Source organism: Candidatus Methylomirabilota bacterium (assembly GCA_035709005.1).
Lineage (GTDB): Bacteria > Methylomirabilota > Methylomirabilia > Rokubacteriales > CSP1-6 > 40CM-4-69-5.
The window spans coordinates 1-56737 of the sequence record DASTFB010000023.1 but is presented as its reverse complement, the minus strand read 5'-3'; the positions used below and the strand labels follow the sequence as shown (position 1 = coordinate 56737).

Sequence of the window (56737 nt, the reverse complement as noted above, 5' to 3'; positions counted from 1 at the left end):
TCTCGTCCTCGATCTGGGTGTGGTACCGCGAGGGTGACCGCTTCGCCGTGAAGAAGGTGATCGACATCCCGGCCGAGCCGACCGACCCGGAGCGGCTGCCGCCGGCGATCCAGGCCTTCAAGGCCTGCCCGCCGCTCGTGACCGACATCGACCTCTCCGTCGACGACCGCTATCTCTACGTGTCCTGCTGGGGCACGGGCGATCTGCAGCAGTACGACGTCTCGGATCCCTTCAAGCCGAAGCTGACGGGCACGGTACGGATCGGAGGCATCGTGGCCCGCGCCGCGCACCCCGCTGGCCAGGGGCCGCTCAACGGCGGGCCGCAGATGGTGGAGATCAGCCGCGATGGCCGGCGGATCTACTTCACGAATTCGCTCTACGGCGCGGTGGACCCTCAGTTCTACCCTGACGGCGTGCAGGGATGGATGGTCCGCGTCGACGCCAGGCCGGGCGGGGGCATCGAGCTCGCCAAGGACTTTTTCATTCCGTGGCCCGACGGCTACCGCCCGCATCAGGTGCGTTTGCAGGGCGGCGACGCGTCCTCGGACTCCTACTGCTATCCGTGAGGCACGGCCAGCGGGCTGATCGTTGACGTGGCCGTGGCTAGCCCTGGCGGGGCTGGGCGCCTTTCATGGCGTCAACCCCGCCATGGGCTGGCTGTTCGCGGTCGCCCTCGGCCTGCATCGCGGCAGCCGGCGCGTGGTCCTGACATCACTGATTCCCATCGCGCTGGGGCACGCGCTGGCCATCGCCGTGGTGGCCATCGCCGTGGTGGCGCTCGGCCTGGTCGTCGATCAGCGGGCCCTCCGGCTCGCCGCCGGGCTCGTCCTCATCGGGTGGGCGGCCTATCACTACCTGTACGGCTCGCGCCATCGCGTCCGGTTCGGCATGCGCACGGGCATGGCCGGGCTCGGCCTGTGGTCGTTCCTGATGGCCAGCGCGCACGGAGCGGGACTGATGCTGGTGCCGCTCCTGGCTCCCCTGAGCTCGGCCGGGCACGAGCACGGTCACCCGTCGCCCGGCGCCTCGCTCGCAATCTCGCTCGCCGCGGTCGGCGTGCACACGCTGGCGATGCTGGTGACGACCGGCGTGATCGCGATCGTCGTCTACGAGTGGGTCGGGCTCGCCTTCTTGCGGCGCGGGTGGGTCAATCTCGACCTCCTGTGGACAGCCTCCCTGGCCGTAACGGGAGCTATTCTCTTGCTCGTCCGGAGCTAGGGCGCCAGGTCACGTATGCTCTGGACCACGGGCGCGCTTTGCAGGCTCACGCGCAGCGCCGGATCGGCGAGCCCGGCCAGCACGCCGTCGATCACCTCCCGGGCGGCCGCGCCGGCGAGCCGGGCGGCGTCGGGCCGACCGCGCTCGAGCTCGAGCCCGGCCAGGGCGGCCAGCGTCAGCCAGCGCTGGGGCGGATTGCCGATCTGCTCGGCCAGGGCCAGCGCTCGGCGCAGCGCCTGCTCGGCGTCGTCCCAGCGGCGTCGGCGGCGGGCGATCTCGCCGCTCAGGCGCCAGCCCTTGACGAGGTTCTTGCGGGCGTTGCTGCGCGTGGCCAGCTCCAGGCAGCGCTCGGCGTGCTGACGGGCGCGGTCGAGGTCGCCACTGGCGAGCCACAGCTCGCCCTGGCTGGCCGCCAGGCGAATCAGGTATCGGAAGCGCATCCACTCGCTGGTATCCGGATCGGCGGCGTAGCGCTCGACACCTTCGTAGAACTCCCGGGCCAGCGGCAGGTCGCCCTTGGCGAGAAAGACATCGCCCAGGTTGATCTCGGCGTTCGGGATGGTGCCGGGGTCCTTGCGTCGGCGGCCCACCGCGGCGCTCTGCCGGTTGAGGTCCTCGGCCGCGTCGAGATCCCCGAGTTCCAGATGGAGCCAGCCCAGACAGTTGAGCAAACGGTGATGGATCGTCTCGTCGCCGAGCCGCTCGGCCAGCGCCAGCCCCTCGTGATACCCGCGCTGCGCCGTGCTGTAGTCCCCTCGGGCGGTGAGCGTGAGGCCGTGCAGGAACACGCCGAAGAGCAGCGGGTAGAGTAGCCCCTGGCTCCGCGCGATGTCCAGGCCCTCGCTCTGCAGTGCCGTCGCTTCCCCGTAGTTCCCCTCCCAGCTCTTGACGAGGCCGAGGGCGGCCAGCGTGAGTGACTGATGGAAGGGGTCGCCGCCGGCGCGGCTGCTGGCGAGCGCGCGAGAGAGATGGTCCCGGGCTTGGTCGAGCCCGCCGGTGACCGCGCGGACAAAGCCGGTAGCGAAGTGACTTCGGGCCAGCGCGGATTCGGCCCGCACCGACTCGCCGACCTCGATGGCCTGCTGCGCGTAGGTGGTGGCGCCGTCCAGGTCGCGCGCCCAGGTCGAGGCCCAGGCGAGCGCGGCCAGCGCCGCGGCCTGGCGGGGCCGGTCGTCGGCGGCGCGGGCCAGTTCGACCAGCCGGCTGGCCTCTACTCGCGACTGCTCGAAGTCGCTGACCACGATGTGCAGCGCCGCCTTGGCCTCGTAGATGGCCATGATGGTCGACCGATCGGCCCCGTTCAGCTGGCGCTCGGCCGCCTCCAGCGCTTGATCGTAAAGGGCGAGCGCCTCGCGGGTGGCGAAGGCCGCGGCCGCCCTGGCCGCGGCGGCCAGCAGGTACTGCAGGGCCTTCGGCCATTCCTCGGCCCGCGAGTAGTGGTGGGCCAGCAGGCCGGAGTGCTCGGGCAAGCGGTCGGCGTCGAACGCCTCGATGGCCGCGCCGATGCGGCGGTGCAGCTCCCGTTGCTCGGCCGGCTCCATCGTGGCATAGGCGACCTGGTGGGTGAGCGCGTGCTTGAACGCGTAGACGGGCTCGGGGAAGAGCGTCCTCTCGTACACGAGCTCCACGGCCGTGAGCTGCCTCAGCGCCAGGCCCACGCGCTCGGGCTCGCCGATCACGTGATCGAGCAGGCGCCGACCGAACTCGCGACCGACGATCGAGGCGAGCTGCAGCGTGCGTCGCGCCGACGGATCGAGGCGGCCGATGCGGGCCAGGATGACGTCCTGAACGGTGTCGGGAACGACGACCTCGTCCAGACCCCGGGCCAGCGCGACCCGCCCGCCTTCGCGCCGCAGGGCGCCCGTCTCCAGCAGCGACCGGACCAGCTCCTCGACGAAGAATGGGTTGCCATCGGCCTTGCTGGCGATGGCTGACTCCAGCTCGCCTGGCAGCTCGTCGGCCCCTAACGTGGCGCGGGCGACGTGCACGCTGTCGGCCGTCGACAGCGCGGCGAGCGCCAGCCGCGTGTGGACCGTGCGATCGCCGAGTGGCAGCGCGTGACCGGCACGACAGGTGAGGATCAGGAACAGGCGCTTGCCGGCGATCCGATCGGCCAGGGCGGCGATCCACATTCCCGTGGCCGGGTCCATCCAGTGGGCATCCTCGAGAACCAGAACCTGCAAGCGTCGCTCGGCCGCCCGCTCCAGGACGCGGTGGCAAGCCATGACGATCTCGGCGTGCCGGAGCTTGGCGTCCATCGCCGGGACGGTGGGATCACCCGGATCCAGCGACAACAGGTAGCGCAGGAATGGCAGCGTGGGGCGCAGATCCTCACCCAGCTTCAGGATTCGCGGCTCGAGCTTCTCGATGATCACGGCCTCGGGATCGGCGTCGTCGATGCGGTAGGTCCGCCGCAGCATCTCGATCACGGGGTGAAACGGCATCGACCCGCCGAAGGCCAGGGCGTGACCTTCGGCCCACGTGCAGTCGCCGGCCAGCCGGCGGCGGAGCTCGGCCAGCAGGCGAGACTTGCCGATGCCGGGCTCGCCGACGACCACGACGACCTGACCCTGGCCCGCCTGCGCCTGCTCGAACCGCTCGGTGAGCAGGGTGAGCTCGCGGTCCCGTCCGACGAAGGCCGTCACGGCCGGGTCCCGTTGCCCGGTCAGCCGGAACGCGTCCCCCGTCGGCAGCGGCATCAGGTTGAAGGCGCGCTCGAGGAAACCGGCGGCCGGGCGGCTCGTCACGATATCGCCGCTGCCCGCACGCTCGAGCAACGCCGCGAGGATGGTCCAGCCGGCGTGACGTCCATCGGGATCGATCTCGGCGGTGTCGCCGCGCCGGGTGATCGGAAGCTGCTGGGTGTGGAGGGCGACCTTCAGGTCGGGCCGCCCCTCGTCATCGCTCCGGGCCCGTGCGGCCAGGGCCCGGATGGCCATGGCGGCTAGGGCCGCGCGTCGGGGGGAATCCTCGACCGGCTCCAGCCCGAACGCGGCGACCATCGCCGTCGGCGTCAGCTCCTGGATGACGCCTCCGAATCCTTGGACTTTCTCCCGCACCGCCTCGACGGCGCGCTTGGTGTCGGAAGGCCCGGCGTCCGCACGAATAGGGATGAGTCGGGCCTGCAGCATCGTGACGCGGGCCTGCCATTGCCGGGGGGCCGGCGCGGGGGGCGGCGGAGACCCGCCGGTTCGGGGGGTGCGGGGCGGGCGCCCGCCGCGCCGCCGGTCCGGCGGGCTGTCGGCGGCCAGGCCGTGACGCTCCAGCCGGTAGCGCAGCGTATTGCGCGGCATGCCGAGCCGCTCGGCCGCGCGCGAGATGTTCCAGCCGGTGGCCTGGAGAACCTTCAGGAGGCGAGTGTGCTCGTCCGCGTCCTCGACGGCGTCGGGATCGGCCTCGGGCGCCCCGGCCGTCGGCTGGCTGGCGGGCCGCGCGGTCAGCCCGAAATGGCTGGCCTCCAGCGCCCGGGCGTCGGTGAGCAGGGCGGCCCGCTCCATCACGTTGGCGAGCTCCCGGACATTGCCCGGCCACGCGAAGGCCAGGAGCGCGGCCCGAGCGTCCTCGGTCAGCGTCTTCGGCGCGAGGCCATAGTCGTCGCAGGCTCGGGCCAGGAAGCGCTCGGCCAGTTTCACGACGTCGCGGCCGCGCTCGCGCAGCGGCGGTAGCTGCAGCGTCACGACGGCCAGGCGGTGGTAGAGGTCTTCCCGGAACCGGCGTGTCCGCACGGCGGCCGCCAGGTCCTCGCTCGTCGCCGCCACGATCCACACATCGAGCGGCTCGCTGCGGGTGCTGCCGAGCCGACGGACCGAGCGCTCTTCGATCACCCGCAGCAGCTTGGACTGCAGGCCGAGTGGCAGCAGCCCGATTTCGTCGAGGAAGATGATGCCGCCGGAGGCGGCCTGGAACAGTCCCGGCTTGGCCTGGCGCGCGTCGGTGAAGGCCCCGCGCTCGTAGCCGAACAGCTCGGCTTCGAGCAGCGTGTCGGGGATGGCGGCGCAGTTCACGTCGACGAAGGGCCCGCCCGCGCGCGGGCCGGCGCGATGGATGGCCGCAGCGAGGAGCCCTTTGCCGGTGCCTGTCTCGCCGAGGATCAGGATGGGCGGCGGCCGTCGCACGGGACCGCTGGGGCGGCGTAGCACCCGCGCGACCTGTTCGCGCACGGCGACCAGGGCGGGGCTATCGCCGAGGAGCTCGGCCAGCGCTGGCATCGACAGCCGGTATGGTACCTCGACGCCGTCGGGCTCGCCGGAAAACTGACGAAACCGACGAATCGGGCGAAGTGCCGTGTGGTCTATCTCGGGCTGCCTGGGGTTAACTCCGCGCCCTTACAGCGCATCTGGACGTGGCACTCCGGCTGCACCAGCGCTCGTCGACTCGCGGGCGCCGGCAAGTGGGCCGTCGCTCGCCGCAGGCGAACCGACCGATCGACGAGGAGGGAAGAGCGATGAAACCGAGCCCCGCAGTCAGGTGGATCGTCCTGGTCGCGCTGTTGACAGCGCTGGCGCCGGCAGCCGCGCGCGCCGACGAGCCGTGCCAGTCGCCCTATGTGCAGAAGATCACCGGCGAGGAGGAATTCGTCTACGTGTGGACCCTCGGCGTGGAAGGGATGGGCGACGGCTCCGACAAGCTGGTCACCATCGACGTCCGCCGCGGCTCGTCCACGTACGGCCAGGTGATCCACTCGGTCTCCGTGGGCGGGCGCCACGAGGCCCACCACGGCGGATTCACCGACGACCGGCGCTACTTCTGGGCGGGCGGCCTCGATACCAGCAAGATCTTCATCTTCGACGTGGCGACCGATCCGGCCCGGCCTCGGCTGCACAAGACCATCGACGACTTCGTCCGCGCCTCCGGCGGCGTGGTAGGACCGCATACCTTCTACGCGCTGCCCGGGCGGATGATGATCGCCGCCCTGTCCAACAACCGCGACCACGGCGGGCACACCGCGCTCGTCGAGTACTCGAACGAGGGCAAGTACGTGGCGACCCACTGGATGCCGCTGGCCACCACGGCCAACGGGGCCAGGATCGAGAAGGTGGCCGACGGCTACGGCTATGACATCCGCGTCCTGCCGCGCAAGAATGTGATGCTGACCTCGTCCTTCACCGGCTGGTCCAACTACATGATGGACTTCGGCCAGATGCTGAAGGACCCCGAGGCCATGAAGCGCTTCGGGCAGACCGTGGTGGTCTGGGATTTCCACGCTCGCAAGCCCCGTACGGTGCTGCACGTGCCCGGCTCGCCGCTGGAGATCCGGTTCGCCACGCAGCCGGGCCACAACTACGCCTTCACCACCACGGCGCTGACCTCGAAGATCTGGCTCATCCACGAGGACGCCAGAGGGGAATGGCAGGCCAAGCCCGTCGCCGACATCGGCGACCCCGCCACGATCCCGCTGCCGGTGGCCATCACCCTCAGCGCCGACGATCGCACGCTGTGGGTCGATTCCTTCATGGACGGCACCGTCCGCGCCTTCGACGTGAGCGACCCGCACCGGCCGAGGGAGATCTACAGCAAGCGGATCGGCTCGCAGATCAACATGGTGTCGCAGAGCTGGGACGGCAAGCGGCTCTACTTCACCAGCTCGGTGCTGGCCCGCTGGGACAAGAAGGCCGAGGCCGACGAGCAGTTCTTCAAGGCCTACACCTGGGACGGCAAGGCCCTGGAGGAACGCTTCGCCCTGGACTTCGCCAAGCTCGGGCTGGGCCGGGCGCACGTCATGCGCTTCGGAAGCACCAGCCTCTACCGGTAATGACGGCATGTCGGGGCGGCGCCAACGCCGGCGCCGCCCCTGGAGGACGAACGATGATTCGGACCGCGAGGCTTCTGACGGCGACGATGGTGGCCCTTGCCGCGGTAGCCGGCGCGGCGTGGGCCCACGGGTCGGGCTCGACCGCGGCGGACCTGGGCTTCCCGCGCTTCGACTACGAGCCGCCGCGCCCCGGCACTTACGCGCTGCCCGCGATCAAGCCGGCCGCCGACGCTCATGTCGTCGACGCGGCCGGGGCTCCGCGCCGCCTGCACGGGCTCATGGGCGATCGGATCGTCGTGGTGAGCTTCATCTCTACCCGCTGCGTCGACCCCCAGGGGTGCCCGCTCGCCACGGCGGTGCTCCATCAGATTCGGGCGGCGGCCGGCCGGGATCCCGTGCTGGCACGCCGGCTCCGGCTGGTCACGGTCAGCTTCGATCTGCGCAACGACAGCCCCGCCGCGCTGGGCCGGTACGCCGGCGCGGCCCGGCAGGAGTCGAGGGGGACGAGCCCGTGGGATTTCGTGGTGCCCACGTCCGAGCGCGAGCTGACCTCGCTCCTCGAGGCGTACGGGCAGCCGGTCGGGCTCGGCGACCGGACGGCGCCGCCGACCCATCTGCTGCGCGTCTACCTGATCGACGCCGGGCGCCGGATTCGCAACGTCTACGGGCTCGACTTCCTCGACGCTCGCCTGCTCCTGGCGGACGTGCGCACCCTGCTCCTGGAAGAGCAAGGCCACCGGCCATGACGACGGGGCTCACGCGGCTCGTGGCGAGGCCGCTGCTCGGCGCCCTGGCAGCGGTTCTGGCCCTCACGGCTGGCCCGCCGGCTCATGCCACCGATGGGGACGGGCGGCTGGCCGCCGCGCTGGCCCGCGTCGCGGCCCCGCCGCTCGGGTTGCCGCCGGTTCCCGTCCCCGCCGACAACCGGCCGTCGGCGGCCAAGGTCGCGCTCGGACGCAAGCTCTTCTTCGACCGCCGCCTGTCCCACAACGGGACGATGTCCTGCGCGATGTGCCACATCCCGGAGCAGGGCTTCACGAACAACGAGCTGGCTCGCGCGGTCGGCGTCGAGGGCCGCAGCCTGCGCCGCAACGCGCCCACGCTGCTGAACGTGGCCTATGTCGAGCGGCTCTTCCACGACGGGCGCGAGATCGCGCTGGAGAGTCAGGTCATCGGACCGCTGGTGGAGCGCAGCGAGATGGGCAATCCCTCCATCGGCCACGTGATCGCCCGCCTCCGGGCGCTGCCGGATTACGCTGGTCTCTTCGAGCGGGCCTTCGGCGCCGGACCCAGTCCCGACCGTATCGGCCAGGCCATCGCCAGCTACGAGCGCACGCTGCTGTCGGGACGCTCGCCGTTCGACCGCTGGTACTTCGGGGGCGAGCGCGCGGCCCTGACGCCCCGGGCCGTGGAAGGCTTCCGCCTGTTCACCGGCAAGGCCGGCTGCGTCGGCTGTCACACCATCGGGGCCCGGGACGCCCTGTTCACGAACGGCGCCTTCCACGACACCGGCATCGGCCATTACAACGCGGTCGTTCGCCCGCGCCAGCGCACGCCCGTGTCGGTGGAAGTCGCTCCCGGCGTCACCGTCGACGTGCCGCGCGAGATCGTGGACAGCGTCGGCGAGCCCGCCGCCGCCGACCTCGGGCGCCACGAGGTGACCCTCGTCCCCGCCGACGTGTGGAAATTCCGGACACCCTCGCTGCGCGACGTGGCCCTCACCGCGCCGTACATGCACGACGGCTCGCTGCGCACGCTGGCCGACGTCGTTCGCTACTACGCGCGGGGGGCCAACCCGCACCCGGGCCTCGATCCCCGGCTGGGCCCGCTCGGGCTCAGCGAGGACGAGGTCGCGGCCCTCGTGGAGTTCCTGCACGCGCTCACGGGGGACGGCACCGCCGAGCTCGTCGACGAGGCCCGAACCCCGGGCGCGCCGGACAGCTGAGCGGGCTATGATCCCGATCGGTGGAACACGCGGGGGGGCGGCGCCCGACGGACCCTGAGGCCTACGCGAGCGCGTTCCTGTTCGCGCTGGCCGCCGCCGTCGCCCTCGGCGCCCATCGGCTGGGTCTCGGCACCGTTCACGATCCCGGTCCCGGCTTCATGCCGTTCGCGACCGCGACGCTGCTGGCGGCGATGGCCCTCGGCCGACTCGTGCGCGTGGCCATCGCGCCGCCCGGGCAGGCCGGCGGCGGACCCGCCCCGACCGCCAGCCGCTGGGGCGTGGTGAGCGTCGTGCTGGCGACGCTGTTCGGTGCCGGGTTCATCCTCGAGCGGGCGGGCTTCAGCATCACGATCTTTCTCATGCTGGTGGTGCTGTTCGGCATCGTCGCCGACAAGCGCTGGTGGGTGACGCTGCTGTCCGCGGCGGTGGTGGTGACGGCGGCCCGCCTGCTCTGTCGCGCGCTCGGCGTGCCGGTGCCGGAAGGGCCGCTGGGCATCTGACGGCGCGCGCATGGACGCCCTGCTGAGCCTCGGGCTGGGGCTGCACGTCGCGCTGCAGCCGACCAATCTCCTCTTCTGCTTCGTGGGCGTGTTCGTGGGAACGCTGATCGGCGTGTTGCCGGGCATCGGGCCCGTGGGCACGATGTCCCTGCTCCTGCCCGCGACCTTCCACCTCTCCCCGGTCGGGGCCATCATCATGCTGGCCGGCATCTACTACGGCGCGCAGTACGGAGGCTCGACGACCTCGATCCTCGTCAACATCCCGGGGGAGGCCAGCGCCATCGTCACCGGTCTCGACGGCTACCAGATGGCCCGCCAGGGCCGCGCCGGGCCGGCCCTGGGCATGGCCGCGCTGGGCTCGTTCGCGGGAGGGACGGTGGGCATCGTCGGGCTGATGCTGCTGGCCTCGCCGCTGGCCGAGGCCGCCCTCAGCTTCGGGCCGCCCGAGTACTTCGCGCTCATGTGCGTGAGCCTGGTCGTGCTCACCTTTCTGTCCCAGGCCTCCATGTACAAGAGCCTCATGATGGGGCTGCTCGGCCTGCTGCTCAGCGGGGTCGGGCTCGACATGTTCACCTCGGTGCCGCGCTTCACCCTGGGGTTGAACGAGCTGACCGACGGCATCGGCCTCATCCCGCTGGTCATGGGCCTGTTCGGCATCGCCGAGATCCTGGGCAACCTCGACCAGTCGATGCGGCGGCGGATCTACGAGACGCGGCTCGGCGAGCTGCTGCCCACGGCGGCCGACTGGCTGGCCGCGAAGTGGTCGATCGTCCGCGGCACGCTGATCGGCTTCCTTCTGGGCATCCTGCCCGGCGGCGGCGCCGTCCTGTCCTCGTTCGTCTCCTACGCCGTGGAGAAGCGCGTCTCGCGGTACCCGGAGCGCTTCGGCACCGGGGTGATCGAAGGGGTGGCGGCGCCGGAGACCGCCAACAACGCCGCCGCCCAGGCCTCGTTCATCCCCCTCCTGGCGCTGGGCATCCCGCCCAACGTGGTGATGGCCGTCCTCTTCGGAGGGCTGCTCATCCACGGCATCACGCCGGGCCCCCTGCTGATCCAGCAGCACCCCGACCTCTTCTGGGGCGTGATCGCCTCGATGTTCGTGGGCAACGTCATGCTGCTCGCGCTCAATCTGCCGCTCATCGGCATGTGGGTCCGGCTCCTGCGCGTGCCCTACGACGTCCTGTTCCCGCTCATTCTGATGTTCTGCGTGGTGGGCGTGTACAGCGTGAACCATTCGCGGATGGACGTGTACCTCATGGCGTTCTTCGGGCTGGTCGGCTACCTGATGCAGAAGCTGGGCTACGCCCCGGCGCCCCTGGCGCTGGCCTACGTCCTGGGGCCGCTGTTGGAAACGGCGCTGCGCCAGTCGCTGGCGCTGTCGGGAGGCAGTTTCGCGATATTCTTCACCCGCCCCATCGCGGCCGCCTGCATGGCCGTCATGGCGGCGCTGCTCGTCGTGCAGATCCTCTCGCGGCAAAGGAGGCCAACGTGACCAGGAGGCTTTCGCACATCGTAGCGCTCGGGCTGATCGCGCTGGTGGCGGCGGCCGTCGCCGGCCTGCCCGGCGCCGGCGCCCAGGAGCCGTTTCCCACGAAGGCCATCACCATCTGGGTGGGCTTTCCGCCCGGAGGGGCCACCGACATCCTCACCCGTGCTCTCGCCGAGGGGGCCGAGAAGATCCTCGGCCAGAAGATCGTGGTCATCAACAAGCCGGGGGCGGCGGGGGCCGTAGCCACGGCCGAGCTGATCAAACTGAAGCCCGACGGGTACACGATCATCTGCAACACGGACACGCCGGTCACCCGGGCGCCGCACCTCCGGGATCTCGAATACGATCCCTTCCGCGATCTGACGTTCATCAACCGGGTCGGCACGTTCAAGATCGTCTTCGCCGTGCGAGAGGACAGCCCGCACCGGACGTGGCGCGACCTCGTGGAGTGGGCGAAGGCGCACCCCGGGCAGCTCACGTTCGGCAATCCGGGCGTCGCCACCACGCCGGCGCTGGTCATGACCCGATTCGCCGCGAAGGACGGCTTCACCTTCCGGGGCGTTCCATTCGCCGGAGACGGCCCGTCCGTCAGCGCGCTCCTCGGCGGGCACGTCGTCCTCCTGGGGGGCAGCTCGGTGGCCGTCAGCAGCTACGTCCAGGCCAAGCGGATGCGGGTCCTCCTCGTCAACGACAGGGAAGGCCTCGATTATGCGCCCGACGCGACGTCGTTCGAGAAGGCGGGGTACGACGTCGAGAGCACGACGGCGGTGATCACCTACGGGCCCAAGGGGATGCCGCGTCAGGTGGTCGAGCGGTTGGCCGACGCCTTCAACCAGGCGGCCAGGACGGAGGCGTTCGTGAGCATGGCGCGCAAGACCGAGGCCGCCGTCGGCGCGCCGCTCACCGGCCAGGCCCTGGCCGACTGGCTGCGGAAGGTCGGGGCGAACTACGGAGAGCTGATCAAGGAAGCCGGGCTGTACAAGGGGCAGAAGAAGCCCTGACCGCTACTCCTTGAGCGTCTCCATCGCCTGGCGGGCGTAGGCGGTGTCCACCAGGTCCTCGTAGCGGTGCCGGCGCTTGATGAATCCGCCGCCCAGCAGGATGTCTTGAAGGTACTCGAAGCCGGGCCGCTTGAGCACGGGATGCGCGGCCCAGGTGCCCTGAGCCAGGTAGCGCTCGACCGCGCGGCGCCGGAGATCGGCCGGGATGTCCGGGAAGTCCGGCGCGATCACCTCGGCGACCTCGGCGGCGCCGTGACGGGCGATCCAGTGCTGCGCCCGGTACAGGGCGCGGGTGAAGCGCAGCAGCAGCTCGGGCTCGCGGCGCAGCCGGTCGGCGGTCGCCATGTACGACGAGAACGGCACCGGGCCCGTCGCCTCGCCCATCGAGCTCACCACGTGAGCGGACCCGGCGGTCAGTAACGCCTCGGTGGTGGGCTGACCCGCCTCCAGGAAATCGCCCCGGCCGGCCTGGAACGCGGCGACGGCATCGTCGCCGTGCAGGTCGCGGACGAACCGGACGCGGGAGGGGTCGACCCCGTGCCGGCGCAGGACCGTGAGCATGCACTGCCAGGGCGTGGGGGCGCCCGCGAACGAGATCACCGTTCGGCCCACCAGGTCCCGCCAGGTGAAGTCCGGGCGCGCGGTCCGGCTCAGCAGGAAGAACCCGTTGCGGCTGTTGACCTCCGCGAAGTGGGGGACGAGACGGCCGCCGCGGTCGGCCAGGTCCAGGCTCCGCATGAGGCCGCTCAGCGCGAGATCGGCCGTGCCCTCGAGGAGCGCGCGAAGGGCGCTGGTACGGCCGTCGGCGACGAGTGATCGCACCTCCAGCCCCTCGGCTTCGAAGTGCCCGCCGTGGCGCGCGACGCTCTGCGGCGCATAGAAGAGTGAGTGGAAGGGTTGCGCGACCGTCACCCGCATGGGCGCCCAGTATAGATCACGCGCGTCCGCCCTGCCGGCGCGCCAGCGCGGCCCGCACCAGCGGCCAGCAGAGCGCGGCCAGGGTGAGCAGCAGAAAGCCGGCGGCGATGGGCTGGCGCACGAAGACCCCGGGGTCGCCACCGCTGAGGGTGAGGGCGAGCCGAAACTGCTCCTCGAGATCGCCGCCCAGGACGAGGCCGATGATCATCGGCACCACCGGGAAGCCGTAGCGGTTCAGGAGGTAGCCGATGGCGCCGAAGAAGAGCATGACGGCGCTGTCGAAAAAGGTGTTGCGGATGCCGTAGGCCCCGACCACGCAGAGCACGGCGATGGCCGGAATGAGCGCGCTCTGGGGCAACCGCAGCACCTGGACGATCCAGCGCACCGAGATCAGCGCGACCACCAAGGTCATGAGGTTGGCGAGGAGCAACGCCCAGAAGATGCCGTAGACGAACTCGGGATGCTCCTTGAAGAGCAGGGGCCCGGGCGCCAGCCCCTGGACGATCAGCACGCCCAGCAGGATGGCGGTGATGGGATCGCCCGGGATCCCCAGCGTCAGCATGGGGATGAGCGCCCCGCCGGTCACGCCGTTGTTGGCGGCCTCGGGCGCGGCGACGCCCTCGGCGCTGCCCCGGCCGAAAGCCTCCGGGGCACGGGAGACCCGGCGCGCCACGTCGTAGGCCAGGAACACGGCGATGGGGCCGCCCGTGCCGGGAATGGCGCCCACGCCGGTGCCGACGGCGGAGCCGACCAGCATGCTGCGGTTGAGGCCTCGGAGCTCCCGCCACGAGGGCAAGAGGCCGGTGAGCCCGGCGGTGAACCGCGGAATCACCGGACTGGCGCCCGCGCGTAGACCCTCGATCACCTGGGGGATCGCGAACAGCCCGATCAGCGCAGGGATGAAGTGGACGCCCGCCTGCAGCTCGACCTGTCCGAACGTGAAGCGCGGCGTGCCCACCATGGGGTCCTGTCCGACGCCGGTGAGGAGCAGGCCCAGCACGCCAGCGATCAGGCCCTTGACGAGCGAGTGTCCGGAGAAGGCGGCGATGAGGGTGAGGCCCAGCGTGAGCAGCGCGAACTGCTCGGCGGCCCCGAATTGCAGCGCGACACGTGCGATCAGCGGCGCCGAGAGCACGAGGCAGACCAGGCTGAAGATGCCGCCGTAGACGGACGAGATCACCGAGACGCCCAGCGCCTTGCCGGCCTGGCCGTGCAGGGCCATGCGATGGCCGTCGATCACCGTGGCCGACGCCGACGGGGTGCCCGGGATCTTGATGAGGATCGCCGAATAGGAGCCGCCCGTCATGCCGGCGGCGAAGAGGCCGAGCATGAGCGACATGGCGTGGATCGATTCCAGGCCGAAGGTGAGCGGCAGCACCAGCACCATGCCCAGCGAGATGGTGAACCCGGGCAGCGCCCCCACGACGAGTCCGAGCAGGACGCCGACGAGGCTGGCCAGCACGCTCGGCCAGGACAGGACCTGACCGAGGGCCTGCCAGATGACGCCGTCGGTCACGGTCAGCGGGTCAGAGCCACGGGCCCCGCGGCAGGGGCACCGCGAACAGGGCGGTCAGGACGAGCCAGAGCGCGAGGGTGAAACCGACGGTGGTGCCGAGCACGAACGCAGGCGATCGAGCCCCGGCCAGCCACATCGCCAGCGCCACGAAGGGCAGGGTGGCCGGGAAGTAGCCCAGGTACGCCAGGGCCGTGGCGTAGAGGGCCAGCAGGCCCAGCACCCGGAGCGCCTGGGCCCAATCGGGGCCGTGAGCGCGCTCGCTCTCGCCGGCCACGGCGTTGTTGACGAGGAGCGACAGACCCAGAAGCGCCAGCAGCCCGGCCAGCAGGAGCGGCACGAACGCGGGTCCGGGTGCCTCCGGGCCTCCCGGCGGCAGGCCGCGGGCGAGCCAGGCCCACGCGGCCGCCACGGCGAGCACGGCGAGGGGGACGCCGAAGCGCGCCGGCACGCCGGGCCTACTTCTTGAGGCCGGCCTTCTTCACGAGGTCCGCGATGAACGCGTTCTGCTCGGCCAGGTACTTGCGAAACTCGGCCGGGCCCTGGACGCCGACCAGGTAGCCGCCCTTGACGCCGGCCTCCTTGAAGCTCTCGTCCTGAGCCGCTTTCCCAAACGCCTCGGCCAGCTTCTGGATGACCGCGGCCGGGGTGCCCTTGGGCACGCTGAGGCCGCGGAACAGTTCCATCGCCACCGGCACGCCGGCCTGACGCAGCGTGGGCACGCCCGGGAAGGCGGGATCGGGCGCCTCGCTCGGGACGGCCAGGATGCGCACCTCACCGGCCCGGACCTGGGCGGCAATCTCCGGGGTGGGCACGCTGATCATCTCGACTTCGCCGCGGAGCAGACTGGCCACGCGCTTGCCGGAGCCGAGGGGCGCGTGGATCACCTTGATGTCCGTCGCTTCCGTCACCGCCAGCGCCGCGAAGTGGGTGCCGCTGCCGTGGCCGGCGTTGCCGATGCGCACCTTCCCGGGGTTGGCGCGGGCGTGGGCGACAAAGTCCTGGAACGTTTTCCAGGGCGCGTCGGCACGGACCGCCAGCGGCATCGCCTGGGTCGACACGCGCGCCACGTGATCCAGGGCATCCCAGGGGAAGGCGAGCGTCCCGATGTTCGAGGTCGTCAGCAGGGAGGTGGAGTTCCACGCCACCGTGTATCCATCCGGCGCCGCGCCCTTCACGTGGGTGTAGGCGAGCGCGCCGCCAGCTCCCGGCTTGTTGATGGGCACGACGGGCACGCCGAGGATCTTCTCGGCCGCCTTGGCGATGATCCGCCCCTCGATGTCGGCGGAGCCGCCGGCGCCGAAGGGAATGATGAGCTCGATCGGTTTCGCCGGGAAGGCCTGGCCCCAGGCTGCGGGCGTCCCGGCCAGGAGCGCGGCGAGCAGAGCGGTCAATCGTATCATCGCGGCCCTTTCATGGGTGGAAGATCACCTTGATGGGATCGCCGATGCGCTTTTCCAGCACCTCGAAGCCCCGGTGGACGTCGGTGAGGGGGAAAATCTGGCTGACCAGAGGCTTGGCGCGGATCCGGCCGGCCGCCAGCAAGGCCAGGGCCCGCCCCACGCTCGTGCCGCCCTCGCCGCGCTCCGTGTAGATCGTCAAGTTACGGCGCACGGCATCCGACACGTCGGCGGTGACGGGGCCGTGATAGTACGCGACCAGGATCACCCGGCCGCCGGGCTTGGTCATCTTGATGGCCTGGTCGAACGTGTCGTCGCCGCCTGCGCACTCGATGCTGACGTCGGCGCCGCGGCCGTTGGTGGCCTCGCGTACCGCCGCCACCGGGTCCTGCTCACGGCTGTTCACGATCACGTCGGCGCCCAGCTCCTTGCCGAGGGCCAGGCGCGACGGCCGCGTGCCCGTGAGGACGACGCGCACGGCACCCAGGGCCTTGACGAGCTGCAACGCCATCAACCCGATCGGGCCCGGTCCCAGCACCGCGACCGTCTCCCCCGCGAAGTAGCCGCCGGCCCGCTCGAGCCCGTAGAGGGGGCTGCCGGCCGTCATCACGACCACGGCCTCCTCGTAGGAGATCCCGTCGGGGATGCGGTAGAGCGTGTTGACGTGGTTCAGGGCGTACTCGGCCAGCCCGCCATTGGTGGTGAACCCGTTGGCCCGGTGCCCGCGCTTCATGTTGCCGGAATTCAGGCACGCCGTGTACAGGCCGCGGATGCAGTTCTCGCACCGCCGGCACCCCATGTGCGCCTCGACGACCACCCGGTCGCCCACCCGAAACTCGTCCACCGTGCTGCCGAGCGCCACCACCTCTCCCGCGTACTCGTGGCCGAAGATGAACTCGCCGTACGGGGGCATGTGGGGCATGCCCTGGTGGATGATTTTCAGGTCGGTGCCTCAGACGCCGCAGGCGCGCACGCGCACCAGCACATCTTCCGGGCCCGGCTGGGGCACCGGCCGCTCCAGCAGCTCGAAGCGGTGGGGCGCCGTCAACACGGTGGCCCGCATGGTCCGGGGAGCGCTCATAGTTCCCTCCCTTCTGCTGCGCGCCGCCGGCGGCAGCGGGCCCAAGGGTAACACCGGGGTTAAGCTTTAGTCGAGGGACGCGCATCATGACGACGATGCGTCGCGTGCTACGGCTGCCTTTCCGCTGGCTGGGCCGGCCGGAAGGCGTCGTGCTCTTCGTGGCGTTTGTCCTGGTCCTGGCCGTGACGGCCTTCATCGAGCTGGCCGACGAGGTCGTCGAGGGCGAGACCAGAAACTTCGACGAGTGGCTGTTGCGGCTGCTTCGCGAGCCCGACAACCCTCGAATCCCTCGCGGTCCCGTGTGGCTGATGGAAGCCGCGCACGACGTCACCGCGCTGGGCGGCCGCACGGCGCTCACTCTGGTGGTCCTCATCGCCATGGGGTATCTGGGCCTCGACGGCAAACCCGGCGGGATGTGGCTCGTCGTTCTGGCCGCGGCCGGCGGCGGGTTGCTGAGCACGGTGATGAAGAACCTCTTCGACCGCGACCGTCCGGACATCGTGCCCCACATGATCACGGTCGCCTCGCCGAGCTTTCCCAGCGGCCACTCGATGCTGGCCGCCGTGGTCTATCTCACCCTGGGCGCCCTGCTCGCCCGGTTCATTGTGCGCCGGCGTGTGCGCGTGTACGTCCTGACCATCGCGTTGCTGCTCACGCTGCTGGTCGGCGCCAGCCGCGTGTACCTGGGCGTCCACTATCCCACCGACGTCCTGAGCGGCTGGACGGCGGGCCTGGCCTGGGCCCTCGTGTGCTGGCTCGTCGCCCGCTACCTGCAGCGCCGCGGAAAGATCGAGCCGCCGAGCTGACCGCTGTCCGCCTCCCGTCGCGAAATCTGCTATGCTCCCGGCCGTGAGCTCCGGCCTCGAGGAGCGGTTCCTCACGTTGCACGAAATCGTCCGGGCCGCCCGGGTCAACCTGGCCCCGGGCCCGTGGGACTACCTGGCCGGCGGCGCCGAGACCGAAACGACGCTGCGCCGCAACCGCCAGGCGCTGGACGCCGTGGGCTTCCGGCCGCGCGTCCTGCGCGACGTCTCCAAGATCGACTGCACCTCGACCTTGCTGGGCCGGGCGGTTCGCTTGCCGGTGATGCTGGCTCCCGTCGGCTCCATCGAGACGTTCAGCCCCGGGGGCGGCGCCACGGCGGCTCAGGCCGCCGCCGAGTTCGGCATCCCGCAGATGCTCTCGTCGGTCTGCAACCCGGGTCTGGAGGCCACGGCCAAGGCGGCCCCCGATGCCTTCCGCATCTTTCAGCTCTACGTGCGCGGTGACGACGCCTGGGTCGACGACTTCGTCAAGCGGGCCCGCGATCACGGGTACGCCGCCTTCTGCCTCACCGTGGACACGGCCGTCTACAGCCGGCGCGAGCGGGACCTGGCCCGCCGCTTCGTCAAGCCCTGGCGCGTGCGCGCCGGCGGCTTCGAGTACCAGGCGAGCCTGAACTGGGACCACGTCAAGCGCTTCAAGGACGTGCACGACATCCCGCTGGCCCTCAAGGGCATCGCCACCGCCGAGGACGCCGCGCTGGCCGTCGAGCACGGCGTCGAGATCGTCTACGTGTCCAACCACGGCGGCCGCCAGCTCGACCACGGGCGGGGCACGCTGGAGGTGCTGCCCGAGGTGCTGGCCGCCGTCGACGGGCGCGCCACCGTCATCGTGGACGGCGGGATCATGCGCGGCACCGACGTGATCAAGGCGATCGCCACGGGCGCCCACGCCGTGGCCATCGGCCGTCTGGAGTGCTGCGGCCTCGCCGCCGCCGGCCAGGCCGGCCTGGTCCGCGTGCTCGAGCTGCTGGAGGACGAGGTCCGGGTCTGCATGGGGCTGATGGGCGTGAGCCGCCTCTCCCAGCTCGACCGCTCCTATCTGCACCCGGCGACCCCCGTGTGCCCGCCCCACGTGACGAGCGCCTTCCCGCTGCTGGAGGAAGAGGGCTATTAGGGTGTAGGCCCTCGGAACCCTCGTGCCTCCTTGAACATGCGTGAGAAGTAGGACTCGTCGTGGAACCCCGCTCGGCGGGCAATCTCGGCAAGTCTCAGATCGGTCTCGCGGACGAGCCGGGCAGCAATGGCGACCTGCAACCGCTTGGCGAACTCCTTTGGGCTCATTCCTAACGCCTCGCGGAACGCGCTCCTGAGCCTCTCTTCAGAGATGTGAACAGCTCGCGCCAGCGCTGATGCGCTCGGCGGATTTGAGTACTGTCGAGCCAGCACTTCGACGGCGCGCCGTATCTCAGGGGTGAACCGCGGCCATCCGCGTGGGGAGCACCCACGACCGGCCAGTAGCTCGGTGAGACGAATCAGGACATCGTCCAGGGCATAGGGCTTCACGAACACCGCGGCGGGGTGGAGGGCGGCGATATCCTCGAGGCGGGCATCGTGAGAAGCCATCGTAATTACTACGAGCGGGACATCCCAGAACCGGGCTCGGATGCCCCGCAAGGCAGCAATTTCACCCTCCTCTGCAAACTGACCGTCGATTACGATTGCCTCGGCCCGGACGCCGAAGGCTGAGGCCCGAGCCGGGGCTGAAGATATGACCTTCAACTCCGCCTGAAGCGCCACTTCTATGGAAGCCAGAGCCCCTGGCTCCTCGCTCAGCAGAAGCACCGCCGTCCTGCACGAGTGAGACTGCAGAGCACCCTGGATCAGGGTGATGAGATCGGCGTCATCATCCCAGGGCTTCGTCACGTAGTTATAGGCGCCGGCCTTCATGCCCCTCACGACACGAGCGACGTCGTTGTACGCGGTGACGATGATGACCGGGACCGTGGACCGCGACTCCCGGAGACGCTCGAGGACTTCGAAGCCATTCATCTCGGGCATCACGAGGTCGAGCAGGATCACATCGACACGGCGCTTGCCGATGAGCTCGAGCGCCTGCGGGCCGCTTTGCGCGGTGAGGAAGTCGAAATCTTCGGACAGGATGAGGTCCAGGGCCTCCAGGAAGCCCGGGTCGTCATCGACTGCCAGCACGGTCGGCCGGATCGGACGGTCGCTGGTAACCACTATAAGTGGTTGAAGTATTGGCCCACACCCTGGCTTCGACCAAGTTTTCTGAAGACCCGGTGCTTTGCCAAAACGCCATGTTTTTGATCGATTCGTCCATTGAAACCGGCCGCACGCCGGTGAATCTTGCGCGCGCCCGTGGACGCGCTCCGCCTCCGACGCCCGCTGGCCGCTCTGGCGATCGCCGTGGCGATCTCCATAGGACTCCGGTCGGGCGCCGTGGCGCAGGAGGCAGCCGTCCAGTCCGTCTATGACGAGCTCAGCCGACTGAGCACGGCGCCAGGTTCAGTAGCGGATCCGAACGCGGTAGCTGAGCTTCGCCGCGCTCTCCCCGGCGATCGGCACGTCGAACCGCAGCGTGTGCGCCTCGATCCGGTCGCCCTTGTGGGTGGCGTGGAGCACCTGCCACTCGCCGGGCACGGGCTCGATCACCTGCACGGTGACCGGCGCCTTCTTGTGGTTGCGCAGGCTCACCTCCCACTCCACCTCCCAGACGTGGGGGGCGATCTTCTTCCAGTCGGTCTGCTTGCGGTCGCCGACCACGTCGAAGGCCTCGCCCATCTTGACCTTCACCCGCTCGTCCCTGGGCGTGTGCCCGATCCAGTCCTCGCCGATGAGCTGGTGGCTGCCCGAGGCGTCGGCCTTGTAGACCCGCACCTTGCCCCGGGGCAGGGGGACGCCGAGCCGGTGCTCCTTGGCGTTCTTGATCTCGAGGTAGACCCCTACTTTCTGGTTCGAGATGGGCACGCCGTACCGGTTGCGGTAGTAGTCCTGAGCGCCCCAGTAGATGAAGTGCTTCTGGACGGGGATCTCGCTGGCTGCCATCAGGGTGAGCTGCTTGGTCTGGTTGTCCTTGATCGTGGTGCGCCCGTCGAGCGTGTAGAGGTGGTATTCGAAGAAGCCTTCGGCCCGGAAGTCGAGGCTGGCGTCGCCCACCGAGGCGGCCTTGGCGGCCATCTCCATCACCCGGCCCTCCCGCCGGGGGTCGCGGGCCCGGTTGAGATCCCCGGCCACCAGCTTGAGCGCCGCGTTCGGGTAGGTCGCGCCGCTCTTGTTGTCGATCGTCACCCAGCCGGTGAGGTCGGTCCGCGTGTCGTCGGGGTTCAGGACCAGCACGTAGTCGGCCTTCCAGGTGATGCCGCTCGTCAGATAGGAGGCCTCGATCCGCTGGGGCGCCGGCGCCCGGTTCCGGAGCAGCCAGACGAGGGTGGGCTTGGAGACGAGGTTCTCGGGCAGCGCCGGCAGCACCATCTGGCCGTGATGACCGAGGTGGATCTGCCCGTTGATCTCGAAGACGGGGCCGTTGGTCGACAGCAGCGTGGCCTCGATCCAGGAGCTGCCCTGGTAGAGGCGGACCTTGCGGCCCACGTACTTCTCCATGAGCTTCTGGCTGGTGAGCAGGTCGTACTCGTAGTTCTGCTCGAGGATGCGCAGGCCGCCCGCGTCGGTGAGCGACTTGAGGTGCAGCGTGGTGGGATCGATCAGGGCCGCCACGTCCATGAAGCGCAGGTGGTGGACGCCGGCCGGCAGCCGGATCTCGCGGGTGTCCTTCACGAGGCCCAGGTTGCCGTTGTAGATCGTCACCATCACGTCCTTCTGGTTGTCGCGGCTGACGGCGAGAGATGTCGGCGCCGCCTCGGCCGTGCCGACGGCCAGGAACAGCGCGCAGGCGATGAGCTGTCGCATGATCCGGTCCTCCCCAGGCCCGTGGTGGGCCGTCTGATGGGTTAGACCGGTGGGCTGGGGGGGAGTTCCCCCTACGTGAGCGGATCGATCGGTGCCGCGTACACCAGGACGTTCGTGTCGACGACGAGCACTATCGTCCTTCCATCGCCCCGTACAGCGCCTCCCGGTCGGCGATGTCCACCAGCGTGCCTCCGCCGTGGAACGTCGGCAGGGGGGGAGCGCGTCCTGTTTCCGCTGGGAGCGGAAGAGCAGCCGGAGCGCCGTCTCGACGAGCTCGGACATGGTGCGGCCCTGGCGTGCCGCCTCACGCTTGAGCTGGGCCATCACGGTGTCGTCGATGTTCAGCGTCGTTTTCATATGGCAAACCGTATCGAAAGTATGGGTGTACGTCGATGCGGGCGCTCGCGACCACCGTGTCGCGAGCCACACGATTGTCGAGGGCGTTTTCTCGCGGAGGATCAGGGTCGGCCTTAGCGGACGAGCTGGATGCCCATGCGTACCGGGTCGCCAGGCGACTCGGTGGCCCGCGCGGCCTGCCAGGAGCCCAGGCGCGCCAGCTCGCGCATGAACTCGTCCACGGCGGCGCGGGGGATCGACACGTCGACTTCGCGGCCGTCCGGAGTCCACCGGCGGCCGGTCTGCCAGCCCCCCGAGCGAGAGACGAGCTCGCCGAGCGCGCGCTCGGCGGCCGCGACGTCACTCACGGTGAGGCGTCCGGCCACGTCGCGCGCCGGTGTCGCAAGCCCGGTTACCTGCTGCTCGGCCTCGGTCTTCCTGCGCTGGACCGGTTCGCTCGCCTTGCCTGCGGAGACCGGCTCTCGTGGCTCGGCCCGGAAGCGCTCGGGACGCTCGCGCTGTTGATCAGACTGTGGCGCGTCCGACAAACGTGCCGAGCCCTCCTGAGGCGCCGCCGGCGCCGGGCTAGCCGGCGCTTCTCTTTCTGTCGTCTCACCCACGCCCGGCGCCTCGACACCAGCCGGCGTCTGCGGTTTCGTCGCTTCGCCCAGAACCGGCGCCTCGACCGCAGCCGGCGGTGGCCCGATGTCGCGCCGGGCTGCCTGATCGAGCTGGGGCGAAGCGCGGTACAGCAGGCTCACGAGCACACCGACGAGCACCGCCGCCGCCACGCCGAGCGGGACCTTCTGGGAGAGCGGGAAGAGGAGGCGCCGATGCCACGGCGCCCGGCTCGTCCGGTCGAGCACCCCGTCCACGAAGCCCACGGGCGCCCGCTCGGGCGGCACCGCGCGGACGAGCGACACGAGGCTCCGGAAGCGCTGCAGCTCCTCGCGGCATTCGGCGCAGCCGGCCAGGTGGAGGTCGAGCCGGGCTTGCTCGTCGGGCGTGAGCGCGTCGTCGACCAGGGCCGAGAAGAGCTCCCGGGCCTCGGAGCACGTCGTCATGGCAGGAACCGCTCCATCTTCTCCTTCAGCTCCATCCGGGCCCGGTGCAGGCGAGAGCGCACCGTGCCAAGCTCGAGCCCCAGGGCCCGGGCGATCTCCTCGTAGCCGAGCCCTTCCAGATCTCTCAGGATCACCACGATCCGCCGCTCCTCGGGGAGCGCCTCGATCGCCCGGTGCAGGGCCACTTCGACCTCCCGGCGCTCGACGCCCGCGGCCGGATCGGCGTCGGCCGGCAGGCGCAGGAGCGTCTCCTCGCCCTCACGCCGCATCCGCCTCTCGCCGGCGGCGAGCCGGTTCAGGCACAGCCGGGAGGCGATCGCGAAGAGCCAGGTCGAGAGCTTCGCGTCGCCCCGGAATTCCGGCAGCGCGCGATGGGCGCGCACGAACGTCTCTTGCGCGATCTCCTCCGCCTCGGCGCGGTTGCCGAGCATCCGGAGGGCGACCCCGAACACCCGGTGCTGGTAGGCGATGACCAGCTCCTCGAAGGCCTGGACGTCGCCCGTCCGCAGGCGCGCCACCCACTCGGGGTCGTCGGGCCCCGTCATCAAGTGAGACCATACCGCTGCCGTGGAAGTTCCCGGCGAAGATTCGTGCACCCCGGCGCCTGCGCCGGCGTGGCGCCCGTGCTATTAGTTGGTGGCTCGGCCAAGGAGGACACGCCATGCCAGCGCGCACCGGAGCGGAGTATCTGGCTCGATTGCAGAAGGCGCCGTGTGAGGTCCACCTGGCGGGCCGGCGCATCGAGGACGTGACCACGTGTCCGGGCCTGGCCAATGGTGCGCGCTCCGTCGCCAGCCTCTACGACATGCAGCACGACCCCGCGCTCCGCGACGAGATGACGTATCCGTCTCCGACGACAGGTCAGCGCGTGGGCCTGTCCTTCATCGTGCCCAGGATCCCGGACGATCTGGCCCGCCGCCGGGTGATGATGTCCCACTGGGCCCACACCAGCTTCGGCATGATGGGCCGCACGCCGGACTTCCTCAACGTCAGCATCATGGCCATGGCCAGCGCCGGCGACTACTTCGGCCGGAACCGCCCGGAGTTCCGGCAGAACATCGTCAATTACTACGAGTACGTCCGCGAGCACGATCTGGTCCTCACCCACACCCTGGTCAACCTGCAACGCAACCGCGCCCCGGTGGGCACGGTTGTGGAAGATCGCACGGACGTCGCCCTGGCCGTCGTCCGGGAGACCGACGCCGGCATCGTGGTGCGGGGCCCCCGCGTCCTGGCCACGCTGGGCCCGCTGGCCGACGAGATCGCCGTGTATCCGGCGCGCTCGCACCGGCTGCCGGGCGCGGCCCTGGACCGTTACGCCGTGGCCTTCGCCATTCCGTGCGCGACCCCGGGGCTGCGCTTCCTCTGTCGCGAGAGCTACGACCTGGGCCGCTCGCCCTTCGATCACCCCCTCGGCTCCCGCTTCGAGGAGATGGACGCCATCGTCTTCTTCGACGACGTGCTGGTGCCCTGGGAGCGCGTCTTCCTCTACGGCGACACGGAGCTCTGCAACAACATGGTGAGCGCCACGAACCAGTACACGCACTCCGGGCACCAGGTGGTGACCAAGAACGTCGCCAAGTGCGAGTTCGTGGTGGGAGTGGCCAACCTCATGGTCAAGGTCCTCGGCTCGCAGAGCCTGCCCCACGTGCAGGCCATGCTGGCCGAGCTCATCGAGGACCTCGAGGTCACGAAGGCGCTGCTGTGCGCGGCCGAGGTCAATGCCGAGATCGACCAGTGGGGCGTGCTCTGTCCGGCCCGCGCCCCGCTCACGGTCGCCCGCAACTTGTTCATCCGGATGTATCCGCGGATGGCGGAGATCATCCAGCTCCTCGGCTCCAGCAGCCTGATGGCGCTGCCCGGCGAGCAGGATTTCTCCGGGCCGCTGGGCCGGGAGATCGAAAAGTACCTGGAGACGGACACCGCCAGCGCCCGGGACCGCGTGCAGCTCTTCCACCTGGCCTGGGATCTGGCGTGCAGCGCCTTCGGCTCGCGGCAGGTGCTCTACGAGCGCTTCTTCCAGGGCGACTGGATGCGCAACGCGACCCTGCTCTACAACAGCTACGACGTGGAGCCGCTGATGCAGCAGGTGCGCCGCTTCATGGCCCGCTAGGCCGGGTCAGACGGCCAGCCGGTTGCGGCCCGCCCGCTTGGCCCGATAGAGCGCTTCGTCCGCCGCCCGCACGACGTCGGCCGCCGCCGGGCCCGCCGACGCGGAATCGGCCGCGCCGATGCTGACGGTGACCCGCTGGCTCTGCCGGCTGCCGGGCCTGGGCTGCTGCGGCTTGCGGCGGGGACGGCGGCGCCCCCGCAGGCCGAACGACGAATCGGCGATCGTCTCGCGCAACGCCTCCAGGTGCGGCGTGGCTTCCTCGGCTGACAGGCCCGTGAAGACCACGGCGAACTCCTCGCCGCCGTAGCGGAAAGCCCGGCCGCCCCCGGACACGCCCGTGAGGGTCGTGGCGACTTTCCGCAGGAGCTGGTCGCCAGCCTGGTGCCCGTACGTGTCGTTGAACTTCTTGAAGTGGTCGATGTCGACCATGGCGACCGTGTAGCGCTCGCCCAGCTCGGTCAGGGCATCGTTGAGCGCCCGTCGCGACGGCAGCCCCGTCAGCTCGTCGCTGAATGCCATCGCGTGCGAGGTCTCCATCACGGCGACGAGCAGGATGAGGCTGCCGGTCGCCAGGTACACGCTGGCGTCCAGGCTGTCGGCGCCCAGCCCGAGGGCGAGGAAGGCGGCGATCACCGCCCACACGAACCCGCCCTCGGTCGGGCGGGGGTGGCGCAGGAAGCGCATCAGGGCCAGGGCCACGGCGACGCCGAAGGCGAAGACCGCCGACCATTGCAGCGGGGCCGCCACGCGGACGCTGCGCCAGAAGGCCCGCGCGGCCTCGGCAGCTTCGGGAACGAAGAGCACGGCCACGGCGATGGCCTGCACCGCGATGAGGATCGCCCACAGTCGCACGCGCCGCCACGGCGAGCCCCGGTCGGGCATCCAGGCCAGGGCGGCGAGGTTCAAGGGCACCAGCAGGACGACGACGGTGCGGGCGATGCCGGCCGCGCTGGTGGGGCTGGCGGTCGGCGCCCAGCGCCCGATCACCTGGTCGGCGAGGACCAGCACGATCAGGGCGAGCAGGACGCGGGTGTTCCGGAACCGGAGACCGAGCACGATGCCGGCGAGCGCCACCACGTAGCCGACGCTGGGCCCCACCGTGTGGGCCCAGTCCCGCGAATCGGGCACGAGGAGGACGACCGACGCGGCGGCGACGAGCAGGAAACCCGGAAGCAGCCGGAGGAGGCGTCTCACCCCGAGATGCGTGGCTCCATCGAATCCATGATAACGCTCGGCCCACCGCGAGCCCTCATGGATGGAAGCCGTCGCCGCGCGTGAGCGGTCAGCCCGTCTCGCCGGTCAGGCGGGCGGCCTGGATGCCCTCCAGCGCGCAGGCCTCGTCCTTGTCGGATGTGTCGCCCGAGATGCCGACGGCGCCCAGCACTTCTCCCGCGCCGTCGCGGATGAGCACGCCCCCGGCAGCGGGGACCAGCCGGCCCTGGGAGGCCGCGAAGAGGGCCGCGAAGAACGCCGGGTTGTCCGTGGCCCGCTTGGCCAGCGTCCGGGAGCCGAACCCCATGCCCAGGGCCCCCCAGGCCTTGCCGGTCGCGATCTGCTGCCGGAGGATGCCGGCGCCGTCCTCCCGGGCAAAGGCCTTGAGGTTGCCGCCCTCGTCCAGCACGGCGACGGCCAGCGGCGCGCAGCCGAGTTGCCGCCCTTTCTTGAGCGCGTTCTCGATGATGGTGGTGGCCTGGGCCAGCGTCAGTCGAGCCATCGAACCTCCCCCGGCAGTCGGTAGATGAGGTAGAGTTGAGCTCCGCAGCGCGATCCCAGGGAGGAAAACATGGCTCGCAAGTCGGCGTCAACCGGACCCAAGCCCGTCACTCCGGAGAGTCTGGACCCTCGCCATCGCTGGGACCGGCCGTTGCAGGCGCCCGGCCACATGCAGGTCGACTTCGAGGAGCGCGTGGACTTCCGGCGACTGCACACCTACCGGCTGGGGCGGGTGCGCGATGCCCTGGCCCGGTCCGGGCTCGGCGCGCTGCTCGTCTTCGACCAGCACAACATCCGCTACATCTCCAGCACCGTCATCGGCGAGTGGGCGCGCGACAAGATGACGCGCTGGTCCCTGCTGACGGGGACGGGCGAGCCCTGGGTGTGGGACTTCGGCTCGGCGGCGCGCCACCATCGCCTCTACGCGCCGTGGATTCCGGCCCGGCAGTCGCTGGCGGGCATGGTGGGCATGCGGGGCGCGGTGTCGCCCAAGGCCGGCCTGTTCAAGGAGGCGGCCCAGGAGATCAAGGAGATCCTCAAGGCCGAGGGCGTGGGCGGCATGCCGCTGGGCATCGACATCGTCGAGCCCCCTTTTCTCTTCGCCCTGCAAGAGCTCGGCATCGAGGTGCGCGACGGCCAGCAGGTCATGCTGGAGGCCCGTGTCATCAAGAGCCAGGACGAGCTGACGCTGCTCAACATGGCGGCGGCCATGGTGGACGGCGTGTACCAGGACATCTCGGAGGCCCTCAAGCCCGGCGTGCGTGAGAACGAGATCGTGGCCCTGGCCACCAAGCGGCTCTACGAGATGGGGGCCGACTGCGTGGAGGCCATCAACTCGATCTCCGGGGAGCGGTGCAGCCCGCATCCCCACAACTTCACCGACCGGCTGATCCGTCCCGGCGATCAGGCCTTCTTCGACATCATCATGTCCTTCGTGGGCTACCGCACCTGCTACTACCGCACGTTCAACGTGGGACGGGCGACGCGCGCCCAGATCGCGGCCTACAAGAAGGCCCGGGAGTGGATGGACGAGGCCATCGCGCTCATCAAGCCCGGCGTGACCACCGACAAGATCGCGCGGGCCTTCCCCAAGGCCCAGGACATCGGCTTCGAGAGCGAGATGGGGGCCTTCGGCCTCAACTTCTGTCACGGCATCGGCCTGGGCCTGCACGAGCGGCCCATCATCAGCCGCCAGCACTCGTTCGAGGATCCCATGGAGATCGAGGCCGGCATGCTCTTCGCGGTGGAGACCTACTGCCCGGCCACCGACGGCGTGTCGGCCGCCCGCATCGAGGAAGAGATCATCGTGACGCCGAGCGGGGCCCAGATCATCACGCTGTTCCCCGCCGAGGAACTGCCCATCGCCAACCGCTACTGAGGAGATGGGGGGCCCCGACATGGCCCCCCATACCCCCCATCCACGTCTCGATCGAGCCTGGGGGCTCGATCGTGCGTGCGACGACCGGCCCCTCATACCCCCAAATCGGGTCTCTCAATCGAGCTTGCGCTCGATTGCGCCAGCAAACTTCCGCTGACTCACGTCACGCCCAGAGCGTGCCGGAGCTTGGTGATCCGCCCGGCGTGGTCGGAGTGACTCACTGGGGGCAGGGGCTCGCGGTTCGTCACGGGGAGGACGACGAAGTGCGGTCCCGTCTCCGTGAGCAGACGGGGCAGGGCGTCGGTGAACGCCGCCAGCGTGTCGATCCGCTCGACCTTGCCTGCTCCGGTGGCGCCGCCGCCGGCCAGGCCGGCCGCCCGGGCCAGGCCGGCGAAGTCCACGCGCGGCGGCAGGGGCTGGCTGCCGGTCAGCTCGTAGCTCCGGTTCTCCAGCAGCAGCACGAGAAAATTGCCCGGCGCGCAGGCCGCCCAGGTCACCAGCGAGCCCAGGCTCATGAGCAACCCGCCGTCGCCCTTGAGCACGATCGTCTTCCGCTCGGGCCGGGCCAGCGCCAGGCCCAGGCCGAAGTCGCCGGCGTGGCCCATGCCGAAGGCGAGGAAATCGAAGTCGAGCTCGTGGCGAGAGACGAGGGGCCACTGCAGCGTCGCCGTCATCGTCATGACGACGATCTCGTCCGTCCGGCGCGCGGCCAGCGCCCGGAAGAGGTCCATGCGCTCGATCATGGCCGGAACGCCCATCCCGTGACGACGGCGGCGGGCAGCGAGGTCTCCTCGGCGGTGCGGTCCATCGTGGCCAGGGTCGGTAGGTCCTCGTCGCTCATCAGGTGCCAGCAGGGGATCCCCCAGGCGGCGAGGAGCGGCTCGGTGTAGGTGTACGCGGAGTCGATGGGCTTGCGCCCGGCCATGGCGCCGGCATAGCCCCGCCAGCCGAGCATCAGGCGCAGCGGGACTCGAGGTCCCAGGCCGCAGCCGCGGAGCGCGTCGCCCGCCTCCATCAGGCCCGTGTTCTGGAGCACGACCAGGGGCTTGCGCCCTCCCGCCCACAGCCCGGCCGCGATGGCGATGGACTCGCCTTCCCGGCACGGGGTGATGAGGGGCAGCGACGAGTGGCGGACGGCGTCGTAGAGCAGGCGGCTCTCGGTGTCGGGGATCATGAGGACGTGGCTGAAGCCCAGGGCCTCGATCTGGGTCACCGTCCGGGCTGCGCTCGCTCCCCGCTCACTCACGCCCGTGCTCGACGCCGAGCATGCGGGCAGCATACGCGCCCCGGTCCCCGTGTGGTAGTGTGTCGGCCCTCACCTCATATCCCGGCCGCTCCTGGAGGAGACGATGGGGGAACCGGCAGCCGGCTTCGACAAAGACAAGGCCAAGGCGTTCACCCGGCTCATGGTCCGGCATCTCGAGGGCTCTGCGGTCACCGTGATGCTGGAGATCGGCGGGCGCGTCGGCCTCTTCGAGACGCTGGCCCGGCTGGGCCCGAGCGGCAGCGCCGAGATCGCCGCCTGTGCCGGGCTCAGCGAGCGGTACGTCCGCGAGTGGCTCGCCGCGATGGTGTGCGGCGGGATCGTGGAGTACGACGCCACGGCCGGCACCTATCGATTGCCGCCTGAGCACGCCACTGTGCTCACCGGCAGCAGCTCGAGGAACCTCGTCCCCGTCGCCGAGATGATGTCGCTGATGACCCGCGTGATTCCCGAGGTCACCGAGGCCTTTCGCACCGGCGCCGGGGTGCCCTACAGCGCCTACCAGCCCCACTTCACCGGGGTCATGGATCGCCGCAGTCGCCCCCGTTACGACGAGTACCTGCTGAGCAAGTACCTGACCCTGCCCGAGGGCCTGCTGCCGCGGCTGGAAGCCGGGATCCGGGTCGCCGACATCGGATGCGGGACCGGCTACTGCATCGCGTTGATGGCCGCGCGCTTCCCCAACAGCATGTTCGTCGGGTACGACGTCTCCGAGCCGGCCATCACCCAGGCCCGGGCCGAGGCCGGCGCACGCGGCACGACGAACGCGTCGTTCCTCGTGGCCGATGTGGCGCGATTGGAGACGCCGACGCCCTTCGACCTGATCACGGCGTTCGACGCGATCCACGACCAGGCCGATCCGTCCGGAGTGCTGCGCCGCATCCGCTCGGCGCTGGTTCCGGGCGGCCTCTTCCTCATGGTCGACGTCTGCGCGTCGAGCCGTCTCGAGGACAACGTCGGCGTGCCCCTGGCACCCTATCTCTACACCGTGAGCACCATGCACTGCATGAGCGTGTCGCTAGCCGGCGGAGGCCCGGGGCTCGGCACCGCCTGGGGCCATCAGGTGGCCACTCGGTTGCTCGAGGAGGCCGGCTTCAAGGAGATCACGCGCTTCGAGCGCGTCGACCCCATGAACTCGCTCTACGTCGCCAGGGTCTAGCCGGAGACGAGCGAGCGCGTCCGGGCCCCGGCGGCGGTAGCCGCCAGGGCCCGGACGCGATCCCCGCGTACCGCTCAGCGGGCCGGAACCTCGGCCTGGCTGACCGGCGAGGCCGCGGCGGGCCCGGCGATCGCCGGGGAGAGCTTGCGCATCTCGAGATGGACGCGGCGGTCGAGCCGCTGGCACGCCGCGCCGGAATCGTCGCAGAGGGAGCCCTCCCGACCGATGGTGACGACCTTGATCCGCGGCTCGGCCACACCGAGCTCGACCAGGAACCGCTTGACCTCGTCGGCCCGCCGCTGGGCCAGGCGCCGGTTGTACTCGCTCGGGCCCTGCTGGTCGGCGTAGCCCTGGACCAGGACGGCCCAGGTGCCGTCGTCCTTCAGCGTCGTCGCGTGCTCCTGGAGCACGCTCACGCTGTCGGCGCTCAGGCGGGCGCTCTTGAAGTCGAAGTAGATGTCGGCGTGAACCGCCTCGGGCGCCTCCGGCAGCTTGGACTCGACCGACGCCCGCGCGGTCTCCGGCGCCGTGGCGACGACGGCGGGCGTCGCCTCCGACGACGTCGCGGAGGCTTCCATGGTCGGCCCCTGCATCCAGGCGGTGCCCAGCGCTCCCCCGACCAGGATTCCCAGTCCACCCAGAAGGATTGCCACGTACTTCGTGATCTCTGCCATTGCGCTTTTCCTTCCCATCGGCTCGGTTGGCGCTCGAGCCGGCCGCGCATCGCTGCTCGGGCCCCGGATGGCCGCCCGCTGCGGCCCCGCGCCCGGTCGGGGCAGTCAGCAACGCCCGCGCCACGCCGTTGTCGCTCGTGAGCTGAGCGATTCCGATGTGTTGGGACGCGCTCCGGCGAAGCCCACTGCCGGCCATGCGGGGAGCTCCCCGCATCCCCGCACCGGGTGGCGGGTCCGCCCCGCGAGTCAGACGACCGGGGTCGGGGGGCGGGGCTCGAAGTGCTGGCGGACCAGCGCTTCCAGCGAGCGGAAGTGGCGCTCGGGCAGGTTCTTGAAGCGGCGCCGGCAGGCGCCCAGCGCCGCGTCGGCGGAGTCGAAGGCCTGGATCACCCGCAGCAGATGCTCGTGGTACTCGCGCAGCTTCACCTCGACGATACGGGCGTGGGCAGGATCGCCGGCCAGCTCCAGGGCCGCGCGTGAGCGGTCGCCGGCGCACTGGACCAGCGCGCGGAAGCCGAGGCCTTTGAGCCGCTGCGTGACCGTGCTTCGGTCCCAGCCCAGCGCGGCCGCAGTCGCCTGCATGTCGAAGCCGTGACGCCGGAGGGAAGCCAGGACGGCCGCGTCGGTATGCGTCTCCAGGCCGGAGGCCACATCGGGGCTGACGGCGGGCTGCGGCGGCGGCAGGCGCAGGTCCTCGCGGCTGATCAGGGGCGAGTCGGCGAGCGTGACGGCACGGCGCAGGGAGTGCTGGAGCTCACGGACGTTGCCGGGCCAATCGTACGCTTGCAAGGCCAGGACGGCGTCCTGCGAGAGCGCCACGCCGTCCCGGCCGGCCTCGGCGGCCGCCTCCGCCACGAGGCGGGCCGCCAGCAACGGGATATCGCCCGGGCGCGCGCGCAGCGGCGGCAGCTCCAGCACGAGCCCCTTGAGCCGGAAGTAGAGGTCCTCCCGGAACCAGCCCTCGGCGACACCGCGCTGGAGATCGCGGTTGCTGGCCGCGACCACCCTCACGTCCACCGTGGTCGGTCGACTGGCCCCCACCCGGTGGAACGTGCGCTCTTGAAGCACCCGCAGCAGCTTGCCTTGCTGCTCGGGACGAAGCTCCCCGACCTCGTCGAGGAAGACCGTGCCGCGATCGGCCTGCTCGAAGTACCCCTTCCGGTCGGCGGTGGCGCCGGTGAAGCTGCCCTTGACGTGCCCGAAGAGCTCGCTCTCGAACAGCTCGACGGCGACGGCCGCCATGTTGACCGCGACGAACGGCTGGTCGGCCCGAGGGCTCAGCCGATGGGTGGCGCGCGCGAACAGCTCCTTGCCGGTACCGGGCTCGCCCAGCAGGAGGACGGGCAAGGCCGATCGGGCCGCCCGGGTGAGATCGCGGAAGGCGGCGAGCACGGCCGGATCTCCCGTGATGATCCCGAGCCGCTCGCATTCCTGACGCAGGCGGTCGTCCTCGAGCCCGCCCGCGGCAGCGCCCGGACTCTCGGCGGGGCGTAAGGCCCGTAGCTCTTCCTCCAGCGCGTCGAGCCGGCGCCGCGTGTGCTCTTCCTGGGCGCGGGCCTGCGTCACCTGGTCCTGCAGCGCCTGCACCGTCTGTTGCAGCTCGCGTTGGGCGCTGCTGGACCTCGTCACAGCGGCGCGGGCGACCTCGAGATCTTCCTCGAGCGCGTCGGCGGCCGCCTCCTGCCGGGCCAGCACCTCGCGGGCCCGGGCGTTCTCGTCCTTGAGGTGTCGGACGCGCCCCGCCGTGGAGAGCTGGTTCAGGGCCAGCGCCCCCGCCGTCGCCAGCAGCAGCGCGGTGAGCGGCAGCCACACGGGCGGCACGAGTCCGGCCGTCGACAGGCCGAGCCCGGCCGTGACCAGGCCGACCGCGGCGAGCGCCACGGTGCCGATCGCGGCGACCCACCAGGTCCGGGTCAGCCAGAGCCACGCGGTCAGCGTGGCCAGGACGAGCGTGCCGAGCAGCGTCAGGAGCGGCGACGGCTCGCTCAAGAAATCACCGCTCAGCACGGCGCCGAGCAGGTGCACCTGGATCGCCACGTCCGACATTCCGTCCGGCGGTGTTCGGGCCGGCTCCGCGAGGATCAGCACGAGCCTGTCGCTGGCGAGGCGGCGCAGGGCCTCGGTATCTGTCGCCTCGATCGCCGCCCACAGCTCGGAGAACGGCACCCGCGTCACGCCCAGAGGAAGATCCGGACCGGTGAAAGCGACGAGACCCTGCCCGCGCTCGTCCACCGGGATCCGGCGCAGCGGAAGCTGCTCTCGCTCGGGACGCAGGACGAGGGCCCCGTTCTCCAGGGCGACCTCGCCGAGCGCGGCGTCGAGGAACGCCGCGGCCAGCGCGAGGCCGAAGGCGGGAACCGCCTGGTCTGCCACCTTGACGAAGAGTGGAACCTTGCCGATCGTGCCGCCCGTTGCGGCCGGCGCCAGCGTGTGACCGATCGCCCTGGCGTGCTGGGCGAGCCGGACCCGTGGTCCGCCGGGCGGCCGGGCTTCAGGGAGATCCAGAGGCAGGCGGGAGGCGGCGGCCCAGGATGGATGGCTCAGGGGCGGGGTCTCGCTGCTGTCCGCCTCGTCACGCGCGTCGGCCGGCTCGAGCGCGATCGGGTAGACGACCGCACCCGTCAGTGCGGTGGCCTGTTCCAGGAGCGCCGCGCTCGCCGCACCACCACGCGGGGCGGCGCTCGCCTGGCCGATCGGGACGTCGATGCCGATCGTCGCGGCGCCGGCGCTCGCCAGGCTGGTGATCGCTCTGGCCATCAGGGCGGCGTCCCAGCCTCCGGTGCCGAAGCGCGCCTCGCTTGCCGCATCGCGCTCCACGACGACGAGCGCGCCAGTCGCCGGCCCGCTGTCGTGTGCGCCCGGCCAGCGGGCGTGGACCGCGTGGTCCAGCGCCGAGAATGGCGTCGCCCCCGAAACCCAGATGGCGGCGGTGATCAGCGTGGCCGCCAGGCCCACGATGGCGGGACGCGCACGCCACAGCATCCGGCGCTCTCGGCTTACGGGCGGATGGACGCGGGGCCCGGCCCGACCGACAGCTCTTGCAGCAGGCTCTGCGCGTCCTCGTGCGGGGTTTCTCTCAGAAGCGCGAGCGCGCGCTCGACGTCCCGAGGGACGCCCAGCCCCTCCGCATAGATGCGCGCCAGCGCCATTCGCGCCCGGGGATCGCCTTCGGCGGAGGCCGCCGTGAAGTAGCTCAGGATGCGGGTGTCGTGCGCGGGCACGCGCCCTTCGATCCCCCGCTCGTACACCGTCTCGAGCTGGCGCCGGGCGGGCTCGCTCAGCGCGGAGGCCTCGCGGATCAGGACGACGATCGCCTCGTCGGCCCGGCCGCGGCCCAGCAAGGCGGCGCCCAGGGAGGCGTCCTCCTCCGGCGTGGTGGGTGGGCCGAGCCCGGGGTATTGCTGCCACAGGCCGACGCGAAAATCCCGAAAGCCCTGCGCGGCGGCCTCGCGCTCGATCGGGCCGCGTGTGCCGCGGCCCGACGCCGCCCGTCGGAGCTGGCTCAACGCTTCTTCGGCTTCGCTCACGCCCTGATCGGCTGCCCGAAACCACCAGGCGATCGCCCTGGCCAGATCTCGCGGCGTCCCCAGGCCGCCGGCATAGGCGGCGCCCGCGAAGTACTGGGCCTTGGCCACGCCGGCCTCGGCCGCGGCGAGAAACTCGCCCGCGGCCTCGTCATCGCGGCCCGCCAGCTTCAGCATGAGGGCCAGGTTATAGCGCGCGTCGGGCTGCTCGGGCATCCGCGCCAGCACATGTCGGTACGCCTCGATGGCCCCGTCGAGATCGCCCAGTCGATAGCGCACGACGCCCGCCGCGTAGCTGGCCTCGATCAGATCGGGACGCTCGCGCACGATCGTGTCGAGCTCGGTGCGCGCGCCGGCCCAGTCGTGCCTCGCCATGAGGGCCCGGGCCAGTGTCAGGCGCGCCCGGGACGCCCCCGGTTGCCTGCGCAGGAGCATTCGCAGCTCGTCGATGGCGCCGTCGAAATCGCCCATGCCGTAGAGGGCGAGGCCCAGGCCCTCCCTGGCCTCACCGAGGCCGGGCTCGCTCCGGAGCGCCTCTCGCAGGGCGACGGTCGCCGCGCCCATCTCGCCGCGCGCGAGCAACGCCTGGCCGCGTTCCAGGGCGGCGCGGGCGCGCCTGGATTCCGATGCTCGTGGCGTCGCGCACGCCGCCTGCCCGACGACGAGCACGAGCAGGAGCACAGCCGTGGCACGGAGCTTGCCCCATTGCCCCCGGAATCGCGGCATGGAGCTCGTGGGCCGCACAAATTGACACGGGCGTGACAAGGAGGACACATGGAGACCGGGACGCCGAAAGGAAGCGCTAGTCCATTCAGCCGTCCTCCCCAGCGCCGGACGGCGCCGGCCCAGCCACAGCCGGCGTCCAGGACCAGCGGGGTCGGCAATCCGGCGATGGCGGACGAGACACGCATGACGCTGGAGAGCCAGCGCCGTAGCGGCGGCCAGTGGTTCTACTGGATCGCGGGTCTGTCGCTCATCAACGCCGGCCTGGCCCTCGCCGGGCAGGACTGGCGCTTCATCCTCGGTCTCGGCGTGACGCAGCTCGTCCAGGAGCTCACTCAGCAGTCCGGGGCCGCCGGGCTCAAGGCCGGCATCGTGGGCCTGGCCGTGATCGGGGTGTTCGCCGTCATCGGCCAACGCGCGATCCAGGGTTATCGCTGGGCGTTCCTGCTGGGTATGGGGCTCTTCGCCGTGGACGGCGCCATCTTCCTGCTCGTCCAGGACTGGGTGGGCGTGGGCTTCCACGCGTTCGCGCTGTTCATGATCCTGCGCGGGTATTCCGCGGCCCGCCAGCTTCCCGCGCCCGCCTGACCGGCTTAGAATCGCACCCCCAGGTACAGCGCCGGCATGACGTTCGTGTGGAGGTCGACCTCTCGGCCTGACACGCGGACGGTGTCCCCCAGCGAGGTGAAGTTCAGAAAGAAGTCGGCGGTGACGGCGATCTGTTTGGTCACCGTGTAGTCCAGCCCCACGCCGAGGGGGATCAGGAACGACGTGTAGGTGTCGGCGACGCCGCTGTCCGAATCCTTGATGCCGGCCCGCACGAATCCCACCCCGCCCTGGAGCACGAGCCGCGCGTTGCGGCTGCCCAGGAAGTCCCACCAGTACTTGGCCTGGCCGGACAAGCCGAAGAGCAGATCGTTGCCGGCGCCGCCGTACTGGACGAGCGGTCCCACGGAGAGCCGTGGCATCAGGAAATAGTCGGCGTACCCGCGGAGGGCGAACTCGACGTCGCCATCGGGCGTGTCGGCCAGGAAGCCGACGCCGGCTCCCCCTGTCCACCGACCCGGCCTGAAGTCGTCCACGTCGGCCCGGGCGGGAGCGGCCAGCATCAGGACCGCCAGCGACAACGGACACAGCACGCGGACGCTGCGCCAGAGGTCTCGCCGGCGCGCCATGCCTCGCCTACGCCCTCTCGTACGCCAGGCGCTTGACCTTGTCCATGTTCGTCCCCTCGATCCGGATCAACCAGGTCGGCCCGTCGCGACGCGGGGAATGCAGGTCGCCCTCGTTGTAGACGTGGGCCATGCCCGGCTCCAGGCGATAGCTCCGCACGTGTCGCACCTTGCCAGGCCGGGACTCGGTGGCCGGCTCGACGAGCGCCCAGTCGTTCATCACCGTCGTGCCCCGGGCCTGTCCGTAGATGGCCCACGAGGGACCGTGATCGTGGGGCTTGCTCTCCTTGGCGCCCTTGTAGACATGGGCCAGGATGCAAAAGCCCAGCGTGGGGTCCTCGTAGAGGATCTTGCGCTCGGGGCCGCTGTCGTTGAGATGAGTGGAGACGAAGGCCTCGTCTTTCAGGACGTCCTGCAGCAGCGCGCATACCTTCCGCCGGCCTTCGGGGCCGGGCGTGTCGGCGAGCAGCCGGTGGAACTCCGTCGCCACCTGTTCGAGCGTGTATCCCATGGCAGGCCTCCTTCGGAGAGTATAGCCGAAGCGGACCGCCCCGCCTTGCTGCCGCCGTCGCCCGGTGGGCGTCGCTCGAGCGCCGCCGCGGTCGGTGACCGGGCCGTGAGGTCCGGTCTTCCGTTCGCTCAGCGCGGCAGGAAGCCGGCGCTCTGGTCGGCCAGGCGGCTCAGCAGGGCGGCCGGCCGCCAGCGCTCGTCGCCGGTGCGCCGCTCGAGCTCGAGCATGCGGTCGCGAATGACCTTGAGCCCGGTCTGATCGGCCCAGTACATCGGGCCGCCCCGGTAGACGGGCCAGCCGTAGCCGTAGATCCAGATCACGTCGATGTCGCTGGCCCGGATGGCGATGCCCTCCTCGAGGATCTTGGCCCCTTCGTTGACCATGGGATAGAGCAGGCGCTCGAGAATCTCCGTGTCCGGGACCTGGCGACGGGTCACGCCTTCCTGCCGGGCGATCTCGCCGATGAGGCGCTCGACCTCGGGATCGGGCCGCGGCGTGCGATCGGAGCCCTCGTAACGGTAGAAGCCCGAGCCCGTCTTCTGGCCAAAGCGTCCCATCTCGCAGAGCCGGTCGGCCACGGGCGCGCGCGTGCCTCGGGCCTTGCGAGCGCGCCAGCCCACGTCCAGGCCGGCCAGGTCGCCCATGGCGAACGGGCCCATGGGGAAGCCGAAGTCGTAGAGGACCTTGTCGACTTGCTGGGGGAGGGCTCCCTCCAGGAGCAAGCGCTCGGCTTCGCGCCCGCGCTGGTGGAGCATCCGGTTGCCCACGAAGGCGTGGCAGACGCCGACCAGCACCGGCACCTTGCCGATGCGTCGCCCCACCGCCATCGCGGTGGCGATCGTGGTCTTCGACGTCCTCGCCCCGCGCACCACCTCCAGCAGCCGCATGACGTTGGCGGGGCTGAAGAAGTGGGTACCGATGACGCTCTCGGGCCGCCGGGTGGCCGCGCCGATCTCGTTGACGTCCAGCGTGGAGGTATTGGTGGCGAGCACCGCCTCGGGCTTGGCGACCTTGTCCAGGCGCGCGAAGACCTCCTTCTTGAGCGGCATCTCCTCGAAGACGGCCTCGATCACCAGGTCGGCGTCGGCGACGTCCGCGAAGTCGACGCTGCCCCGGATCAAACCCATCCGCCGCTCGACGTCCGCGCCGGTGAGCCGGCCCCGGGACGCCGTGGCTTCGTAATTCTTGCGCACGATGCCCAGGCCGCGGTCCAGGACGTCCCGGGCCACCTCCACCACGGTGACCGGGATGCCGACGTTGGCGAAGTTCATGGCGATGCCGCCGCCCATCGTTCCGGCCCCGATCACCGCGACCTTGCCGATCGTGCGCGTGGGCGTGTCGGGGGGGACGTCGGGGATCTTGGCGCTCTCCCGCTCGGCGAAGAAGAAGTACCGCTGAGCCTTGGACTCCGGCGAGTTGAGCAGCTCGACGAACAGCTCGCGCTCCCGGGCCAGGCCCTGCGCGAAGGGCAGCCTCAGCGCGCCCTCGACCGCCTTGATGCAGGCCTCGGGCGCCCGGAAGCCGCGGGTCTGCCGGGCCACCGACTTGCGGAAGTCGGCGAAGAGCTCCGGCTTGCCTCGCGCCGCCGTGAGCTTGTCGTCGAGGTCACGGACGCGACGCAGGGGACGGCCCTCGGCCACCACCCGCTCGGCGAAGGCCACAGCCGCCCCGGTGAGGTCACCCTCCACGAGCTCGTCGAGCAGGCCCAGGCGGTGCGCCTCTTCCCCCCCGATGGGGTCGCCGCCCACGATCATCGAAAGTGCCTTCTCGACGCCGACCAGGCGGGGCAGCCGCTGGGTGCCGCCGGCGCCGGGCAGCAGCCCGAGCTTCACCTCGGGCTGACCCAGACGGGCCGTGCGGAGGCCCACGCGCCAGTGGCAGGTCATCGCCACCTCCAGGCCGCCCCCGAGCGCGGTGCCGTGGATCGCGGCCACGACCGGCTTGGCGCTCTGCTCGATCGCATCCAGGACCTCGCCCAGCAGCGGCTCCTGGGGCGGCTTGCCGAACTCGGTGATGTCGGCGCCGGCGATGAAGGTGCGTCCGGCGCAGGCCAGCACGATGGCGGCCACCGCCGCATCGCCGCCGGCCTGGCGCAGGCCGTCCCGCAGCCCCAGGCGCACGTGTTGACTGAGCGCGTTCACGGGCGGGTTGTCGACGGTGAGCACGGCCACGCGGCCGCGACGCTCCAGGCTGACGGACTTGCTGATGGCTGTCATGGCGCTCCTCGTGTGGGAAGGCTGGGTTTGTCGTCGCGGGTCACTCCCTCGGCCAGCAGGGCGGCCACCTCCGCGTCGGAGAAGCCGAGGTCGCCCAGCAGCGTCCGCGTCTGGGAGCCGAACGGCGCGGTGGCCGGGCCCGGCTGGAACCCCTCACCGTCGAGCCGGAGCGGGGTGGCCAGCACCCGCACCGGGCCCAGGACGGGGTGCGCGAGATCGCGCGCGAAGCCGTTGGCCACGACCTGCTCGTCGTCGAGCAGCTCGAGCGGCAGCATGACCCCGGAGGCCGGGATGCCGTGGCTGTCGAAGAACGCTTTCCACTCGGCCGTGGTGCGCGTGACCATCAGCGCCTCCATCCGGGCGCCCAGGGCCCGGTAGTGGCGGAGCTGGGCCTCGCGGTCGGCGATCGGTGTCGCCAGCGCGGCGTCCTCCATGCCGACGGCCTTCATGAGCGTGCGCTGGATGCCCGGGCTCACGCAGGCGATGGCCAGGGCGGCGTCCTTCGTGGCGTACGTGCGGTAGTAGACGTTGATCATCCCGGGCGTGCGGGTGGTGGGCGCGATGGCGAGCTGTTCGGCGAACGGACGGCCTGCGGCCCGCAGCTCGCCGAGCTTCCCGCGCGCGGCGGCGTGGCGGGGGCCGTCGACGGCCTCCACCCGGACCATGGAGTTGTTCTGCACGACCAGCGCCGCCATGAGGAGGGCCACGTCCACCTCGCCGCCGCGGCCGGTGCGCTCTCGCCGGTAGAGCGCCGAGGCGATGCCGTAGGCCAGGGTCATGGCGCACATGTAGTCGGCGACCGGCGGCGCGTCGCCGCCGCCCGGCCCCTGGGCCAGCTGCCCGCTCACGGCCATCAGCCCACTGCGCGCCTGCACCACCAGGTCCATGCCGGCCAGTCCGGCATCCGGGCCGTGGCGACCGAAGGCGCTCACGTTGCCCACGATCAGGCGCGGGTGCCGGGGCGCCAGGCTCGCCCAGTCCAGCCCCAGCTCGGCGGCCAGGCCGGGGCGGAAGTTGGTGAGCACGACGTCGGCGTGCTCGACCAGGCGGTCGATGACACGCCGGGCCGAGGGATGGCGCAGCGCCAGGGGCAGCGAGTGCTTGCCGCGATTGCGCGACAGGAAGTGGCGGGTCTCGCCCGGCGCCAGCGGCGCCAGATGGCGGACGGGATCGCCCTCCAGCGATTCCACCTTGATCACGTGCGCGCCGCCCTCGGCCAGGACCTGGGCGCAGAAGGGGACGGCGATGAACTGGCCGAACTCGACGACCTGGACACCGGCGAAGGGACGGGCGTCGTCCATGGCGCGCGCTAGACTACCACGCGGTGCCGACTCCCGAACGAAGGAGGCCGCGTGGACAAGCGCATCGCCGTGACCGTGCCGTTCGAGGGGTACACGCTGGCCGAGCACACCGAGCTCGTGCGCGAGGCCGAGGGCCTCGGGTACCGGGACGCCTGGTCGTGGGAGGCCGACGGGCTCGACGCCTTCAGTCCGCTGGCCGTGGCCGGTCTGACGAGCCGGCTCCGGCTGGGCACGGCCATCGTCAACGTCTTCACGCGGGGGCCGGCCACGCTGGCCCAGTGCGCGGCCGGGATCGCGGAGATTGCGCCGGGGCGCTTCTGCCTGGGGATCGGCGCGGGCTCCAACGTGATCGTGGACAGCTGGAACGGGCTGGCCTTCCAGCGACCGGCTACGCGGGTGCGCGAGATGGCCACGTTCCTGCGCCGGGCTCTCACGGGTGAGCGCGTGGTCTTCCGGGGACAGACGTTCACGGTCGATGGCTTCCGGCTCTCCCGGGCGCCGGCCCACCCCGTCCCGATCTACATCGCCGCCCTCCGCGGGGGGATGCTGAGTGTGGCCGGGGAAGTCGGCGATGGCGTCATCCTCAACTGGTTGGCGCCCGAGGACGTGCCGCGCTGCGTCGCCGTCGTGCGAGAGTCGGCCCGGCGGGCGGGCCGGGACCCGCAGGCCATCGAGGTGACGTGCCGGATCTTCGCGCACGTCGACTCGCCGTCGCCGGAGGCCGATACGGCGACCCGGCGCCATGTCGCCGCCTACCTGAACGTCCCGGTCTACCGGGCGTTTCACGAGTGGCTCGGACGAACGCCGGAGCTCGGGCCGATGTGGGAGGCCTGGGACACGGGTGACCGCCGGGGCGCCGTGACCGCGATCCCCGCGGCCATCCTGGATCAGCTGCTCCTGCGAGGCTCGCCCGAGGCCATGCGCGCCCGTATTCGTCGCTACCTGGACGCCGGGATCGACACCGTGTTCCTGTCGTTCCAGAGTGCCGAGGCCGATCCCGCGCGCCGGCGCGAGGTCGTGCGGACCGCGATGCGGGCACTGGCGCCCGCCGCGGGGTGAGGAAGGTGCGGACCGCGATCAGGACATCGGCGAAGGATATCTCGGGCGGAGGTGAGGAGGACACCCGTGCAGCCGGACTCGCTCCAGACACGATGATCGGCGGTGCCGGGCTCCGATCGGAGGTAATCTCCCGGATGGAGTGTTTTCTCGTCGACCATCCGCTCGACGCGCCCTTTCTCCGTATCCGTGGCGAGGAGCTTGCAGGTGATGCCGGGCGCGACCTCCTCCCATTCTGGTTGGTCCACTCGGTGATCCCGCTCGTGTTCGCTTGATCCTGAGGTCATAGGGCCTATACCATTCCCGTGAGCGCCTGTCGGAGTTTGCCCAATCCGGAGCGGATCCGCGTCTTCACGGTCCCGAGGGGTTGATTCAACTTGGCCGCCGCCTCGCTATACGTCAGTTCCGAGAAAAATGCGGTTTCGATTGCCCGTCGCTCTTCCGGGGTGAGGACCTGCAAGGCCCGCTGCAGGAGGCGACCCTGCTCCCTCACGTCGAATGCTTGCTGGGGGCCGCCCGCCGCCGTCGCCGGCAATGGGCTATCCCCATGAGTGCCGACGCGTTTCTTTCGCTGTTCGTACCGCAACCGGTCGATCGCCCGAGAGCGCGCCTGATTCATGATCCATCCGACGACAGAACCGCCGGCGGGATCGTAGGTCGACGCTCGGCGCCACACGTCGTGGAAGACATCCAGCGTCAGTTCTTCGGCGGTTTCCCGATTGTTGGTGATGCGCACGATCAACATCTGGCTAGCTCCAGTGTCCGGCCGTGCCGGTTATATTCGATCTGGCCTCTCAATCAATAAAACGTCAAACAGGTCCTTCCGGATTTGTTGAACGGCAAGGAAGGGGCGAGTCGATCGGGGTGCATATGGCCAGCGCGAGCGCGGGAGGGGTCAAGGTCGCGGGCTGCCCGCTCTGCTGGGCGGCGCGGATCACGCCCTGGTATCACGAGGACACGATCTGCTGGATCGCCGAGTGCGAGATCTGCGCCGTCCCCATGGTCGTCTGGCGCTGGCACGGCACCGACCCGCCGATGGCGGAGCTGGAGCACATGCGACAGGCGCTGCGGGAGGTGGGCGCCCGTGAGCTCGGCGCCTTCCGGCTCGACGAGCACATGCGCAACATCCCCGATCACTGGCACGCCCACGCCCGCCCGCCCGGCGGGTTTTTCGGGTCGGGGCGCGCCCGGTAAACCGTAGGCGATGACGGAGTGCTGCCAGCTCGGAGCCGACATTCCCGAGCGCCAGCGGCGGGTGCTCAGGATCGTCCTCGCCATCAACCTGGCGCTGTTCGGGGTCGAGCTGGGCGCCGGGCTGCTGGCGCACTCGACGGCGTTGCTCGCCGACTCCATGGACATGCTGGGCGACGCCTTCGTCTACGCCTTCAGCCTGTACGTGGTGGCCCGGGGGGTCCTCTGGCAGGCGCGGGCAGCGATCGTCAAGGGAGCCATGATGGCGGCGTTCGGGGCCGGCGTGCTGGCGGAGGTCGCTCGCAAGCTGGCGGTCGGCGCCATGCCCGCCTCGGCGGTGATGGGCGCCGTGGGCGGCCTCGCCCTGGCCGCGAACGTGGCCTGCCTCGCGCTGCTGTGGCGCCGCCGCGCCGACGACGTGAATCTGCGATCGGCCTGGCTCTGCTCGCGCAACGACGTGATCGGGAACGTGGGCGTCCTGGTCGCCGCCGCCGGCGTGAACCTTGCCGGCTCCGCCTGGCCGGACATCCTCGTCGGTCTGGCCATCGCGGCCCTCTACGGCCGCTCGGCCGTCGGGGTGATCCGGGCCGGTCGCCGAGAGCTGCGGGTCGGGAACGCGGCGCCGCCGGCCGCCGGGCCGGTCAGGGAACCGCTAGCGCGGGAGAGTGCCGAAGGGACGCGAGGACGGCCCGGGCCAGTCGCGGCAGCTCGGGATCACGAGCGCCCATGATGAGGACCGTGTCGCCGGGCCGGGCCTCGCCCTGCACCCACTGGACCACAGCCCGGTGGTCGGCCGCGTAGGCGCAGCGCATCCGGGCGGGTAGATCGGCCGCCAGCGTGCGGCTCGAGATATCCTTCTGGACGCTGCCCCCCGCGTAGTAGATCTCCGCATAGCAGAACCGATCGTGCTCCCGCAGCACTCGCGGCAACAGCTCGCGTAGCTCGGGGCGCAGGAACCGGGCCGGGCCGAACCCGTGCGGCTGAAACACCGCCAGGACACGCTCGGCGCCGGCCTGGACGGTCGTGAGCGCGGCGAGGAGCTTCTCGCCGTTGTGCGCGTAGTCGTCGACGACCCGGATTCCGTTGGCCACCCCGACCACTTCGAAGCGGCGCGCCACGCCGGGGAAGCGCGCGAGCGCCGCCTCGATCGTCGTCGGCGCAATCCCCAGCTCCAGGGCGACCAGCGCCGCCGCTGCCGCGTTGTCCAGGTTGTGGGCGCCGGGCTGGGGAATCCCCAGGGCCAGGCTGCCGCCGGGCACGGCCAGCCGGCCGGCCGCGCGGTGGGGACCGACGCTCAGCACCTCGAGCCGCGCGGCCGCGGTGGGCGAGACGCCGTACGTGAGGACGTCCTTGCCGGCCCGCAGTGAGGCCGCCTCCGGGCAGCCGGCGTTGAGGAGCAGCTTGCGGCAGCTGGCGGCGAACGCGGCGAACTGCTCGCGAACCGCCCACACCTCGCCGTGGTCCCGGCTGATGTTGTGGACGATACCGATGCTGGGCCGGTAGCCGCCCAGCGTGCCATCGGACTCGCAGGCCTCGGCGACGACCCCGCCGCCCTCGGGACCGGCGCGGAAGCAGCCGGCCACGCCCTCGCCGACGAGGGCGGCGCCGCCGAGCACGGTCGCCGCCAGCCCCGCCTGCTCCGTCAGCCACGCCACCATCCCGGTGATCGTGCTCTTGCCGCAGGTGCCGGCGATGGCGATTCCCGGCCGGCCGGCGTTCACGATCTCCGCGAGCAGGGCGGGGCGCGTCACCAGCTCGAGATCGAGCTGTCGGGCGGCACGCATCTCCGGCGTGTCGGCCTCGACGGCGGTCGAGTACACGAACCGGTCGATGCCGCGGATGATGGCGGTGCCGTCATGGCGGCGGAGGGTGATGCCCAGGCTGCGCAGCCGGTCCGCGAGCTCCTGGTTCTTGCCCTGGTCGAACGACCGGTCCGAGCCCTGCACCTGGTGGCCTCTGGCGCGGAGCAGCTGGGCCAGCGGGTTCATGCCGGCCCCGGCGATGCCGGAGAAGTGATAACGCATCGGCGGCGAGCAGTGCACCCAGGATGCCAGGCCGGCGTGTCGGACCCGGCATGTTTTCTAGCGGACTTGCGCTCGCCCGGCGTTCCGGCTGCGACGGGATCGTGGTCAAGCTGTCCCGGCGGTCGTCGGCCATCTGACACCGCTACGCGGCCGGGTCGCGCTCGACCACCTTGTTACAATGACTGGCGTATGGACCGCCGCACGCCGGGGACGCTCTCTCGCTCGTCGGACATCCAGACGGCGCTGGGCGCGGATACGGGGTTCCCGTTCCGCTGCGAGCTCAGCCTGGCGCCGTTGATCGCCTTCTGGGCCCACGCCGCGGCCGACCCCTCGCCCCGCGGCACGCTGGCCCGGATGGTGGGCGAGGAGGTGCAGCGCGCGGCGCCGGAGCTGCTGGGAACGATCGACGACGCCGGCGTGATCGAGCGCCACCGCGAGCTCGTCGACGTCTTGATGAGCGCGGTGTTTCCGCCGGCGGCGTGGGAGCAGGAGTACATCGCCGCGCTGGTGCCGTTCCAGCTCCGCGGCTTCTACGCGACACCGGCGATGCGCCGGCTGCTCATCGCCGAGGACGGCCGCTTGCAGGGCCGGGTGAACCTCAGCGAGGCCATGGTCGGCGCCATGCGGCTGGCCTACGCCCAGGCCCTCGTCCTGGGCCAGCTCTACGGCATCGCGGTGGACGTCGAGTACCCCATCATCTGCACCGTGTCCGACCCCGAGACGGGGCTCGACCGCCATTTCCGGATGATGTTCGACTGGCGGTTCGAGGATGTCGTGCTGGACGGTGAGCTGCCTCCGCTCAACGAGGAGCTGCGGCGGCGCCTGCAGACCAACGTCCTCGACCCCGATCTGCTGCGCCAGGTCGTGCCGCCGGAGCGCATCCTCATCCGCGGCTTCACGATCCTGCGCGCCGTCGAGGTAACCGATCAGGAAGTGCTCTCGGCCCTCAAGCGCGACCTGATCGACCGTGAGTCCATCGTCTCCAACGCGCGTTTCCTCGGGCTGCAAGCCAAGCTGCAGACCTTGTTCCGGCGCCCCGACCTGCGTCTGGGGCTGGCCGCGCTGGAAGGCGACCGCGTGTTCGTGCTCAACTACGGGTCCCGCCACCAGCACGCGTGCATCTTCGCCGACTCCTGTCACCTGACGACCGCCGACTTCGCCGGCACGGTCTACGCCCGGGCGGTCAAGAGCGGCCAGCCCGTCATCATCGACGACTTGCGGACTCTGCCCGAGCGCACGCCGGTCGAGGAGGAGCTGCTGGGGTTCGGCGTCCGCACCATGGTGGTGGCCCCCCTCTACTATCAGGACCGGATCATCGGGACCCTCGATCTGACCTCCCCGCATCCCGAGGACCTCAACCCGACGCATCTGCCCAAGCTCCACGAGGTGTTGCCCCTGTTCTCCATGGCTGTGCAGCGGAGCATGGAAGAGCTGAACGCGCGGATCCAGACCCAGATCAAGGAGCGGTTCACGGCGATCCACCCCGTGGTGGAGTGGCGGTTTCGCAAAGCCGTGCTGGACGCCCTGGAGCGACGGGGCGACACCGGCGCCGCCGCCGAGCTCGAGCCCATCGTGTTCGACAACGTCTATCCGCTCTACGCGCTGTCCGACATCCGCGGCTCCTCGACGCAGCGGGCCCTGGCCATCCAGGCGGATCTCCTGGAGCAGCTGTGTCTGGCCCGCGGAGTCCTGGAAGCGGCGCTGGCGGCGCGGCCTCTGCCGGCCCTCGACGAGGTGCGGTACCGGCTGGACAAGCACCGCGAGCACATCGAGCGCGATCTGGCCTCGGGCGACGAGGTCGGGGTGGCGGCATTCCTCCGCGCCGAGGTGGAGCCGCTGTACGAGCGCTTGCAGGGCTTCGGGGCGTCCGTGAAGGAGCGGGTCCAGGCCTACCAGTCGGCCCTCGACCCCCGCAAGCGCGCCGTCTATCGCCAGCGTCGGCTGTTCGAGGAGAGCGTCACCCGGCTCACCGAGGGCATCGCGGCCTACCTGGATCTCGAGGAGCAGGCCGCCCAGAGCATGTTCCCGCATTACTTCGAGAAGCAGAAGACGGACGGGGTCGATCACCAGATCTACGTGGGCGCCTCTCTCATGGAGGACGGGCAGTTCGATCGGCTGTACTTGAAGAACCTCCGGCTGTGGCAGCTGATGGTCGTGTGTGGGATCGCCGCGCGCGCCGAGGAGCTCGCCCGCCAGCTGCCGGTGCCCCTGGAGACTACGCACCTCATCGTCGTCCAGAACGCCCCGCTGGCGATCAGCTTCCGCTTCGACGAGAAGCGTTTCGACGTGGACGGCGCGTACGACGTCCGCTACGAGCTCGTCAAGAAGCGCATCGACAAGGCGCTGGTCAAGGGCACCGCCGAGCGGCTGACCCAGCCCGGCCGCATCGCCATCGTCTACTCGCAGGTGGCCGAGGCCCAGGAGTACCGCGGCTACATCGAATACCTGCAGCACCTCGGCTACCTGGCCGCCGACACCGAAGAGCTCGAGCTCGACGAGCTGCAGGGCGTTCACGGCTTGCGCGCGCTCCGGGTAACGGTGACGCTCCGCGAGGCTCCGGGCGAGGGGCCATTCGCGTTGCGGGCGCTGGAGCCAGCCGCCGGTCGGCCGTAAGCCCCCGCCCCCTGGATCCCCTCCAGATCTCACGCGGGATTCTGTTCGTCACCATCGCCACGCTGTGCTTCGTGGTGATGAACGTCACCGTAAAGGCGCTCACGGCGTACCTGCCCACCGTCGAGCTCATCTGGGCCCGGACGCTCGGCCACCTGCTCGTCGTCCTGGCGCTCTTCGCTCCCGGCCGCGGGGGCTGGCGCCTGCTCGTCACGCGCCGCCCGGCGGCCCAGGTGGGACGCTCGCTGCTGCTGTTACTGTCGACCTCCTTCTTCTTCACGGCGCTGGGGCGGGTGCCCGTCGCGGACGCCACCGCCGTGTCCTTCACCTCACCGCTGCTGGTGGCGGTGCTGGCGGCACCCGTGCTCGGTGAGCGGGTCGGCGTCGCGCAATGGGTGTCGATCGCCGTCGGGTTCGCCGGCGCCTTGATCGTCATCCGCCCCACCGGAGAGGGCGCCAGCCCGTATACGTTCCTGGTCCTGGGCAGCGCGGTCTGCTACGCCCTCTACCAGCTCCTCACCCGTCGGGTCGCCGGGGTGGACGCCCCGGAGACGAGCGTCACCTACAGCGCCCTGGCCGGCACCCTGGTCCTCTCGACGCTGGTTCCGTTCGTCTGGCAGACGCCCGGGCAGCTCTCGCACTGGTTCATGCTCGCCACGCTGGGATTGCTGGGCGCGGCCGGCCACTACTGCGTGGCCCGGGCGCTCCTCTGGGCTCCCGCGTCGATCGTCTCGCCATTCCACTACGTGCAGCTCATCTGGGCTGCGGCCCTCGGGTATCTGGTGTTCGGTGACGTGCCCAGCGGGTGGACCTGGCTGGGCGCCGCCATCATCGTAGGCAGCGGCCTTTCCATCGTCGTCCGGGAAGCGCGGCGGCGGTGAGGGGCGCCCGACTGCGCGGGACAACGGCCCCGGATTTGCACCAGCGTCGGCCGTGCGTGGGCCGACCGGCCACGCAAGACCAGGAGGGCAGGAGGAGTCCATGAAAAGGCTGACCACGCTGGCGCTCATGGCCGTGACCGTGTTGCTGTCGGTGGGCGCCTGGGCCCAGGATCCCGCGGTGGTGCGGGGGACGGTGATTCAGGTCGACCAGGCCGAGCGGATCGTCGTCCTCGAGGACGGGCGGATGATCCGGGTCATCGACACCAGCCAGATCGTCGTGAACGACAAGCCGGCCACCCTGATGGCGCTGGAGCCCGGCACCGTCGTCGTCATCCGTGGCGGCCAGCCGGTCGCGGTCGTGCCGGACACCAGTGCCGCGCTCGTCCGCCAGCCGGCGGCGGCGCCGAAGGCCATTATCGCCGGGGAGCCACGTCAGCCCTGGTGCGACGGCGCTTGGGATCCGGCGCGCGGTACGAACTTCGCGGCCTGCACGCGGCCGCGCTCAGCAGACTAGCGTCCCCGCCGGGGGGCCGGGACACGGGCCCCCCGGGCTACGTCGCTGACCGGCTCACCACCGCCCGGAGACTCGCCGCGGCTCCCAGTGCTCACTGCGGTGAGCGGCCACGTCTTCGCGGCGGGCAAACAGCTTGACCAGGATCAATCCGGCCACGAAGCCGCCGACGTGCGCGCCGAAGGCCACGCCGCCCTCGGCGCCGGCAAAGATTCCGAACAGGCCGCCCAGCAACTGGATGGCGATCCAGTAGAGGAGCATCGTCCAGGCGGGCAGGGCGATCGAGGTGAGGAAGAACCCGATCGGCACCAGCGTCCACACGCGCACCCGCGGGTACAGGACGAAATAGGCCCCCATGACCCCGCTGATGGCGCCCGAGGCGCCGACCATCGGGATGCCCGAGGACGGATTGAGGGCCACCTGCCCCAGCGCCGCCGCGATCCCGCACAGCAGGTAGAAGACCACGAACCTGACGCGCCCCATGGAGTCCTCGATATTGTTGCCGAAGACCCACAGGAACCACATGTTGCCGATGATGTGCATCCATGAGCCGTGCAGGAACATCGAGGTGAAGATGTTCGAGAGCTGCCGGCCGGGATCCGTCAAACACACGAGCCCCTCGCCCATGGGGAACGGCGTCCCCGGGGCCAGCATCCCGGTGAGCTCGCCGGGGATGAGTCCCAGCTCGCAGACCGACCGCGCCAGGGCCATGGTGGAGCCGGCGCCCTGGACGAGGAGCCAAACCAGGACGTTCAGGCCGATGATGGCCAGGGTGAGGACGGAGGTCCGCTGGGTGGCATTCTCGTCGTGATAGGGAATCATGGCGCCCTGAGCATACCGCGGATCAGAATCCGAGGAATTCGCGCAGCACGGCCAGCACGGCCTCGGGGTTGTCCTCGTGCAGCGTGTGGACGGCCCGGGGGATCTCCACGAACTTCCCGCGAGGCAGCTCCTTGGCCATGCGCTCGGCAACCTCGCGGTCCAGCACGGGGCTCCTCTCCCCGCGCAACACCAGCGTGGGGGCCTGGATGGCGCGCACGATGGCCCACCAGTCGACGTCCGGAGTCGATCGTCGCGTCTTGACGCTCGGATGCCACTTCCACACCAGCCCGCCCTCGGGCCGCTCCCGCAGGCTGTGCGAGACGACCCAGCGGTAGTAATGGATGCCGGGCAGCGGGTTGGCGCGATACAGATGCCGGGCCGCCTGCTCGATGCTTTCCCACACGTCGGGCTCGGGCGGGCCGGCCGGCGTGGCGGCGGCGCGCGTGCTGATCTCGGGGCCGATGTCCACCACGACCAGCCGCTGGACCACCTCCGGCCGCTGGGCGCTGAAGTACATGGCGTTGCGCCCGCCCATCGACAGACCGACGACGACGAGGGAGGTCAGACCGAGCTGGGCGATGACGCCGGAAAGGTCACCGAACGCGACGATGGCGTTGTAGGTGTCGGCGGGGTCGCTGTCGCCGTGGCCCCGCTGGTCCAGCGCGTACACGTGGAAGTGCGGCTGCAGGGCGATGGCGAGCGTGTCCCAAGCGTGGGCGTGGCCGGTGAAGCCGTGCAGCAGGAGCAGCGGCGTGCGGCCCGCGCCGCCCCAGTCCAGCACGTGCAGTCGCAGGCCATCGACCACCAGCTGGAGATCCTCGGGGCGTAACCGGTTCATCGGCCCATCGCGTAGAAGTCGCGATTCGGTTTCAGGTCGGCGAGCGAGGCCATGCGGTTGGACAGGTTGAAGAAGGCGGCGACGGCGCCGGCGTCCCAGATGTCCGCGTCGGTCAAGCCCTCGCCGCGCAGGCGCTCGAGGTCGTCCGCGTCGATCGTCGCCGGCGCCCGGGTGACCTTGACGGCGAAGTCGACGAGGGCGTGCTCGCGGGCGGTGAGCTCGGCGTGGCGGTGGTCGGCCGTGACCTGGTCGGCCACGTAGGGGTTCTTGGCCAGCACACGGAGCGCCGCTCCGTGGGCGACCGTTCAGTAGAGGCAGTCATTCGTGGCGCTGGCCGCCAGCGCGATCAGCTCGCGCTCGGGGCGGCTCAGGCCCGACGGCCCGCGCATGAGCGTCTCGTAGAAGCCGAAGAACGCCCGGAAATGCTCGGGCTTCCAGGCGTAGGCCAGGAACACGTTGGGCGTGAAGCCGGTCTTGGTGGTGACGTTCTGGATGGCCTCGCGCACGTCGGGCGGCAGCGACGCCAGGTCGGGAATGGGGAACCGGCTGATCGGCGCGTCGGTCATGACCGCGTCAGGCCGGAGCCAACGACGGCTCCTCCAGCCCCAGCTCGGCCAGCTTGGCCGCCGTCGGCTGCCCCGTCTCGGGATCCCAGCCCGCCATCTGGTAGTAGGTGCGGCGGGCGGCCAGGAACTCGCCGGGATCGATGCGCTGGCCCTTGAGCGGACCGTTGCCGATGCCCTCGTGCATCCGCTGGGGCAAGAGATCGTCGGCGGGGGTGAAGCCTTCACGGCAATTGAAGACCCGCCCCAGCGTGTTGTTCCGCTCGCCCACCTTGAGCAGCTCATAGAGGCTCATGTTCCATCCGGTGACGGCGTTGATGTAGGCGACCAGGGGCTCCATCTCGAGACCGTTGAGCGGCGTGCCCACGAAGTCGCACATTCCCACCGCGTTGTAGCTGGACCACAGCTTCTGCGTCTCGAAGAAGGCGCGGACCTTGCGGCTGTCGAGGTCGAGCGGATCGAGCGGCTCGATGAGCCCGAGCGGCCCCAGAGGGTGACCATGGGGGTGAAAGCCTGCGTAGAGCGGATCGTGCGGGGCCTCCATGTGGTCGGCCCCGGTGGGCGACAGCGCGTAGGCCAGGGACAGGCCCTTCTTGCCCCGCGGGTCGTGCATCGGCAGCTCCTGGCCCTTGACGTGAAGGGCGAAGCGCTCCGCGCCTCGGCCCAGCTCGGCCGCCGCGCGCTTGACCCCCTCGCCGAGGAGCGTGCCGATCCCCTCCCGCTTGCCGATGGCGTGCACGATCTGCACGAGCCCCTCGGCGTTACCCCAGGTGAGGTCGATCCCGCCGGTCATCTGCGGGGTGATGATGCCGTGCTCGAAGCACTCCATGGCGAAGGCGATGACGGCTCCCGTCGAGATCGAGTCCAGCACGTACTGGGCGTAGAGCTGATTGACCAGGGCCAGCGCGTTGAGATCGCTCACGCCGCACAGCGAGCCCGAGGCGGCCAGCGTCTCGTACTCGGGGCCGCCGAACTTGGCGGTGACGCCGAGGCTCTCCACCTCGACCTCGCGCTTGCAGGCCACCGCGCAGGCGTAGCAGGTCCCGCGGTTGACCAGGATGGTGTCGCGCATCGTCTGGCCGCTGATGGCGCGCGCGTGCTCGAAGGACCCGTCGCGGAAGTTGCGCGTGGGCAGGATGCCGGAGGCCTCGAGCGCCATCACCGCGCTGGAGGACCCGAGCTGGTGGAAGCGGTCCTTGGCCCGGTCGTAGTGCTCCTTGAACCAGACGAGCGCGCGCTTGGCGCCCTCCCTGTCGATCGCCACGGGCGGCTTGGAGCCCCGGACCACGACGGCCTTCAGGCGCTTGGCGCCCATCACCGCGCCCAGCCCGCAGCGGCCGTGGAAGTGCTTGAGTTGGTTCACGATGGCGGCGAAGCGCACGCCCCGCTCGCCGGCGATCCCGGTCTGCAGCACGCGGATGCGCTTGTCGCCCAGCTCTTGCTCGAGCCCGTCCTGGACCTCGCCGGAGAGCTTGCCCCAATAGGCCCGGGCGTCGCGCACCTCGACCCGGTCGTCCTTGATCCACAGGTAGACGGGTTGGTCGGCCTGGCCGTGGATGACGACGCCGTCCCATCCGGCGGCCCGCAATTCGGGCCCCCACCAGCCGCCGGCCTCGGATTCGCCATAGCCGCCGGTCAGCGGGGACTTGGCGGCCGCCGTGTAGCGGTTGGTGCCGCTGAGGGAGAGCCCGTTGAGGACGCTGGTGACGAAGACCAGCACGTTCGCCGGCCCCAGGGGATCGACGCCGGGGGGCATGTCGCGCAGGAGGATGTGGGCGGCCAGAGCGCCGCCGCCGAGATACTTGCGCATCAGTGTCTCGGGGATCTCTTCGGTCCGCGTCTGCCTGGTCCCCAGGTCGACGTGCAGCAGCCTGCCGGTGATCGCCATGCTGGCCTCCTAGATGTACACGCCCTTCATCTGGGGCTCGGGATAGCGCGTGCCCGCGGCCGCGCCTACCGGCACCGCCGCCGAGATGCGCGCGACCTCCTGCGCGTCGAGCTTGACGTCGAGCGCGCCCAGGTTCTCGTCGACCCGCGCCTTCCGCTTGGTGCCCGGGATCGGGATGATGTCCGGGCCCTGGGCCAGGAGCCACGCCAGCACGAGCTGGGCCGGCGTGCAGCCCTTGCCCTTGGCGATCTGCTCGATGGTCTGGACCAGCTGCCGGTTGCGGCCGAAGTTGGCTTCCTGGAAGCGGGGGTGGTCCCGCCGGCGGTCGTTCTCGAGGAGGTCGCTGAGGTTCTGGATCCGCCCGGTGAGGAACCCGCGGCCGAGAGGCGAGTAGGCGACGAAGGTGATGCCGAGCTCGCGGCAGGTGGGCAGGGTCTGCTCGGCTTCCTGGCGATAGAGCAGCGAGTACTCGAGCTGGACGGTGCTGATCGGGTGCACGGCGTGCGCCCGGCGGATCGTGGCCGGCGCCGCCTCCGACAGCCCGATCGCGCGGACCTTGCCCTCCTCGATGAGCCGCGCCATGGCGCCGACGGTGTCCTCGATGGGCACGCTGGGATCCACCCGGTGCTGGGAGTACAGGTCGATCACGTCGACGCCCAGGCGCTTGAGGCTGGCCTCGCAGGCCTGCTGCACGTACTCGGGCCGGCCGTTGACCAGGTTGCGTCCGCCCTCGCTGCGGACCTGGCCGAACTTCGTAGTCACCAGCACCTGATTGCGCAGCCCCTTGATCGCACGGCCGAACAGTTCCTCGTTGTGGCCCCAGCCGTACATGTCGGAGCTGTCCAGGAAGTTGATGCCGCGCTGGATGGCGTGGCGCATGGTGTCGACGGACTCCTGGTCGTCGCCCTTGCCGTAGATGCCGGACATCGACATCAGGCCCAGGCCCAGGCGGGACGCCTTCAGTGAGCTGTGTCCCAGCGGGAGATAGTCCATGGATTGGCCTCCTTGGCGAACCGAATTCTACACGAGACGGCGGGACGGCGTCACCCGATCGGGGCCTCCGTCGTCGGCTACTGCGCCGCGACCGCGCGCCCGGCGTCGCCGGTGCGCGGCGGCTCGCCGCGGCAGCCCAGCAGGAGCAGCGCCACCACCGCCGGAGCGAGCGCGGACGCTCTCACGGCGCCGGCCGTCCGGCCACGACGTCCGGCGCCGGTGGCCGCGGTGCCAGCCACGTCGCCACGAGCGCCAGCATCGCTGCCGCATACACCACGCCGGCGGGGATCCACATGATGAGGCCGGCCACGTGTTGATCTTCCAGCGGAGAAAGCCCGGACGCCGGCAGGCCCTGAGCGTGAGCCGCGTACCAGGGCCGATCGGCCAGGACGAGCAAGGCTCCCAGGATCGTGCCCTGCATGCCCATGGTGAACAGGTAGACGAGGCCCCCGCCCACGCCCAGGCGCCAACGTCCCGGCTCGTGCAGCAGCAAGGCCCAGAATGCCGCCGCGCTGAGCAGGAAAGTCGCGTGCTCGGCCGCGTGCACGAGGGGGCTGGCCAGGGCGCGGTCGTACAGGGCCGGGACGTGCCAGGCCCACAGGACGGTCGCGTGGGCGGCCCAGACGACGGCCGGCTGACCGACGATCTGCCGGCCCGGCACGGCCGCGAGGCCGCGGGCCAGGGGGCGGCGCGGCCAGGGGGCGGCGCAGCCGGCGAGGGAGCGCTTCGATCGCCGTGAGGCGTGTCGGCATTCCAGGGGTTGGGCCCGGCGGCCGGTCCGGTCCTCAGGCTCCAGACGACGTTGACCAGGAACAGACCGATGCCGGCGGCGAAGCCGAAGGCCCCGAGGGTGGTGACCATGTTGTACGGCTCCCAGCCGAGGTCGGACGGATAGGTGAACACCCGCCTCGGCATGCCAAGCAATCCCACGACGTGCATGGCCGAGCCGCTCGCTCAGGCGTCCGAAGACGGGGAAGATCACGCCCCCGATCAGCACGTAATGGAAATGGCCGACGACGAAGTAGCTGTCGTGGGCCTGCCAGTTGAACGGCACCACCGCCAGCATGACGCCGGTGAGCCCACCCAGCGTGAAGATGGCAATGAACCCGGCCACGAACAGCAGTGCGACGCTCCACACCGGGCGGCCCGTGAGGAGCGTGGTGATCCACCCCACGACCTGCACGCCGTTCGGGATCGCGATCATGAGGCTGGCCGCCGTGAAGAAGCCCATGGCGACGGGCGACAGCCCCGTCGTGAACATGTGGTGCACCCAGAGCCCGAAGCTCCGGATGGCCGTGGCCACGATGGCCAGCACCATGAGGGGGTAGCCCACGATGGGGCGCCGGGCGAACGCCTGCACGACGTGGGAGACCACGCCGACGGCGGGGACGAACATGATGTAGACCTCGGGGTGGCAGAACACCCAGCAGATGTGCTGCCAGAGCAAGGGCTTGCCCCCGGCGTCGGGATCGAAGAAGCGCGTGAGGCCCTTGCGGTCGAGCTCCAGCATCGCGGTGCCCACGATGAGCGGTGTGAAGGCGAATACGATCATGATGGCGGTGGCCAGCATCGCCCAGGCGAACAGGGGCAGGCGGTCCAGACGCATGCCGGGCGCCCGCATCCGCAAGATTCCGACGATCAGCTCGGCGGCGGCGCCCAGGGCGGCCACTTCGGCCACGCTGAGCCCGATGTCCCAGAAATCCAGGGCCAGGCCCGGCGAGTAGCGCGGCCCGGTGAGCGGCAGGTACGCGAACCATCCGCCGTCCGGAACGGCGCCGACCAGAAAGCTCGTGTAGAGGAAGAGACCGCCGAACAGGTACGTCCAGTAGCTCAGCGCGGTCAGGCGCGGAAACGGCAGGTCGCGCGTGCCCAGCAAGAGCGGGAGCAGGTACTGCCCGCGGTAGACGCCAGCGCGGTCGGCCTGCAGCCAGGTGACGTTCGTGGTCCCCGGGATGAGGTCGAGCTTGCCGTGCAGAGCCGGGACCCAGAGGCTGTGGATCACGTCACGCGCGTGCAGGCGGAGCATGACCCGGCGCCCGACCGGGATGTGCAGCTCGTTGGCGGTTCGCAGCGGCGGATCGCCACCGTAGTCGAATTCCCACCACCACTGGTGCGCAGTCACGTCGACGGTCAGCGCGTCGGCGGTCGGCGCCGGCAACACGTCGGCCAGCGTGTGTAGCGTGACGACGAAGATCACGCCGAGGATGAGCGCGGGGGCGACGACGCCGGCGGCGATCACCGCGGCGACCGCCCGGCGGTCCGAGCGGGCCCCGATGGGCTCCGCGAGCGCGGGATGTCGCCGACGAACCGCGACGAGCAGGGCCCCGATCACCGCGAGATAGACCACCGTCAGCACGGCCAGCAGCACCCAGGTGAGCGCTGCGATGCTACCCGCGCCGGGACCGGCCGGGACCAGCGCCGAGGGGCCCCGGCATCCGGTCAGGACGCTGAGGGCGATGAGGAGCGCTACGACCCGAGGCCGGGCAGGCACCCCCACCGGTTGCCTGCCCGCTGATGCCACGTCGTAGGGTTCAGGAGGACCGACGCCGCCGCCGCTCGGCGGTGTCGCCGCGCGGTTCACCTGCATCGAGGCCCGCCGCCCGGGCGGCCCGCCGGCGCGCCAGGCCGATCACGCCGGCGACGAGGAGGGCGAGCACGATGTGGACGAAAACGAAAGGCGCGATCAACGCTTCGAACACGCCGG

The 56737-nt window shown here is 70.7% G+C and carries 51 protein-coding genes and 1 pseudogene (1 of these 52 cut by a window edge); 21 read left to right on the top strand and 31 right to left on the bottom strand.

What is annotated here, in order from left to right:
* Both VFR64_04005 and VFR64_04000 read left to right on the top strand, forming a co-directional pair.
* Positions 1-566 carry the end of a selenium-binding family protein gene (locus tag VFR64_04005; GenBank protein HET9488911.1) on the top strand. The gene continues 826 nt to the left of window position 1, outside the view, so the window shows 566 of its 1392 coding nt (coding positions 827-1392); its start codon lies beyond the left edge, outside the window; it ends in the stop codon at positions 564-566.
* Between the two features lie 22 nt (positions 567-588).
* The gene (locus VFR64_04000) at positions 589-1218 is read left to right on the top strand and encodes a hypothetical protein (GenBank protein HET9488910.1); all 630 of its coding nucleotides are present in this window, start codon (positions 589-591) and stop codon (positions 1216-1218) included.
* Here the strand turns inward: VFR64_04000 and VFR64_03995 are convergent.
* Positions 1215-5426 (bottom strand): sigma 54-interacting transcriptional regulator, encoded by a 4212-nt coding sequence (locus VFR64_03995; GenBank protein ID HET9488909.1) that lies wholly within the window; start codon positions 5424-5426, stop codon positions 1215-1217. The two genes, VFR64_04000 and VFR64_03995, sit on opposite strands and share 4 nt — an antisense overlap.
* Positions 5427-5662: 236 nt before the next feature.
* On the opposite strand from VFR64_03995, the gene VFR64_03990 reads away from it, so the two are divergent.
* From VFR64_03990 to VFR64_03965, 6 genes are read left to right on the top strand one after another with little or no spacing between them, the layout of a single operon-like run.
* Positions 5663-6970, top strand: coding sequence for a selenium-binding protein SBP56-related protein (locus tag VFR64_03990; protein HET9488908.1), 1308 nt, complete (start codon positions 5663-5665; stop codon positions 6968-6970).
* A gap of 53 nt (positions 6971-7023) precedes the next feature.
* Positions 7024-7716 carry an SCO family protein gene (locus tag VFR64_03985; protein ID HET9488907.1) on the top strand — a complete coding sequence of 231 codons (693 nt, stop codon included), beginning with the start codon at positions 7024-7026 and terminating at the stop codon, positions 7714-7716.
* A complete protein-coding gene (locus VFR64_03980; GenBank protein ID HET9488906.1) occupies positions 7713-8915 on the top strand; it encodes a cytochrome c peroxidase in 1203 nt (400 codons plus the stop codon). Before VFR64_03985 ends, VFR64_03980 begins: the two co-directional genes overlap by 4 nt.
* Positions 8916-8935: 20 nt before the next feature.
* A complete protein-coding gene (locus VFR64_03975) occupies positions 8936-9415 on the top strand; it encodes a tripartite tricarboxylate transporter TctB family protein (protein ID HET9488905.1) in 480 nt (159 codons plus the stop codon).
* A gap of 10 nt (positions 9416-9425) precedes the next feature.
* The gene (locus tag VFR64_03970; GenBank protein HET9488904.1) at positions 9426-10907 is read left to right on the top strand and encodes a tripartite tricarboxylate transporter permease; all 1482 of its coding nucleotides are present in this window, start codon (positions 9426-9428) and stop codon (positions 10905-10907) included.
* Entirely contained in the window at positions 10904-11905 is a 1002-nt protein-coding gene (locus VFR64_03965; GenBank protein HET9488903.1) for a tripartite tricarboxylate transporter substrate binding protein, read from the top strand. Before VFR64_03970 ends, VFR64_03965 begins: the two co-directional genes overlap by 4 nt.
* Before the next feature lie 3 nt (positions 11906-11908).
* Here the strand turns inward: VFR64_03965 and VFR64_03960 are convergent, their stop codons facing one another.
* The 6 genes from VFR64_03960 to VFR64_03935 are packed head-to-tail and all read right to left on the bottom strand — an operon-like array spanning position 11909 to position 16817.
* Positions 11909-12823 (bottom strand): ABC transporter substrate-binding protein, encoded by a 915-nt coding sequence (locus VFR64_03960; GenBank protein ID HET9488902.1) that lies wholly within the window; start codon positions 12821-12823, stop codon positions 11909-11911.
* A gap of 16 nt (positions 12824-12839) precedes the next feature.
* Positions 12840-14339, bottom strand: a complete 1500-nt coding sequence (locus VFR64_03955; protein ID HET9488901.1) for a tripartite tricarboxylate transporter permease — start codon at positions 14337-14339, stop codon at positions 12840-12842.
* A gap of 10 nt (positions 14340-14349) precedes the next feature.
* The gene (locus VFR64_03950) at positions 14350-14787 is read right to left on the bottom strand and encodes a tripartite tricarboxylate transporter TctB family protein (protein ID HET9488900.1); all 438 of its coding nucleotides are present in this window, start codon (positions 14785-14787) and stop codon (positions 14350-14352) included.
* Positions 14788-14794: 7 nt separating this feature from the next.
* Entirely contained in the window at positions 14795-15730 is a 936-nt protein-coding gene (locus VFR64_03945; GenBank protein ID HET9488899.1) for a tripartite tricarboxylate transporter substrate binding protein, read from the bottom strand.
* A gap of 19 nt (positions 15731-15749) precedes the next feature.
* Complete coding sequence (locus VFR64_03940; protein HET9488898.1) at positions 15750-16679, bottom strand: zinc-binding dehydrogenase; 930 nt, start codon at positions 16677-16679, stop codon at positions 15750-15752.
* 9 nt (positions 16680-16688) lie between these two features.
* On the bottom strand, positions 16689-16817 hold the full coding sequence (locus tag VFR64_03935; protein ID HET9488897.1) for a hypothetical protein: 129 nt from the start codon (positions 16815-16817) through the stop codon (positions 16689-16691).
* A gap of 95 nt (positions 16818-16912) precedes the next feature.
* Between VFR64_03935 and VFR64_03930 the strand changes: the two genes are divergently transcribed.
* Together VFR64_03930 and VFR64_03925 are read left to right on the top strand one after the other, a co-directional pair.
* Entirely contained in the window at positions 16913-17623 is a 711-nt protein-coding gene (locus VFR64_03930) for a phosphatase PAP2 family protein (GenBank protein HET9488896.1), read from the top strand.
* A 43-nt stretch (positions 17624-17666) separates the two neighbouring features.
* Entirely contained in the window at positions 17667-18755 is a 1089-nt protein-coding gene (locus VFR64_03925) for an alpha-hydroxy acid oxidase (GenBank protein HET9488895.1), read from the top strand.
* Here the strand turns inward: VFR64_03925 and VFR64_03920 are convergent.
* The 4 genes from VFR64_03920 to VFR64_03905 form a co-directional block, all read right to left on the bottom strand.
* Positions 18752-19789, bottom strand: coding sequence for a response regulator (locus VFR64_03920; protein ID HET9488894.1), 1038 nt, complete (start codon positions 19787-19789; stop codon positions 18752-18754). The two genes, VFR64_03925 and VFR64_03920, sit on opposite strands and share 4 nt — an antisense overlap.
* 318 nt (positions 19790-20107) lie before the next feature.
* Positions 20108-21508, bottom strand: a complete 1401-nt coding sequence (locus VFR64_03915; protein HET9488893.1) for a DUF4139 domain-containing protein — start codon at positions 21506-21508, stop codon at positions 20108-20110.
* Positions 21509-21978: 470 nt separating this feature from the next.
* Complete coding sequence (locus VFR64_03910; GenBank protein ID HET9488892.1) at positions 21979-22908, bottom strand: anti-sigma factor; 930 nt, start codon at positions 22906-22908, stop codon at positions 21979-21981.
* Complete coding sequence (locus tag VFR64_03905; protein ID HET9488891.1) at positions 22905-23453, bottom strand: sigma-70 family RNA polymerase sigma factor; 549 nt, start codon at positions 23451-23453, stop codon at positions 22905-22907. The genes VFR64_03910 and VFR64_03905 overlap by 4 nt, the downstream gene beginning before the upstream one ends.
* A 116-nt stretch (positions 23454-23569) precedes the next feature.
* Between VFR64_03905 and hpaB the strand changes: the two genes are divergently transcribed.
* Positions 23570-25021, top strand: coding sequence for a 4-hydroxyphenylacetate 3-monooxygenase, oxygenase component (gene hpaB, locus VFR64_03900; GenBank protein ID HET9488890.1), 1452 nt, complete (start codon positions 23570-23572; stop codon positions 25019-25021).
* A 6-nt stretch (positions 25022-25027) separates the two neighbouring features.
* On the opposite strand, the gene VFR64_03895 is transcribed toward hpaB, so the two are convergent.
* Together VFR64_03895 and VFR64_03890 are read right to left on the bottom strand one after the other, a co-directional pair.
* A complete protein-coding gene (locus tag VFR64_03895) occupies positions 25028-26215 on the bottom strand; it encodes a GGDEF domain-containing protein (protein HET9488889.1) in 1188 nt (395 codons plus the stop codon).
* A gap of 88 nt (positions 26216-26303) precedes the next feature.
* On the bottom strand, positions 26304-26735 hold the full coding sequence (locus VFR64_03890; GenBank protein ID HET9488888.1) for a heme-binding protein: 432 nt from the start codon (positions 26733-26735) through the stop codon (positions 26304-26306).
* A gap of 69 nt (positions 26736-26804) precedes the next feature.
* Here VFR64_03890 and VFR64_03885 point away from each other — a divergent pair, with 69 nt between their 5' ends.
* Positions 26805-28112 carry a Xaa-Pro peptidase family protein gene (locus VFR64_03885; protein HET9488887.1) on the top strand — a complete coding sequence of 436 codons (1308 nt, stop codon included), beginning with the start codon at positions 26805-26807 and terminating at the stop codon, positions 28110-28112.
* A 158-nt stretch (positions 28113-28270) separates the two neighbouring features.
* Here VFR64_03885 and VFR64_03880 read toward each other — a convergent pair whose 3' ends face one another.
* Both VFR64_03880 and VFR64_03875 read right to left on the bottom strand, forming a co-directional pair.
* A complete protein-coding gene (locus tag VFR64_03880) occupies positions 28271-28855 on the bottom strand; it encodes a thiamine pyrophosphate-dependent enzyme (protein ID HET9488886.1) in 585 nt (194 codons plus the stop codon).
* Positions 28852-29358, bottom strand: a complete 507-nt coding sequence (locus tag VFR64_03875; GenBank protein ID HET9488885.1) for a hypothetical protein — start codon at positions 29356-29358, stop codon at positions 28852-28854. Before VFR64_03875 ends, VFR64_03880 begins: the two co-directional genes overlap by 4 nt.
* Before the next feature lie 103 nt (positions 29359-29461).
* Here VFR64_03875 and VFR64_03870 point away from each other — a divergent pair, with 103 nt between their 5' ends.
* Positions 29462-30535: a class I SAM-dependent methyltransferase gene (locus VFR64_03870; protein ID HET9488884.1), complete on the top strand. Its 1074-nt coding sequence runs from the start codon at positions 29462-29464 to the stop codon at positions 30533-30535.
* 74 nt (positions 30536-30609) lie between these two features.
* On the opposite strand, the gene VFR64_03865 is transcribed toward VFR64_03870, so the two are convergent.
* From VFR64_03865 to VFR64_03855, 3 genes are all read right to left on the bottom strand, one after another.
* Complete coding sequence (locus tag VFR64_03865) at positions 30610-31209, bottom strand: OmpA family protein (GenBank protein ID HET9488883.1); 600 nt, start codon at positions 31207-31209, stop codon at positions 30610-30612.
* A 246-nt stretch (positions 31210-31455) separates the two neighbouring features.
* Positions 31456-34191: a sigma 54-interacting transcriptional regulator gene (locus tag VFR64_03860; protein ID HET9488882.1), complete on the bottom strand. Its 2736-nt coding sequence runs from the start codon at positions 34189-34191 to the stop codon at positions 31456-31458.
* 14 nt (positions 34192-34205) lie between these two features.
* On the bottom strand, positions 34206-35459 hold the full coding sequence (locus VFR64_03855) for a tetratricopeptide repeat protein (protein HET9488881.1): 1254 nt from the start codon (positions 35457-35459) through the stop codon (positions 34206-34208).
* A gap of 183 nt (positions 35460-35642) precedes the next feature.
* Between VFR64_03855 and VFR64_03850 the strand changes: the two genes are divergently transcribed.
* Positions 35643-36044, top strand: a complete 402-nt coding sequence (locus tag VFR64_03850; GenBank protein ID HET9488880.1) for a hypothetical protein — start codon at positions 35643-35645, stop codon at positions 36042-36044.
* Positions 36045-36049: 5 nt separating this feature from the next.
* Here the strand turns inward: VFR64_03850 and VFR64_03845 are convergent, their stop codons facing one another.
* The 4 genes from VFR64_03845 to VFR64_03830 all read right to left on the bottom strand — a co-directional run bounded on the left by VFR64_03845 (position 36050) and on the right by VFR64_03830 (position 40656).
* Positions 36050-36631: an outer membrane beta-barrel protein gene (locus VFR64_03845; protein HET9488879.1), complete on the bottom strand. Its 582-nt coding sequence runs from the start codon at positions 36629-36631 to the stop codon at positions 36050-36052.
* Positions 36632-36638: 7 nt separating this feature from the next.
* The gene (locus VFR64_03840; protein HET9488878.1) at positions 36639-37139 is read right to left on the bottom strand and encodes a hypothetical protein; all 501 of its coding nucleotides are present in this window, start codon (positions 37137-37139) and stop codon (positions 36639-36641) included.
* Positions 37140-37267: 128 nt separating this feature from the next.
* Entirely contained in the window at positions 37268-39346 is a 2079-nt protein-coding gene (locus tag VFR64_03835; GenBank protein ID HET9488877.1) for a 3-hydroxyacyl-CoA dehydrogenase NAD-binding domain-containing protein, read from the bottom strand.
* A gap of 5 nt (positions 39347-39351) precedes the next feature.
* Positions 39352-40656 (bottom strand): CoA transferase, encoded by a 1305-nt coding sequence (locus VFR64_03830; protein HET9488876.1) that lies wholly within the window; start codon positions 40654-40656, stop codon positions 39352-39354.
* A 51-nt stretch (positions 40657-40707) separates the two neighbouring features.
* Here VFR64_03830 and VFR64_03825 point away from each other — a divergent pair, with 51 nt between their 5' ends.
* The gene (locus tag VFR64_03825) at positions 40708-41715 is read left to right on the top strand and encodes an LLM class F420-dependent oxidoreductase (protein ID HET9488875.1); all 1008 of its coding nucleotides are present in this window, start codon (positions 40708-40710) and stop codon (positions 41713-41715) included.
* Positions 41712-41987 carry a hypothetical protein gene (locus VFR64_03820; protein ID HET9488874.1) on the top strand — a complete coding sequence of 92 codons (276 nt, stop codon included), beginning with the start codon at positions 41712-41714 and terminating at the stop codon, positions 41985-41987. Before VFR64_03825 ends, VFR64_03820 begins: the two co-directional genes overlap by 4 nt.
* Positions 41988-42004: 17 nt before the next feature.
* Here the strand turns inward: VFR64_03820 and VFR64_03815 are convergent, their stop codons facing one another.
* Positions 42005-42457, bottom strand: coding sequence for a sigma-70 family RNA polymerase sigma factor (locus tag VFR64_03815; protein HET9488873.1), 453 nt, complete (start codon positions 42455-42457; stop codon positions 42005-42007).
* A 125-nt stretch (positions 42458-42582) separates the two neighbouring features.
* Here VFR64_03815 and VFR64_03810 point away from each other — a divergent pair, with 125 nt between their 5' ends.
* Both VFR64_03810 and VFR64_03805 read left to right on the top strand, forming a co-directional pair.
* On the top strand, positions 42583-42906 hold the full coding sequence (locus tag VFR64_03810; GenBank protein ID HET9488872.1) for a hypothetical protein: 324 nt from the start codon (positions 42583-42585) through the stop codon (positions 42904-42906).
* A gap of 10 nt (positions 42907-42916) precedes the next feature.
* On the top strand, positions 42917-43633 hold the full coding sequence (locus tag VFR64_03805) for a cation transporter (GenBank protein HET9488871.1): 717 nt from the start codon (positions 42917-42919) through the stop codon (positions 43631-43633).
* Here VFR64_03805 and VFR64_03800 read toward each other — a convergent pair.
* On the bottom strand, positions 43545-44927 hold the full coding sequence (locus VFR64_03800; protein HET9488870.1) for a Mur ligase domain-containing protein: 1383 nt from the start codon (positions 44925-44927) through the stop codon (positions 43545-43547). The two genes, VFR64_03805 and VFR64_03800, sit on opposite strands and share 89 nt — an antisense overlap.
* Positions 44928-45116: 189 nt before the next feature.
* Here VFR64_03800 and VFR64_03795 point away from each other — a divergent pair, with 189 nt between their 5' ends.
* The 3 genes from VFR64_03795 (at position 45117) to VFR64_03785 (ending at position 48932) form a co-directional block, all read left to right on the top strand.
* Positions 45117-47540 carry a GAF domain-containing protein gene (locus tag VFR64_03795; GenBank protein HET9488869.1) on the top strand — a complete coding sequence of 808 codons (2424 nt, stop codon included), beginning with the start codon at positions 45117-45119 and terminating at the stop codon, positions 47538-47540.
* Positions 47498-48418 (top strand): DMT family transporter, encoded by a 921-nt coding sequence (locus VFR64_03790; protein ID HET9488868.1) that lies wholly within the window; start codon positions 47498-47500, stop codon positions 48416-48418. The genes VFR64_03795 and VFR64_03790 overlap by 43 nt, the downstream gene beginning before the upstream one ends.
* A 100-nt stretch (positions 48419-48518) precedes the next feature.
* Positions 48519-48932, top strand: a complete 414-nt coding sequence (locus VFR64_03785) for a hypothetical protein (protein ID HET9488867.1) — start codon at positions 48519-48521, stop codon at positions 48930-48932.
* A gap of 54 nt (positions 48933-48986) precedes the next feature.
* On the opposite strand, the gene VFR64_03780 is transcribed toward VFR64_03785, so the two are convergent.
* The 7 genes and pseudogenes from VFR64_03780 to VFR64_03750 all read right to left on the bottom strand — a co-directional run bounded on the left by VFR64_03780 (position 48987) and on the right by VFR64_03750 (position 56530).
* Positions 48987-49751 carry a rhomboid family intramembrane serine protease gene (locus VFR64_03780; protein HET9488866.1) on the bottom strand — a complete coding sequence of 255 codons (765 nt, stop codon included), beginning with the start codon at positions 49749-49751 and terminating at the stop codon, positions 48987-48989.
* Between the two features lie 22 nt (positions 49752-49773).
* Complete coding sequence (locus VFR64_03775; protein ID HET9488865.1) at positions 49774-50589, bottom strand: alpha/beta hydrolase; 816 nt, start codon at positions 50587-50589, stop codon at positions 49774-49776.
* Positions 50586-50879 (bottom strand): annotated as a pseudogene (locus tag VFR64_03770) (peroxidase-related enzyme). Before VFR64_03770 ends, VFR64_03775 begins: the two are co-directional and overlap by 4 nt.
* Before the next feature lie 15 nt (positions 50880-50894).
* The gene (locus VFR64_03765; protein HET9488864.1) at positions 50895-51155 is read right to left on the bottom strand and encodes a carboxymuconolactone decarboxylase family protein; all 261 of its coding nucleotides are present in this window, start codon (positions 51153-51155) and stop codon (positions 50895-50897) included.
* 7 nt (positions 51156-51162) lie between these two features.
* Positions 51163-53040, bottom strand: a complete 1878-nt coding sequence (locus tag VFR64_03760) for an aldehyde ferredoxin oxidoreductase family protein (protein HET9488863.1) — start codon at positions 53038-53040, stop codon at positions 51163-51165.
* A gap of 9 nt (positions 53041-53049) precedes the next feature.
* Positions 53050-54033 carry an aldo/keto reductase gene (locus tag VFR64_03755; GenBank protein ID HET9488862.1) on the bottom strand — a complete coding sequence of 328 codons (984 nt, stop codon included), beginning with the start codon at positions 54031-54033 and terminating at the stop codon, positions 53050-53052.
* A gap of 181 nt (positions 54034-54214) precedes the next feature.
* Positions 54215-56530 carry a cbb3-type cytochrome c oxidase subunit I gene (locus tag VFR64_03750; GenBank protein ID HET9488861.1) on the bottom strand — a complete coding sequence of 772 codons (2316 nt, stop codon included), beginning with the start codon at positions 56528-56530 and terminating at the stop codon, positions 54215-54217.
* Positions 56531-56737 lie beyond the last annotated feature (207 nt).

What these genes read in the sequence shown, in the direction of transcription:
- VFR64_03995 (HET9488909.1), bottom strand. Translation starts at nt 5,426, where the DNA reads ATGCCAGCGCTGGCCGAGCTCCTCGGCGATAGCCCCGCCCTGGTCGCC.
- VFR64_03990 (HET9488908.1), top strand. Translation starts at nt 5,663, where the DNA reads ATGAAACCGAGCCCCGCAGTCAGGTGGATCGTCCTGGTCGCGCTGTTG.
- VFR64_03985 (HET9488907.1), top strand. Translation starts at nt 7,024, where the DNA reads ATGATTCGGACCGCGAGGCTTCTGACGGCGACGATGGTGGCCCTTGCC.
- VFR64_03980 (HET9488906.1), top strand. Translation starts at nt 7,713, where the DNA reads ATGACGACGGGGCTCACGCGGCTCGTGGCGAGGCCGCTGCTCGGCGCC.
- VFR64_03970 (HET9488904.1), top strand. Translation starts at nt 9,426, where the DNA reads ATGGACGCCCTGCTGAGCCTCGGGCTGGGGCTGCACGTCGCGCTGCAG.
- VFR64_03960 (HET9488902.1), bottom strand. Translation starts at nt 12,823, where the DNA reads ATGCGGGTGACGGTCGCGCAACCCTTCCACTCACTCTTCTATGCGCCG.
- VFR64_03935 (HET9488897.1), bottom strand. Translation starts at nt 16,817, where the DNA reads ATGAGCGCTCCCCGGACCATGCGGGCCACCGTGTTGACGGCGCCCCAC.
- VFR64_03930 (HET9488896.1), top strand. Translation starts at nt 16,913, where the DNA reads ATGCGTCGCGTGCTACGGCTGCCTTTCCGCTGGCTGGGCCGGCCGGAA.
- VFR64_03915 (HET9488893.1), bottom strand. Translation starts at nt 21,508, where the DNA reads ATGCGACAGCTCATCGCCTGCGCGCTGTTCCTGGCCGTCGGCACGGCC.
- VFR64_03910 (HET9488892.1), bottom strand. Translation starts at nt 22,908, where the DNA reads ATGACGACGTGCTCCGAGGCCCGGGAGCTCTTCTCGGCCCTGGTCGAC.
- VFR64_03905 (HET9488891.1), bottom strand. Translation starts at nt 23,453, where the DNA reads ATGACGGGGCCCGACGACCCCGAGTGGGTGGCGCGCCTGCGGACGGGC.
- hpaB (HET9488890.1), top strand. Translation starts at nt 23,570, where the DNA reads ATGCCAGCGCGCACCGGAGCGGAGTATCTGGCTCGATTGCAGAAGGCG.
- VFR64_03890 (HET9488888.1), bottom strand. Translation starts at nt 26,735, where the DNA reads ATGGCTCGACTGACGCTGGCCCAGGCCACCACCATCATCGAGAACGCG.
- VFR64_03885 (HET9488887.1), top strand. Translation starts at nt 26,805, where the DNA reads ATGGCTCGCAAGTCGGCGTCAACCGGACCCAAGCCCGTCACTCCGGAG.
- VFR64_03880 (HET9488886.1), bottom strand. Translation starts at nt 28,855, where the DNA reads ATGATCGAGCGCATGGACCTCTTCCGGGCGCTGGCCGCGCGCCGGACG.
- VFR64_03870 (HET9488884.1), top strand. Translation starts at nt 29,462, where the DNA reads ATGGGGGAACCGGCAGCCGGCTTCGACAAAGACAAGGCCAAGGCGTTC.
- VFR64_03865 (HET9488883.1), bottom strand. Translation starts at nt 31,209, where the DNA reads ATGGCAGAGATCACGAAGTACGTGGCAATCCTTCTGGGTGGACTGGGA.
- VFR64_03860 (HET9488882.1), bottom strand. Translation starts at nt 34,191, where the DNA reads ATGCTGTGGCGTGCGCGTCCCGCCATCGTGGGCCTGGCGGCCACGCTG.
- VFR64_03855 (HET9488881.1), bottom strand. Translation starts at nt 35,459, where the DNA reads ATGCCGCGATTCCGGGGGCAATGGGGCAAGCTCCGTGCCACGGCTGTG.
- VFR64_03850 (HET9488880.1), top strand. Translation starts at nt 35,643, where the DNA reads ATGACGCTGGAGAGCCAGCGCCGTAGCGGCGGCCAGTGGTTCTACTGG.
- VFR64_03845 (HET9488879.1), bottom strand. Translation starts at nt 36,631, where the DNA reads ATGGCGCGCCGGCGAGACCTCTGGCGCAGCGTCCGCGTGCTGTGTCCG.
- VFR64_03840 (HET9488878.1), bottom strand. Translation starts at nt 37,139, where the DNA reads ATGGGATACACGCTCGAACAGGTGGCGACGGAGTTCCACCGGCTGCTC.
- VFR64_03830 (HET9488876.1), bottom strand. Translation starts at nt 40,656, where the DNA reads ATGGACGACGCCCGTCCCTTCGCCGGTGTCCAGGTCGTCGAGTTCGGC.
- VFR64_03815 (HET9488873.1), bottom strand. Translation starts at nt 42,457, where the DNA reads ATGTTGATCGTGCGCATCACCAACAATCGGGAAACCGCCGAAGAACTG.
- VFR64_03810 (HET9488872.1), top strand. Translation starts at nt 42,583, where the DNA reads ATGGCCAGCGCGAGCGCGGGAGGGGTCAAGGTCGCGGGCTGCCCGCTC.
- VFR64_03805 (HET9488871.1), top strand. Translation starts at nt 42,917, where the DNA reads ATGACGGAGTGCTGCCAGCTCGGAGCCGACATTCCCGAGCGCCAGCGG.
- VFR64_03800 (HET9488870.1), bottom strand. Translation starts at nt 44,927, where the DNA reads ATGCGTTATCACTTCTCCGGCATCGCCGGGGCCGGCATGAACCCGCTG.
- VFR64_03795 (HET9488869.1), top strand. Translation starts at nt 45,117, where the DNA reads ATGGACCGCCGCACGCCGGGGACGCTCTCTCGCTCGTCGGACATCCAG.
- VFR64_03785 (HET9488867.1), top strand. Translation starts at nt 48,519, where the DNA reads ATGAAAAGGCTGACCACGCTGGCGCTCATGGCCGTGACCGTGTTGCTG.
- VFR64_03780 (HET9488866.1), bottom strand. Translation starts at nt 49,751, where the DNA reads ATGATTCCCTATCACGACGAGAATGCCACCCAGCGGACCTCCGTCCTC.
- VFR64_03775 (HET9488865.1), bottom strand. Translation starts at nt 50,589, where the DNA reads ATGAACCGGTTACGCCCCGAGGATCTCCAGCTGGTGGTCGATGGCCTG.
- VFR64_03765 (HET9488864.1), bottom strand. Translation starts at nt 51,155, where the DNA reads ATGACCGACGCGCCGATCAGCCGGTTCCCCATTCCCGACCTGGCGTCG.
- VFR64_03760 (HET9488863.1), bottom strand. Translation starts at nt 53,040, where the DNA reads ATGGCGATCACCGGCAGGCTGCTGCACGTCGACCTGGGGACCAGGCAG.
- VFR64_03755 (HET9488862.1), bottom strand. Translation starts at nt 54,033, where the DNA reads ATGGACTATCTCCCGCTGGGACACAGCTCACTGAAGGCGTCCCGCCTG.